Source organism: Paraburkholderia sp., from assembly GCF_035501035.1.
Classification (GTDB): domain Bacteria; phylum Pseudomonadota; class Gammaproteobacteria; order Burkholderiales; family Burkholderiaceae; genus Paraburkholderia.
In genome coordinates, this window is sequence record NZ_DATJWR010000450.1 from 1 (window position 1) to 44,846 (window position 44,846).

Consider the following 44,846-nt stretch of genomic DNA (forward strand, 5'->3'; position numbering starts at 1 on the left):
TTGCCCCGGCCGCATTCGAAGCGAGCGCGCAGCAAGCCGCCAACCTGTTCCAGGAACACGACATGTCCTGTATCGATGCCTTTTCGACGCTGCTCGGTCTCGACGACGTCGCCGCGCCGGAGCTGGACGAGGCGCAACGCCAGTACCTCGCGGGCTTCGTCGGCGGCCTGCGCTCGCTGAGGACGACCGAGCCCGCAGGCGTGCCCGTGCTGCCCGCGCATGCGCCGTTTCCCGCGCAGACGCGCGTATGGCTCGACGGCCTGCTGGCCGGTCTCTTCAGCCGCGCGGAGCCCATCGCGCGCAGTGCCGCGCTCGCCGCGCCGGAAGACAAGCCGCACGGCGTGCGTATCGCCCATACGCGCCCGAAGGTCGTGCTGTTGTGGGCTTCGCAAACAGGCAACGTCGAATCGCTCGTCGAACGCTACGCGATGCAACTGATGGAGTCGGGCTTCGAGATCCGTACGGCCTGCATGGCGGACTACCCGCTTGCGAATCTCGCGAAGGCACAGTACGTACTCCTGATGACGAGCACGTTCGGCGACGGCGACGCGCCCGACAACGGCGCGGCGTTCTGGAGCGCGCTCGCCGTGGAGAGTGCGCCGCGTCTGGCGGCGCTGCGCTTCTCGGTGCTTTCGCTGGGCGACCGCAACTACGACCAGTTCTGCGCCCATGGCCGCAAGCTCGACGCGCGTCTCGAAGCGCTGGGCGCGACGCGTCTCATGGAGCGGGTGGATTGCGACAGCGAATATCAAAGCGCGGCCGATGCATGGCTCGATCGCATCGTCGTGCGCATCAAGGCAGAAGATGCGGCGCTGCACGCGGTGCCCGCCGACGGCTCGATTCCCGAAGTGCTGCCCGGCTGCGCCGCAACGAAGGCGCGCCCGGCCGTCTCGAAACTGCTGAAAAACGTGCGTCTGAACATGCAAGGCGCGACGAAGGACACGCGCTACTTCTCGCTGGCGACGGGCGAGGCGGGGCTCGACTACGAAGCGGGCGACGCGCTGGGCGTGTGGCCCACCAACTGCCCCGCGCTGGTGGACGAACTGCTCGGGCTCACGCGCCTTGCCGCCGACACGCCGGTTTCCGTGAGCGGCCAGGGCGAGATGCGCCTCGGCGAGGCGCTCAGCAAGCACTACGAGATCGCGCGCCCCAACGCCGATGCGCTGGCCTTCATCGCCTCGCGCACGCGCTCCCGGGGCCTCGCCGAGATGCTCGACGAGACGCGCAAGGGCGATCTGCGCAACTGGCTCTGGGGCCAGCAGCTTGCCGACGTGCTCCACGAATATCCCGTCGACATGAACGCGCCCGAACTGCTCGGCATGCTCAAGCGCCTGCAGCCGCGGCTCTATTCGATTTCGTCGAGCCCGAAGGCGCATGCAGGCGAAGTGCATCTGACCGTTTCGGCGGTGCGCTACAGCAACGGCCGCCGCGAGCGCAAGGGCGTGGCCTCGACCTTCCTTGCCGACCGCGCGCAAGAGGGCAGCGTGCCCGTGTTCGTGCAGAAGAGCACGCATTTCCGGCCGCCGCGCAACGGCGACGCGCCGATGATCATGGTCGGCCCCGGCACGGGTGTCGCGCCTTTCCGCGCCTTCCTGCACGAGCGCCAGGCGCGCGGCGACACGGGCCGCAACTGGCTCTTCTTCGGCGAGCAGCACGCGGCCACCGACTTCTACTACCGCGACGAACTGGAGCAAATGCGCAAGGACGGCCACCTCGACCGCCTCGATCTCGCGTTTTCGCGCGACCAGAGCGAGAAAGTCTACGTGCAGGATCGCATGCGCGAGCAGGGCGCGCAGCTATGGGCGTGGCTGCAGGAAGGGGCGCACCTCTACGTGTGCGGTGACGCGAGCCGCATGGCGAAGGACGTGGACGCGGCGCTCAAGGAGGTGGTGTGCGGGCACGGCGGCATGAGCGGCGAGGCCGCGCATGACTACGTCAGTGCACTCGCTCGGGACAAGCGCTACGTGCGCGATGTCTATTGATAGCGCTCGGCGCGCCTTCGGGCAGGAGCCTCGTCGGGCGGCGGTCCCCGCGCCGTGTCATGAGCGCGCGCATGCGTCGTGCGCGCGCATGGCTCGAATGCTCGAAGCCTTCAACCTCGTCGCCGAGCCCGGCATAGAGGCCGCCGCGCCCCGCCTTCGCGGCGACGGGCTCCGGCAGGAGGATAGCGACGAGGAACGTCAGGCATGCGCCTGCGCCCACGGCCACCACGCTCAGCGCGATCGACTCGAACATCCGTTTGCTCCCCGGTAGAATGGTCTCCCGGCGGGCGAGGCGCGCACCTGCCGCGCTTCGCTTGCCCCCATCGCAATGCATTTTGCGCAGGGCGTGCGCCGGCGTCCAAGACGATATTCGGATCGTCACGATAAGCGCGCCTTATGGAGACATCCGGAGGCAGCCACCTTGATGCTTCGCTCGATACGCTACGTGCTCACCGTGGCGGAGTTGAAGAATTTCACGCGCGCAGCGGAAGTGCTGCACGTCTCGCAACCGGCGCTCTCGCAGCAGATCCGTCAGCTCGAGAACGATCTCGGCGGCGCGCTGTTCGACCGCAGTGGCCGCGCCATCAGCCTCACCGAGTTCGGACGTGTGTATATCGAACACGCGCGCGAGGCGCTCGCGCATCTCGACGCCGGCAAGCGCGCGCTGCACGAGGTGCGCGACCTCACGCGCGGCCTGCTGCGGCTCGCCTATACGCCCACCTTCGCCGAGTATCTGATCGGCCCGGCGCTGCGAGGCTTTCGCGAAGCGCACCCGGCCATCGCGCTCGAAGTGAGCGAGCGGCCGTTGGAGGATATCGAAGGCGGCCTCGAGCGCGACGAGCTCGATCTCGGCATTGGCTTCACCGATGTGCGCTCCGACGAAATCGAAGTGCGTCCGCTCTTTGCCGAGCACATGGCGCTGCTCGTGGCCTCGCGCCATCCGCTCGCGCGCCGGCGCACGGCGGTCACCGCGCAGCAACTGGAGGCGATGCCGCTTGCGCTACTGAGCCCGGACTTCGTGGTGCGCCGTTTCGCCGACGCCTATTTCCGCGCACACCAGCTGAGCCCGCGCGTGATGGTGCAGGCCAACTCGGTGAGTACGGTGCTCAGGCTCGTGAAGGATGGCACGCTCGCCACGCTGCTGCCGTCTGCGGTGCTGCGCGAGCATCGCGGGCTCGTCGCACTGCCCGTGACGCCGGCGCTCCCGCAGCGCACCGTCGCGCTGCTCACGCGGCGGCGCGCATCGACCACGCTGGCCGCGAACGCGTTTTCGGCCGTGTTGCTCGACCTGATCGCGAGAGAGGGACTCGGCGAAACCTGAGGCAACGCGCGATTCGCCCGCTCGCGCACGCTCAGGAAACGCTCAGGAAACGCTCAGGAAACGCTCAGGATTGCGGCGACGAAAACAGGTTGGTGAAGAAGTCCACCGCGTGCTGGCGGGTTGGCGTCGAATTGAGCGTGGCCTCCGGGTCGAGCCCCGAGCGCAGCGCCGTGCCGCTCACGAGGCTCTTTTGCAGGTCGTTCAGCGGGCGCGTGAGACTGGTCGGGACGAAGCCGGTGGCCGGCGGCGCGGCGATTGCCGGCAGGTCGGTGCGGGCGGTGTCGAGCGTGAGCAACGGGGCGAGCGTGGGCGCGGCCGCCACGCGCTGGCTCGGCAGCATGGCGGCGGGCGCGATGTCGAGCCAGTCGCGCAGTGTGGCGAGGATCGACGTGTGGTCATAGGGCGTGGCGCCGGGTGAGCGGAACACGGTGCCTGCCGCGATGTACGGCGAGACCACCACGGCCGGCACGCGCACGCCGAAGCTGTCGAAGCCGAAGTTCTGCTCGCCGGGATTGCTGGCGGTATCGGGAGGCACGGCGTTGGCGGGCGGCAGCACGTGATCGTAGGTGCCGCCGTGCTCGTCGTAGGTGATGACGAGCAGCGTTTCGGTCCACGCGGGCGACGTGCTCACGGCGCTCCAGATGTCATAGAGGAAGCTTTCGCCTGCGTTGATATCGTGTGGCGGGTGCTGATCGTTGGGATCGAGCATGAAGCGCGGCTCGATGAAGGAATACTGCGGCAGCGTATTGTTTTGACACGCCGAGACGAAGGCGCTGAAGCGCTGGAAGTTCGGCTCGTACTGCTCGCCCCATAGCTTCGGAAACATGGTCTGGGTGAGCGACGGTGCGACGCACGCGTCGCTGTACACGGCCCAGCTCGCGCCCACGTTGCTCAGCACGTTGAAGATGGTCGGCACATCCCACTGGAATGGGTTGGGTGGTGTGCCGTTGTCGACGTGGCCGTTCGAGGTGCCCGCGTGGGCAAATGCGCGGTTCGGCCAGGTCTGGCTGGGCACGGGGGCGAACCAGGCGTCGCAGACGGCGTACGCGCGCGCTAGCGCCGAGAGCACCTGCAGTTGATCGGGGCTGTGGCACTGCATGACCTGGGTTGCGTCCGTCGTCTTCGTCGATTCGTAGTTCTGGACGAAGCCCGACATGGGCGACACGCCATCCTTGCCGAACAACTGAACGTGCACGTTCACGAAGGTTTCCTCCGGATCGGGGTCGGGGAGCGTGGAGGAGGAAGCCGGTGCGCTCGCGGGAATCGAGGCGCCCGCGCTGGACAGGTTGCACATGCCAGGCTTGAGCCCGTCAAACGGCTGCTCGGCGCTCGCGGCTGGCAGGAAATGCGCAGGCGCGGTGCCATCGGCATAAAGGCCGCCCAGCATCGTATCGAACGAGCGGTTTTCGAACATCACGACGACCACGTGCTTGATGTTCTGCATGGACATGGCTCTCTCCGTCACGCGTTGATCGTCTTGCGTTGGCGTTCGGTGCTGCGTGCGAGTCTGACGCAGCAGTATTGGTGCAGGCGTGCGCTTTCCGCAAGCGCTTTTGGCAAGATCAGGGAACCCTGGGGGGCGCGCGGACGCGCCAGCCGGGCTGTGGGATAATTGCGCGGTTTGCCCAGAGCGCAGCTCAAGAGGTTGTTCGCAAGGGCGCGCGTGGGGCCTTTATTCCCGTGGCCCGCTTCCTTTCTGCGATTTTTCTTCTGCAACCACAATGCCCGCATACCGTTCCAAAACCTCCACCGCCGGCCGCAACATGGCAGGTGCGCGCTCCCTGTGGCGCGCCACCGGCATGAAAGACGAAGACTTTGCCAAGCCCATCATCGCGGTCGTCAACTCGTTCACCCAGTTCGTGCCCGGCCACGTGCACCTGAAGGATCTCGGCCAGCTCGTTGCGCGCGAAATCGAAGCCGCGGGCGGCGTGGCCAAGGAATTCAACACCATCGCCGTCGACGACGGCATCGCCATGGGCCACGACGGCATGTTGTATTCGCTGCCGAGCCGCGACATCATCGCGGATTCGGTGGAATACATGGTCAACGCGCACTGCGCCGACGCCATGGTGTGCATCTCGAACTGCGACAAGATCACCCCGGGCATGCTGATGGCCGCCATGCGCCTGAACATTCCGGTGATCTTCGTTTCCGGCGGCCCGATGGAAGCGGGCAAGACGCGCCTCGCGAACCCCGTCACCAAAGCTATCGAGGTCAAGAAGCTCGACCTGATCGACGCCATGGTGATCGCGGCGGACAGCAAGTACTCCGACGCCGAAGTGGCCGAAGTCGAGCGCTCCGCCTGCCCGACCTGCGGTTCGTGCTCGGGCATGTTCACGGCCAACTCGATGAACTGCCTCACCGAGGCGCTGGGCCTTTCGCTGCCGGGCAACGGCACGGTGGTGGCCACGCACGCGGACCGCGAGCAGCTCTTCAAGCGCGCCGGCCGCCGCATTGTCGAGCTGGCCCGCCAGTACTACGAGCAGGAAGACGAGCGCGTGCTGCCGCGCTCGGTGGGCTTCAAGGCGTTCGAGAACGCCATGACGCTCGACATCGCCATGGGCGGCTCGACCAATACCATCCTGCACCTGCTGGCCGTGGCGCAGGAGGCGGGCATCGAGTTCACGATGGACGACATCGACCGTCTTTCGCGCGTCGTGCCGCAGCTGTGCAAGGTCGCGCCCAACACGAACAAGTACCACATCGAAGACGTTCACCGCGCGGGCGGCATCATGGCGATCCTCGGGGAGCTGGAGCGCGCGGGCAAGCTGCACACCGACGTGCCCACCGTGCACGCGCCCACGCTCAAGGACGCGCTCGAACAGTGGGACATCACCCGCACGCAGAGCGATGCCGTCAAGCAGTTCTACCTGGCCGGGCCGGCCGGCGTCCCCAGCCAGGTGGCGTTCAGCCAGAACACGCGCTGGCCGAGCCTCGATCTCGACCGCGCCGAAGGCTGCATCCGCTCCTATGAGCACGCGTTCTCGAAGGAAGGCGGCCTCGCGGTGCTGACCGGCAACATCGCGCTCAACGGCTGCGTGGTGAAGACCGCGGGCGTGGACGACAGCATCCTCGTGTTCGAAGGCACGGCACACGTGACCGAGTCGCAGGACGAAGCGGTGGAAAACATCCTCGCCGACAAGGTCAAGGCCGGCGACGTGGTGATCGTGCGCTACGAAGGCCCGCGCGGCGGCCCTGGCATGCAGGAAATGCTGTACCCGACGAGCTACATCAAGTCCAAGGGCCTCGGCAAGGCGTGCGCGCTGCTGACCGACGGCCGCTTCTCGGGCGGCACTTCGGGCCTGTCGATCGGACACTGCTCGCCCGAGGCGGCAGCCGGCGGCGCCATTGGCCTCGTGCGCGACGGCGACAAAATCCGCATCGACATTCCCAACCGCACGATCAACGTGCTGGTCTCCGACGAAGAACTGGCGCGCCGCCGCGAAGAGCAGAACGCCCGGGGCTGGAAGCCGGCGAAGCCGCGTCCCCGCAAGGTGTCGGCGGCGCTCAAGGCGTACGCGAAGCTGGTGATGTCGGCTGACAAGGGCGCCGTGCGCGACCTCTCGCTGCTGGACGACTGAGCCTGAAAAACGGGGGCGGGCAGCACGCCCGCTTCCGGTTCGCCAGCCGTTCCGTTGTGCCTTGCGGCGCGACTTCGCTACGGCGCTGTGGTGCTGCGGTACCAAAGGGCAAAAAAAATCGAGCCTCCCAAGGGAGGCTCAATTCATTTGGTGGAGCGCATTCCCCCACGCGGCGCGGGGGGGAGGTTCCATCAACTTACTTCGCTGCGGCTTCGAGCACGGCGTTGAACGTCTTGCTCGGACGCATGACTTCGGCGAGCTTCGCGAAGTCCGGCTTGTAGTAGCCGCCGATGTCGACCGGCTTGCCTTGCACTGCGGCCAGTTCCGCGACGATCGTCTGCTCGTTCTCGGCCAGCGCCTTGGCGAGCGGCGCGAAGTGAGCCGCGAGTTCCGCGTCGTCCTTCTGCGCGGCCAGCTCTTGGGCCCAGTACATCGCGAGATAGAACTGGCTGCCGCGGTTGTCCAGCTCGCCGGTCTTCGGCGACGGGCCCTTGTTGTTGTCGAGCAGCTTGCCGGTGGCGGCGTCGAGCGTCTTCGCGAGCAGCTTGGCGCGCGCGTTGTTCGTCTTGATGCCGAGGTCTTCGAGCGACACGGCCAGCGCGAGGAACTCGCCGAGCGAATCCCAGCGCAGGTGGTCTTCCTGAACCAGCTGCTGCACGTGCTTCGGCGCCGAACCGCCCGCGCCCGTTTCGTACATGCCGCCGCCCGCCATCAGCGGAACGATCGAGAGCATCTTCGCGCTCGTGCCCAGCTCCATGATCGGGAACAGGTCGGTCAGGTAGTCGCGCAGGATGTTGCCGGTGACCGAGATCGTGTCCAGACCGCGGATCACGCGCTCGAGCGTGTAACGCATTGCGCGAACCTGCGACATGATCTGGATGTCGAGGCCGGTCAGGTCGTAGTCCTTCAGGTATGTTTCGACCTTCTTGATCAGCTCGTTTTCGTGCGGACGGTACGGGTCGAGCCAGAACACGGCCGGCGTACCCGAGTTCTTCGCGCGCGTGACGGCGAGCTTGACCCAGTCGCGGATCGGCGCGTCCTTCACGAGGCACATGCGCCAGATGTCGCCTTGCTCGACTTCCTGCGTGAGCGCTTCGATGACTTCGCCCGTGGCGTTGTCGACGATGCGCGCCGTGCCGTCCTGCGGGATCTCGAAAGTCTTGTCGTGCGAGCCGTACTCTTCAGCCTTCTGCGCCATCAGGCCGACGTTCGGCACCGTGCCCATCGTGCGCGGGTCGAATGCGCCGTTGGTCTTGCAGAAGTTGATGATTTCCTGGTAGATGCGCGCGAACGTGCTTTCCGGAATCAGGCACTTCGTATCGGCCGGACGGCCGTCGGCGCCCCACATCTTGCCGCCTGCGCGGATCATGGCCGGCATCGACGCGTCGACGATCACGTCGTTCGGTGCGTGCAGGTTCGAGATGCCCTTGGCCGAGTCGACCATCGCGAGCGACGGACGGTGCTCGTGGCACGCGTGCAGGTCGCGGATCACCTCTTCGCGCTTCGATTCCGGCAGCGATTCGATCTTCGTGTAGAGATCGACCATGCCGTTGTTCACGTTCACGCCGAGCTCTTCGAAGAGCTTTGCGTGCTTTTCGAACGCGTCCTTGTAGAACACCTTCACGGCGTGGCCGAACACGATGGGGTGCGAAACCTTCATCATGGTCGCCTTCACGTGCAGCGAGAGCATGACGCCGGTCTTGCGCGCGTCTTCCATCTGCTCTTCGTAGAAGGCCAGCAGGTGCTTCTTGCTCATGAACATGCTGTCGACGATCTCGCCGGCCTGCAGCGCGACCTTCGGCTTGAGGACGATGGTTTCGCCGCCCTTCGTCACGAGCTCCATGCGCACTTCACGCGCCTTTTCGTTCGTGATCGACTTTTCGCCGTGATAGAAGTCGCCGTGCTTCATGTGCGCGACGTGGGTGCGCGAAGCCATGCTCCACTCGCCCATGCTGTGCGGGTGCTTCTTCGCGTAGTTCTTGACCGCGAGCGGCGCGCGGCGGTCCGAGTTGCCTTCGCGCAGCACCGGGTTCACTGCCGAGCCGAGGCACTTCGAATAGCGCTTCTGGATTGCCTTTTCTTCGTCGGTCTTCGGATCTTCCGGGAAGTCAGGGATCTTGTAACCCTTGCCCTGGAGTTCCTTGATCGCGGCGACGAGCTGCGGCACCGATGCGCTGATGTTCGGCAGCTTGATGATGTTCGTTTCCGGCAACTGCGTGAGACGGCCGAGTTCGGCCAGGTTGTCCGGCACGCGTTGTTCCTCGGTCAGGAATTCGGGGAATTCACCGAGGATGCGGCCCGCCACGGAAATATCGCTGGTCTCGACGTTCACGCCGGCCGGCGCAGCGAAGGTGCGGATGATCGGCAGAAACGCACTGGTGGCAAGCAGCGGCGCTTCATCGGTCAGGGTGTAGATGATGGTGGGTTGGGTGCTCATCGGCTTCTTGGCGGGATCAATAAACGGGGTGGTAACACCACCGGCTGCGCGCAGTCGGCGAAACACATGGATTTTGCCTGAATTTGAGGCGGCCCGGGGCCGAACTGTCGATGAATTTCATATTGTGGAAACGCGTTGCGCGGCGCCGATTGGGCACGAAGGCGGCTCGTTTGCGTTGATCGGACGGCCGCGCGCTGAAAGCGTTTCCGCTCCGAGGCCCCGCTGTGTAAGGCTTAGCGGGTCGTTACGGGCGATCTGGCCGCATCTCGGGTGCTTTCTTGTTCGTGCCCTCGATTATTTGTCAAGCTGGTAAAGACCCTTGTAAAAAGAGGGGTGAATCGGGCAGTCTTATAGAAGAGTTTTTGCGAGTCGAGGTCTTTTCAGGGCTGATTCTCCTGGTTGAATAGTGGGATATAGGCACCTGATTGGTGCGCGGCTTTTGATCGGCATAAGGTTGCGATAACAATTGCCTTGCTAATCAATTCGTGCTTTCATGACGCCATGTTCGATCATTGCCTTTATTTCAATTCGTCGGCGCTCGCGCGGCTGGTCGAGCGCGAGTGGAGCGCCGCCTATGCGCCGTTCGGCCTCACGCCTGCGCAGGGCTTCGTGCTGCGCGTCGTGCTCGCGAAGCCGGGGTGCCTTGCGAGCGATGTTGCGCAAACGCTTGGCATTGCGCGGCCCACGGCTACACGGCTCGTAGACAGCCTGTGCGAGAAGGACCTGCTCGAGCGCCGCCAGGGCGAGGCCGACGGCCGCGAGTGGGGACTCTTTCCCACGCCGAGCGGCAAGGCGCTCGACGGGCCGATCAATGGCGCGAGCGCCGATGTCGCGCGCCGCCTGCGCGCGCAAGTGGGCTCCGACCTGTTCGAATCGACGGTTACAGGCATGCGCAAGATCCGCAAGGGACTCGCGTGATGCCTTCACGTCTGTTTTTGCGCCCGAATGATTGTCTTGCTAATCAATAAGGAGAAATGCGATGAACGAAGCGGCTTCGACATGCTCGTGTGCAAAGGCAGCAAGCGGCGAGGGCTGGCGTTGGGCGACCGGCCTGGCGATTACCGCGCTGGCGGTGAGCGCGGTGGTAGCGGCCGTGCTTGTGATGCCGCGCGCCGTGGAAGCGAACCGGCGCGCGTGCATGGCGGCCTGGGCCAGTGACCTGCACGCGGACATCGCGGCGTTCGGGCAAGACCCTGCGTGGCAGGCTCGGTACGTGGAGGCGCTGGCGGCGTGCTCGCGCTGAAGCGGCACGCCGCGAGCTACGCGGTTACTTGCGGTTCAGGAACGCGAGCAGATCGGCGTTGACCTGGTCGGCCATCGTCGTGCACATGCCGTGCGGGCCGCCCGGGTAGATCTTGAGCGTCGCGTCCTTGACGATCTTCGCGGAGAGCTTGCCGGAATCGTCGATCGGCACGATCTGGTCGTCGTCGCCGTGCAGGATGAGCGTGGGCACGTCGATTTTCTTGAGGTCTTCGGTGTAGTCGACTTCGGAGAACTCGTGCACGCACTCATGCAGCGCGAGGATGCCGCCCCACATGCCCTGCAGCCAGAACGAGTCGATCGTCCCCTGCGAAACCTTTGCGCCGCTGCGGTTGAAGCCGTAGAACGGCACGGCGAGATCCTTGAAGAACTGCGAGCGATTGTCGACCACGCCCTTGCGGATGCCGTCGAAGACATCCTTGGGCAGGCCGCCCGGATTCTTTTCGCTCTTGATCATGATGGGCGGCACCGCGCCGATCAGCACCGCGCCGGCCACCCGCTTCGTGCCGTGGCGGCCGATATAGTGCGCGACTTCGCCGCCGCCCGTGGAGTGGCCGACGAGCGTGGCGTCCTTCACGTCGAGCTTGTCGAGCAGCTCCGCGAGGTCGTCGGCCCAGGTATCCATGTCGTTGCCCTTCGCGGGCTGGTCGGAGCGGCCGTGGCCGCGGCGGTCGTGCGCGATCGTGCGAAAGCCGTTCTGCACGAGGAAGAGCATTTGCGCGTCCCACGCGTCGGCGCTAAGCGGCCAGCCGTGGGAGAAAACGACGGGCCGGCCGCTGCCCCAATCCTTGTAGTAGATCGACGTGCCATCGCGTGCGGTGAATGTGCTCATCAGAAACTCTCCTGTTTCGAACTACAGACGGATCACGGTGCGAACAGACGCCGACGCGCCGGCATGACTGCATACGCAGACGTTCGCGACGGCATCCGGGGAGGGGGCGATGCGGATACGGAAGCGTACCGGCACCCACGCACCCGCGCGTTACGCAAGGAGGCGGGGACGACACGCGGGCCAGTATAGAGAGAACGTTTTTGAGGTGACGTGAAGATGCGCGGGGGCTGGGTTTGAAGCCTTGCCCGTGGATATTTGCAGGCGGCTCGTTCCGGGGCCAACCATCGGCATGCGCGCGATCACCCTCGAAGTCGGCGCGAACGGTGCGCCGCACACGCCGCCCAGCGTCTACGCGAGCAAGCACACCGGCAAATACGAGCACCGCGTCGTGACGGGCCGCATCGGCCATAACCCGCCGCAGCAAGCCCCGCCGGCATACACACAGCCCGAGGCCAACGCGGCGCGCTTCCAGCGCGGCATCCGCGTCATTCCGCCAATTCCCCCTTGCGCGCGGCCTCGAACATCGTCATGCGCTGCAGGATCCAGTTGAGCAGTTCGTGCGCCGCCGCGACGAGCGGCCGCCCCGACTTCACGAGCACGCGGGCATTCGTGCCCCGAAAGAGCGCGTGATCGATCGGCACGGTCACGAGTTCGCCGGCCTCGATCTCGCGCGAGGCCGCGAACTCGCCAATCAGCGTCGCGAAGTTTTCGACCGCGACAAAACGCTTGAGCGCCGTGAGCGAATTGGTGGTGAGCGTCGCGCGGATCTCGACGTTCTCGGCGAACGCGAGCATCTTCGCGAGATGCCCGATGCCGAACGTGCCGGGCATCAACGCAAGCGGCCACGCGAGCAGGTCGTCGAGCGTGGCGGGTGTGCCGCGCACCGCGAGCGGATGGTCGCGGCGCACGAGCAGCACCACGGGTTGCGCGGAACTCGCGCGATATTCGATGCGCTCATGCGGCGGCGGATTGAACGCGAGGCCGATATGCGCGCGGCTTTCGGCGACTTCGTTGAGCACGTCGTCCACCGGCAGGATCGTGAGGCCGATATCGAGCTTCGGATACTGCGCACAGAACGGCGCAATGACTTCGGCGATGAGCGCATCCACGTAGCCCTCGCTCACGGCCAGATCCACGCGGCCTTGCTGGAGCCCGCGCAACGCGTGCAACTGGTCCTCCAGCTTTTCCTGCTGCGCGCGATAGCCGCGCCAGAACTCCAGAAGATGCGCCGCGGCTTCGGTGGGCCTCACGCCGCGCGCCTGGCGCTCGAACAGTTGCGCACCCAGTTCGTCTTCCAGCAGCTTGATTTGCCGCGTGATGACCGAGGGCGAGGTATTCAGGCTGTCCGCGGCGCCGCGGATCGTGCCGTGGGCAAGCACTTCGTGGAAATAGCGCAGCCGCTGCTGATTGATTTCGCGCATCGCGCCCCCTTTATAAAAATGGATCGTTGCCTGAACGCGAACGATATGTGAACTTTGTTGCTCTTGCTAGAGAGAATTGCCCTGGTCACGATGGCGGTGCGCATGACGCCCAAACCAACCAACCGGAGACAGACATGGCGGCCATTCTTCCCCCCGCGCCCACCGCACGAAGAGGCGACGCTACGGCGCTCTACAGCAGGATAAACGCGCGTTTGCTGCCATTTCTGCTCATCTGCTATTTGTTCGCTTACCTCGACCGTGTCAACGTCGGCTTCGCGAAGCTGCAGATGCAGACCGATCTCGGCTTCTCGGATGCCGCCTACGGCGTGGGCGCCGGCATTTTCTTCATCGGCTATGTGCTGTTCGAGTTGCCGAGCAATCTGCTGCTGCCGCGCATCGGCGCGCGCAAGACGTTCGGGCGCATTCTGGTGCTGTGGGGCATCACGTCGGCCTGCATGCTGTTCGTGCGCAGCGTGCCCGCGTTCTACGCCATGCGCTTCCTGCTGGGCGTGTTCGAAGCCGGCTTCGCGCCGGGCATGATCTTCTACCTGTCGCGCTGGTACGGCCCCTCGCGCATGGCGCGCGCCATTGCGATGGTGTTTCTGGCCGGCCCGATAGGTGGCATTGTCGGTGGCCCGGTTTCCGCGGCGATCATGAGTTCGCTCGCAGGCAAGGCGGGGCTCGCGGGCTGGCAATGGATGTTTCTCGTGGAAGGGCTGCCGTGCATCGTGCTCGGTATTGCGACGTTCCTCTACCTGCCCGACCGTCCGGCGGACGCATCGTGGCTCAGCGAAGCGCAAAGGCAGCAGATCGAAGCGGAAGTGGGCGTGGCCGATGCGCACGCCACGTCGTTCGGCAAGGTGCTGCGCGACCGCAAGGTCTACGTGCTGGCGTTCGCCTACTTCTGCATCATTGCGTCGATCTACGCCATCAGCTTCTGGCTGCCCGCCATCCTCAAGGCGCAGGGCGTGAGCAATCTCATCACGCTCGGCTGGTACACGTCGATTCCGTATGTCGCGGCGGCGTTCGGCATGGTCTATATGGGCCGGCGTTCGGACCGGCTCGGCGAGCGGCGCTTTCACTGCGCGGTGCCGGCGGCCGGCGCGGCGCTGCTGCTCGCGGCGTGCGCCGGCGCGGGCAATCACCTGGCCCTTTCGCTCGCGCTGCTCACGCTCGTGACGATGGCGCTGTGGATGGCCTATACGGTCTTCTGGGCGATTCCGCCCGAGTACATCAAGGGCCCGGCCGCAGCGGGCGGCATTGCGCTCATCAACACCATCGGGCTTTCCGGCGGCTTCTGGGGGCCGGCGGCCATCGGCTGGATCAAGACGGCATCCGGCAGCGTACAGCCCGCGCTGCTGGTGCTGGGAGGCGTGTCGATGCTCGCCGCGCTGCTGATTCTTTCGATCAGGCTCGGGAGCGCAGAATCCTCGAGAAACGCTGCGCTCGCGCGGCCCGACACGAAATCCGTTTGATCAGGTTTCCTATGTAAATGGGGCAAGAGGAAATGAAGATTCTGATCGCTGGCTTCCAGCACGAAACCAACACGTTCGCGCCCACCAAGGCGAGCTGGCAGAGTTTCGTCCAGGGCGAGGGCTTCCCGCCGCTCAAACGCGGCGAAGACGTGCTCTCGCTGCGCGACGTGAACGTCCCCGCCGGCGGCTTCATTCAGGCGGCGCAAGCGGCGGGCCATACGCTCGTGCCGGTGATCTGGGCGGGGGCGAGCGCTTCCGCGCACGTGACCGAAGACGCCTATGAGCGCATTGCCGGGGAAATCGTCGATGCGGTCCGGCGCGGCGGCTACGACGCGATCTATCTCGATCTGCACGGCGCGATGGTGGCCGAGCATCTCGACGATGGCGAAGGCGAACTGCTCGCGCGCGTGCGGGCGGTCGTGGGCCGCGACATGCCCGTGGTGGTTTCGCTCGATCTGCACGCGAACGTGACCGGTCAAATGTTCGCGCACGCGGACGCCATGGTTGCATACCGCACCTATCCGCACGTCGACATGGCCGAGACGGGCGAGCGCGCCGCGCATCTCCTCATGCGTCTCGTTCAGGCGCGCGCTGGCGCGCTCAAGTGCGTCGTGCGCCGCATTCCGTTCCTGATTCCCGTGAATGGCATGTGCACGCTCGCCGAGCCGGCGCGTGGCGCCTATGAGTGCCTTGCTGCACTGGAGCGCGATTCGATCGTCTCGCTGTCGTTCGCGCCAGGCTTTCCGGCTTCCGATTTCCCCGAATGCGGTCCGGCCGTGTGGGGCTACGGATTCGACGAAGCCGCCGTGACGGCCGCCGTGGATGCGCTGGCCTCGGGCATCATCGCGCAGGAGCGCGACTGGGAAGTCCAATTTCTCGACCCCGACGCCGCCGTGCGCGAAGCCATTCGGCTTGCCGAACACGCCACGCAGCCTGTCGTGATCGCCGATACGCAGGACAACCCGGGCGCGGGCGGCGATTCGAACACGATGGGGCTCGTGCGCGCGCTGTTGCGTCAAGGTGCGCGAGACGCAGCGGTGGGCCTCATCTGGGACCCGCAAGCGGCTGCGAAGGCGCATGAGGCGGGCGTGGGCGCGACGATCGACATCGAGCTTGCGGGCGGCTCGGACGTGCCCGGCGACGCGCCGCTGGCGGGGCGCTTCGTGGTGGAGCATCTGGCCGACGGGCGGGTGCGCTTCGACGGCCCGATGATGAACGGCATGTGGACGGAGATCGGGCCCGTGGCGTGCCTGCGCATCGAAGGCGTGAGGATTGCTGTCAGCTCGGTCAAGATGCAGATTTTCGATCGCAATCTCTACCGCGTGGCCGGCATCGAGCCCGAGCGCATGAAGATTCTCGTCAACAAGAGTTCGGTTCACTATCGCGCCGATTTCGATGCGATCGCGGCCGCCCATCTCGTGGCGAAGGCGCCGGGCCCGATGGCCGCCGACCCCGCCGACCTGCCGTGGCGGCGGATCGACCCGAGCCTGCGTTTGCGCCCCAATGGCGCGTCGCTGCGCGAGTTGAGCGGCAGCGCGGCGCAAGCCGGCGGCTAAGGCGCACGCACCGCGCTTTCGGCGGTTTGTATCGTTGTGTATCCACCGCGCAAAGAGACAAACAGGCTTGCAAAAGCCGGGGGGCGCGGAAACAAGCGGGATACGTCCGGGGTTTCAAATACGTCCATGCCAGTCGGCGGTGTCGCAAAGCAGACTTCGAGGCGACTGGATGCACGTGCCACGCAACCGTGGCCCGGACCAACTCTTTTGCCTGAAGGTGGATACCATGAATCTCATCAAGTCGCTGATCGTCGCCGCTGTTGTTGCCGTGCCCGTTGCTTCGTTCGCTCAGTCCAGCGCGCCGCTCACGCGTGCCCAGGTCCGCGCGGAACTGGTGCAACTCGAAAAGGCGGGCTACAACCCGTCTGCCGACTACACGAACTACCCGCAGAACATCCAGGCTGCCGAGGCGCGCGTGGGTGCGCAGAACGGCGCAGCGGCTTCGGCGTATGGCGGCTCGGTGGCCGGTTCGTCGGCGGCGGGTGGTGCTACGGCTTCGGCCCAGCACGACATCCCCGGCCTTGGTCCGATCTACGCGCATCAGTAATATGGGGTGAGCTCGGCCCACACGGGCCGCATTCACGCGACGACGGCCCGCTTCATCGAGCGGGCCGTTTCGCTTACAGCCTCAGGCGCATTAACGCCAATGCAGCATCAAATGTCGAAGTACAGATAGAACTCCCATGGATGCGGCCGTAGCCTGACCGCTTCGATCTCATGCTTGCGCTTGTACTCGAGCCACGTGTCGATCACGTCTTCGGTGAAGACATCGCCTCTGCGCAGAAACTCGTTATCCGCCTCGAGCGCATTGAGCGATTCATCGAGCGAACCCGGCACCTGGCGGACGTTCTTCGCTTTCTCGGGCGGCAGGTCGTAGATGTTGACGTCGAGCGGATCGCCGGGGTCCATCTTGTTTTCGATGCCGTCGAGTCCGGCCATCAGCATCGCGGCGAATGCGAGGTAGGCATTGGCCGACGGATCGGGACACCGGAACTCGACGCGGCGCGCGTTCGGCGAATCGGAGTACATCGGAATGCGCGCGGCCGCCGAGCGGTTGCGTTGCGACATCGCCAGATTCACCGGCGCTTCGTAGCCGGGCACGAGACGCTTATACGAGTTCGTGGTGGGCGCGCAGAACGCCATCAGTGCCGGCGCGTGCTTGAGCAGGCCGCCAATGTACCAGCGGCAAAGGCTCGATGTGAGCGCCCAGCCGTTTGCGTCGTAGAACAGATTCTCGTTGTCCTTCCACAGGCTCTGGTGGCAGTGCATGCCGCTCGCGTTGTCGGCGAAGAGCGGCTTCGGCATGAACGTCGCCACCTTGCCGCGCTGGCGAGCCACGTTTTTGCAGATGTACTTGTAGATCATCACGTTGTCGGCCATGCGCGTGAGCGAGGAAAAGCGCATGTCGATTTCGTTTTGTCCCGCGGTCGCCACCTCATGGTGATGCACTTCCACTTGCACGCCGGCCTGCTGAAGCAACAGCACGATCGTCGAGCGGATATCCTGCAGCGTATCGTGCGGCGGAACCGGGAAATAGCCTTCCTTGTAACGCGGCTTGTAGCCGAGGTTGCCGCCGCCATACGCGCCTTCGTCGCGGCCCGTGTTCCAGTCGCCTTCGGCGGATTCGACATAGTAGTAGCCGCTGTGGGCGTCCTGCCCGAAACGGATCGAATCGAATATGAAGAACTCGAGTTCGGGCCCGAAGTAGCACGTCGTTGCGATTCCGGTCTGCTGCAGGTACGCTTCGGCCTTCTTCGCGACGTAGCGCGGATCGCGCGAGTATGGCTGATGCAGCACCGGATCGACCACGTCGCAGATCATCGAGAGCGTGGGCGTTTCGCCCACCGGATCGATGAACGCGGTCGTTGGATCGGGCTTCAGAAGCATGTCGGATTCCTGAATTTCCTGGAAGCCGCGAATCGATGAGCCGTCGAAGCCGATCCCGTTGGTGAACAGGCCTTCGTGGACCTCGGGCAGCGTGATGGAGAAGTGCTGCCAGAGGCCAGGCAGATCGGTGAACTTGAGGTCGACGATCTGGATCTTGTGCTCACGCAACTGCTCGATGACCTGCTGATGATTTTCGGGCCGTGAAACGTGAAAAGTGCCGGCGTCGATAGCTACCTCGAACGACGATGAACCTTGAGGACTGGGCATGGGTTTCTCCCGGCGCGGCTAGCGCTCCGTGATGCAGGTTGCGTCAGAGACGTACGCGTGGGGCACGGCGCAACGCGGACGGTCCCCCGCGCGATTTCATTCTAGGCAAAGCGCATGCACATACCACGGGTTCATTTTGGTGCATCCGGCTGCGTTTCGGAAACCAAAACGCGCCCATCCTTCCGTGTTGCGCGTGGGGCCGTCGCATATTGGGCTGGGGAAACTTTCTGGCGGCGTATTTTTATGGGGGCGCTTACCGCAGGGCCCGGCGCACCGGCGTACCAATCATCGACAGCGCATTGCCGGCGCGCGATACGCGATAATCGCGCTTTATCGATTCCCGCTTCGATCCAGCCATGCCAACGCCTGAACCGGATGCTTCCAGACACGCCTGGTGGGGAGTGCTCGCGTTAGCGCTTTCGGCATTCGTTTTCAACACCACCGAGTTCGTACCCGTTGCGCTGCTGAGCGCCATTGGGGACAGTCTTCACATGAAGCCGACCGATGTCGGCCTCATGCTGACGATCTATGCATGGACAGTGGCCGTCGCGTCGCTTCCGTTGACGCTGCTCACTCGCAACGTCGAACGGCGCAAGCTGCTCACTGCGATATTCGTGCTGTTCATCGTCAGCCACATCGTGACCGGCTTCGCCTGGAACTTTACGGTGCTGATGGCAGGGCGAATGGGCATTGCCTTTGCGCACGCCATATTCTGGTCGATTTCCGTTTCGCTCGTGGTGAGGCTCGCGCCGCCTGGCAACAAGAGTCGTGCGCTTGGCATGCTCGGCATGGGGTCGTCGATAGCGATGGTGGCGGGTATTCCGCTTGGCCGCGTGATCGGCGAGTCGTTGGGCTGGCGGCAGACTTTCCTCATGATCGCGGGTGTCGCAACCGTCGCCTTGCCGGTGTTGCGCATGACGTTACCCAAGTTGCAAAGCCAGCAGACGGGTTCGTTCAGCAGCTTGCCCGTGCTCTTCAGAAAGCCGATGCTGGCTTCGCTCTATGTGATCACGATACTGGTCGTTTCGGCGCACTTTACGTCCTATACGTATATCGAGCCTTTCATTCACCACGTCGGGCACGAAAGCAATGCGCGCATCACGTATATCCTGATCCTGTTCGGCAGCGCCGGCATTCCCGCCGCCATCTGCTTCAACCGTATTTATCCGCACCAGCCAGGGCAATTCCTGCAGGCTTGCGTCTTTGCCGTTTGCGCGTGCCTGCTCGTCCTGTTTCCCTGCGCGCTCAGCATCGTCACGCTCTCAGTCCACACGATGATATGGGGCGGCGCGATCGTCTGCTTCGGTCTCGCGATGCAGGCATGGGTATTGAAGCTCGCGCCCGAGGCCACGGACCTCGCCGTCTCGATCTATTCCGGGTTGTACAACGTGGGGATCGGCGCCGGCGCGCTGCTCGGCAACCAGATTGCCAACGGCTTCGGCGTGTCGTGGGTGGGCACGTTCGGCGGCGTGGTCGGCGGACTCGGGGCGGCGCTATGCTGGCTGGCATTGCGCATGTACGGCAGGGCGCATCCTTCAGTTCACTGATCCGCCAGGGGGCGGCGCTGCACCGGGCCCGAGTGTATCGCTCACGGGTGGAGGAAAGGTAAGCACTACCGAGAATCCGCCATTGGGTGGAAAAGCAAAGCCCACCCGCCCGCCGTGCGCCTTCATCACCTCCTGCACGATCGCGAGCCCGAGGCCCGACCCGGGGGGGCGCTCCGCGCCTTCGTGCCCCAGCCGCTCGAATGGAAGCAGCGCAGCTTCCCAATGCTCGCGCGCAATGCCGGGGCCATTGTCGGTCACGCTCAGCGTGAGCGCATCGTGCGTCGAGGCGAGCGTGACGGCGATATCGTCCGCCTTGCCGTGCAGCAGCGCATTGTGCAGCACGTTCGACAGCGCTTCCTGCAGACTCACGGGGTCCCCCGCGATCCACACTTGCGGCGCAGTGCTTTCGAACGCCACCTTCACGTCGCGTTCGTCGGCAAGCGGAATCGTGCGGCCAAGTACTTCTCTCGCGAGCCCCGCGAGATCCACGGGCTGCAGCGGAACGACCTCCGTGCGATGAATCACCATGGCGTGATTGAGCAGTTGGCCCGTGAGCCGGCCGACGTCCGAGCAGGTCGCGCGCAACGCTGCGAGCCGCGCGGCATGGCGCGCGGGATCGGATTCGGTGCTGAGCAGCTCGATCTGCGCGTCGAGCCGCGCGATCGGCGTGCGCATCTGGTGCGCGGCGTCGGCGATGAAGCGCTGCATGGCCGTCATCCGGTCCGCGAGCCGGCCGATCAGCCCGTTGATGGCGCCGATCAGCGCGTTGATTTCACTCGGCGTGTCGTGGACCACGGGCCGCAGGTCAGATGGATCACGCGCCGCGATGATCTGCCCGATCTGCGCGAGCGGACGCAGGCCGCGCCGGATCGCGAGGCCGCTCGCGCCGAGCGCGAGCACGCTCATCAGCAGGATCAGCGTCCAGACCTTGAAGCTCATGTCGTTCGTCAACTGCTGCCGCGCGTGCGTCGTCTGCGCCACCGTCACGACGGCCCAGCCTGGTGGGCGCACGTCGGGCATGTAGCGGGCGATCGTCGCCGTGCGCACGCGCTCGCCCTGGTAGCGGCCGTTCGCGAAATCGGGGCCTTGACGCGCGTTGACGGTATTCGCCGGGCCCGGAAGGTCGCCGTAGCCCGCCACCACCACGCCGCGCGAGTCGACCACGCGGTAGTAGACGAGGTCGTAGCGCGAGAGCGTGGACAGCGCGGCCACCGGCGGATTGAGTGCGAGCACGCCGCCCTGCGCGTAGAGGTTTTCGGCGACCTGAATGGCCGCGCCGGCAAGGAGCTGATCGTAGGCGCGCTCCGAAGCGACGCCCGCGTAGTAGCGCGCGATGCCCGCGAGCGCAGCCGCACCCGTTGCAACGACCAGCGCGATGAAGAGCAGCGTGCGGCCGAGCAGCGTTTTCGGGAACCAGTCAAAGCGCGGCAATTTGATATCCCAGAGAGCGCACCGTGCGAATCTCGACCGTGCTGCCTTGCAGTTTCTTGCGCACGCGCGTGACGTATTGCTCGACGGCATTGGCGCTCGGTTCGTTGCCGAAGCTGAAGAGCTGGTTCAGCAGCTCCTCCTTCGGGAAGATGCGCTGCGGACGACTGGCTAGGATTTCGAGCAGCGCGAACTCCTGTCGCGAGAGCGAAAGCGGTTTGCCGTCGAGCTCGGCAAGCCGGCTGCTGCGGTCGATCGCGAGACCGCCCAGCCTCACGACGTCGTTCGCGTGCCCGCTGTTGCGGCGCAATAGCGCCTGCACGCGCGCTTCGAGCTCGCGGTAATCGAAGGGTTTGACGAGATAGTCGTCGGCGCCGAGTCCGAGTCCGCTCACGCGGTCGTCGATCGCGGAGCGTGCGGTGAGGAGTAGCACCGGCGTAGTGGAGCCCGCGGCGCGCAGGTGGCGCAGGATCGCGAAGCCATCCATGCCGGGGAGCATGACGTCTAGCACGACGAGATCGAAGCGCTCCATGCCAAGCAGGCTGTTGGCCGTTGCGCCGTTGGCTTCGAGATCCACGGCGTGACCGAGGCGCGTGAGGCGGCTCGCGATCGCCGCGCCGATTTCCGCGTCGTCCTCTACCACCAGAATGTGCATGATGCCGTTCCTGCCGATACTTTCATGGGTTCGATTTGCGGGTTTTCCCGGGGAGCCTGTGTGCTGGATTGTCAGCATTTTCTCAGACTCGCCCGGTAACCTCACGAACCATGGAAGATGCAGCAACGCAATGACGAAACGAACCCGAGGAGACGACAAGATGCGGCAGGGCGCTGGCGGCGCGAAGGAGCGCGTGAAGCCAGCGCTGCGGCGGCGCGCGCTCGTTGCGGCCGCTCTCGGCGCAGCCGGCGCGGCGCTCGCGCCTGCCTGGGTCAGGTCGAGTCCGCGCACGGTGCGCATTTCGAAGGGCTACGGTCTGTTGTATCTGCCGTTGCTCGTGATGGAGAAGGCACGTCTTTTCGAGCGGCATGCGGCCCGCGAGGGGCTTGGCGGCGTGAGCGTGGAATGGGTATTGCTCGACGGCGGCAATTCCGTCGACGACGCCATGATGGCCGGCACGCTCGACTTCGCCGCCGTGGGCGCGCCCGGTTTCATCGAGCTGTGGGCGCGGGCGCGCGGTATTCCGAACGTCGAGGTGATCGGCATCAGCGGTCTCTCGACCACTTCGCTCTCGCTCAACACGAATCGGCCGCAGATAGCGGCGCTTGGCGACTTCACGCCTTCCGACCGGATCGCGGTGCCGGGCATCCGCACCTCGCTTTCGGCGGTGGTGTTGCAGATGGTCGCCAGCAGGGTGCTCGGGCCGCAGCACTTCGCGAAGCTCGATTCGATCACGGTGGGCATGCCGCATCCGCAGGCCATGCAGGCATTGATACGGCGCGAGGGCGGCATCAGCGCGCATTTCGCGTCGCCGCCATTCTCGACGCTCGAGTTGCAGCAGCCGGGCATTCATCGCGTCGTCAATTCGATCGACGTGCTCGGCCCGCTCACGCTCGACGTGGTATTCGCGCCAAAGCGTCTCGTGGATGCGGAGCCGGCGCTGGTCAAGGCCTTCCTCGGCGCGCTCGACGAGGCGAACCGCATGATCGCGCAGGACAGGCAGGCAGCGGCGGCGATTTACGTGGCTTCGTCGGGCTTCGGCGTATCGCGCGAGCACGTGGTTCAGACGCTCGCCGCGCCGGAATCGCGCTTCTCGGTGTGGCCCGAGCAGTTGATGGAGTACGTCGACTTTCTGTACATGGTCGGCACGATCAAGGCAAAGCCGCGTACCTGGAACGACATGTTCGTGCCGATGCTCGGAAACTTTCGTCCGTCGTAGCCACATGGACCTGTCTGATTTTCACTCACGCGACACGGGCACAATCCCGCCGGCCGCAAACAAACAAAGAAACATCAGGAGAACGTAGTGAACACTACCGCAACCCTTGATCAACAGCCCGCCGAAGAGCGGCTCGTCATGTCGAAGATCGCGCGCCGCCTGATGCCGATCCTCGTCGTGATGTTTCTGATCTCCTTCATCGACCGGCAGAACGTCGGCTTCGCGAAGCTGCAGATGGTGCATAGCCTGCATATGACCGAGGCGGCGTTCGGTCTGGCTTCTTCGCTCTTCTTCATTGGGTACCTGCTGTTCGAAGTGCCGAGCACGCTTGCGCTGCATCGCTTCGGCGCGCGCGTGTGGCTCGCGCGCATCATGCTCACCTGGGGCGTGATCACGGTGCTGATGGGCTTCACGACTTCCATGCAGGTGTTCTGCGGTTTGCGCCTCGCACTGGGCGTGGCCGAGGCGGGCTTCTATCCGGGCGTCATCTATTACCTCACGCTGTGGTTTCCGCAAAGCTATCGGGCCCGCGTGCTCGGCATCTTCACGCTCGGCAGCGCGCTCGCGAACATGCTGGGGTCGCTGGTAGGCGGCTGGCTGCTGAGCCTCAACGGCGCTTGGGGCCTCGAAGGCTGGCAGTGGGTATTCATCGCCACGGGTCTGCCCGCCGTGCTCGTCGGCATTGTGGTGTTCAGGCTGCTGCCGGCCTCGTACCAGGAGGCACGCTTTCTGAACGAGCGCGAAAAGCAGATCGTGGCGACCGCGCTCGAGCGCGAGAAGCCCGAACACGCCGAGCACGCCCAGCCCTGGAAGGCGCTGCTCGACCCGCTCGTGATGCTGTTCGCTGCGACCTACATGCTGATGTCCACGTCGCTTTACGGCGTGACCTATTGGCTGCCCACGCTCGTGAAATCGTTCGGTGTGTCGAGCAGCACGAACGGCCTCTTGAGCATGTTGCCGTGGGCGCTGGCCGTGCTCCTGCTGCTGTGGCTGCCTGCGAAGCTGCGCCGCGCGAAGAGCATCCTGCGGGCCATGGCGATCGTTGCCGCGCTCGGCGCGCTGGGCTTCCTGCTGAGTCTCTTGCTGCCTTCCACGCCGCTGCGCTTCGTCGCGCTCGTGTTCGGCGGCGCGTGCATTCCGCTGCTGTATCCGTGCTTCTGGTCGATGCCGCCGCGCTACTTCACGGGCGCGCGCGCGGCGGCGAGCGTCGCGGCGATCAATTCGATCGGCAATCTCGGCGGCTTCTTCGCCCAGAACCTGATGCCGCTTGCCGGCAAGCTCACCGGCACCGCGTTCGGACCGATGATCGTGCCGATCGTGTGCCTCGCTCTGCTCGGCCTGGGAGCCATCGTCGCGTGGGGGCGCTCCGGGCGCTCCATTGCGAGCGTGCCGGCCTGAGTTGCTCCACGAGTACCGCCCCCACCTCGCCGCTTACGCGAAGTCTCCGACCCTCATTTCTCGTTCGATGTAGTTCGGGGGCAATCCCGACCTTTGCGGCGGAAAGGGCGCGGGATTGTTAATCAGACCGCAACACTGAATTCGTTCTATTAGCATGGACTTCTGATAGAACGCTCCTAAACTGCTGCCTGATGTCAGGGCGGTCGAGGTGACCGCCGTGCAGGACAAGCGAAACTCCCCCTGAAGCTGGTGGAAGTGGCGAATCCGGCGCCCGGCGCCCGATCTTTGCCCCTGCGGAGCACACGGCGTTTCGTCCTGATTCGATGCCCGAACATGAGGTGGTGCGATGCTGCAAGTATTCGAAGGGGCCGCGGTCATTGCCGCAGTGAGCCTGTATCTGATTCCGTCGATTGAAGCTGACGCGCGCGAGCACAAGGATGCGTTCGCGATCACGTTGGTCAACGTCCTGCTGGGATGGACGATTGTCGGCTGGTTTGCGGCGCGCGCCTGGGCGCATAGCCGGCGCGATGAACGGCTGCTCACGCGTGCGGCGAAGCATGTTCGTCGCACTGCAGGAAGGGTCACGAGCCAGAAGCTCGTTCAGCACGTGCAATTGCGCGCCGCGCTGGCGTGCCGCGGGAAGGCTGTGCATGGCCGGGTGACGGGGCTGTGCTGATGAGGGTGGCGAACGGGTTGGGCGAGCTCGCCAAGTGGTCGTCGCGCATCGCGCGGCCTTCGGCGAGGGCATTTGTTTCACTGGCCGCTGCTTGCAGCGTCCTTGCGGGCTGTGCGTCGGCAGGCCAGGTCACGGCGGCGGACAAGCAGGGAGCGTTCGTCGTTTCCGCTTCCGCGACTGGCGGGCGCCTCGCGTGGGCGCGCGCCCACAAGCGTGCACTGACCGAGGCGACCGATTATTGCGAGCGTCGTGGCATGCGGGTGAGCCTGAGCGCCGAGCAGATGGACGGAATCGAAGCGCTGCAGCAGCACGATACGGTGATCCGCTTCGAGTGCAATCCCAAGCTTTGACGGATCGGGGTGGTGAAACATTCGCCATCGCGCGCGATAGGTAGGCCTCCTTTTCACCCACTAACGCGATGTAGCGAAGCACGCTGGATGGTCGCGATCAGCGACCAGTCCCCAGTACGAGTAGTCGATCCACCAAGCCCCGCGACCGATCCCGACTTCTGAGGCGACGCGTGCCGATGATATTATTCGCATGCGTACAATTACTCAACCGGCGTCGCGATATCGGGACGTGACCTGAGGGACAGGGGAATGGATCATCGGCTCGTCTATTTGCTGAACGTGGGCCAACGACGTCTGCATCGTTGGTCGCAGGCGCGCACGGGGGCGGGCGGCGTGACGGCAGCGCAAGCAGGCTTGCTCTTTTTCCTGGCTAAGAACGACGGAGCACTGACCAACGAAGCCGCAGCCGCGCTCGATCTGAAGGCGCCCGGCATGAGCGGCCTCGTCGATCGCGCAGAACGCGCCGGACTCATCGAGCGTCATGCTGACGATTCCGATCGACGCGTTTCACGTCTTTGGTTGACGAAAGAAGGTCGCGCCGCGGTCAAGCGTTCGAAAGCCAGTCTCGCCGATTTGAACGCACGGCTCACTGATGGATTCACGGCAGACGAAATCGACATCGTGGCTCGATGGTTGACCAGTCTGCAGGACAAGTTTCCCGCTATCGACGAAGACGCCGCTTAAGAAGCGTGCAAGAAGCGAGCAGGGCGCAAGGCGCGCCCTGCTCGACGCATTGAATGCGTTGCACTTATACGTGAGCTGTTTTCGTGAAGTCCGGCTTGCGCTTCTCGGCAAAAGCCGAGAAAGCTTCCCTCGCCTCAGCGCTCGCCAGCCGATCGGCGAAAATCGCGCTTTCGTTATCGATCTGCGCGACGATCATTGCCGCATCGCGCATCAATCGTTTCATTGCGGTGAGCGATCCGGCCGGACGTGCGGCGATTTTCGCGGCGATTTTGGCCGCTTCTGCACGCAGTTCCGAAGCGGACGTCTTCTTGTTCGCGATGCCCCACGCGACGGCGTCGTCGGCGCAAACTGGATCTCCGAGCGCGAACATGTCGAACGCGCGCACATGCCCGATCCGCAATGGCAACAGAAGGCTCGACGCTGCTTCAGGCACCAGCGCGAGATTCACGAAGGGTGTGATCAATTGCGCGTCGTCGGAGAGCAGCACGTAGTCGCAATGGAGCAGCATCGTTGTGCCCACGCCAACGGCCTTACCTTGCACGGCAGCGACGATCGGGACCGTCGCGGTCGCGAGCCTCCGGAGGAAGCGCTCGACATGCTGTTCCTCAGGGCCGTTGCCGGTCGACTGAGCCGCGAATTCTCCAATGTCGTTGCCTGCCGTAAAGAGGTCTCCATCGGCCTGAATCAACAGCGCCCGGACCCCCTCATCCTCGTCCGCGCGCGCGACGGCATCCGCAAGTGCGCCGTACATTTCGTTCGTGAGCGCATTCTTCCTGTCGGTACGTGAAATCGTGATGGTCAGCACACCGTCGGAAAGCGCTGCCTTGATCGCCTGCGTCATTACCTGCCTCCTGAAAGTCCAGCGGCGTTCTTCTGGAACACCATGTCGGATGTACTTCGCATGCAAAGTATATTTAGATTCGCATGCGAAGTAAACATCGGCGAAGCGGTGGGAGTGGCGTGCCATGCGCTCGCTTTCTGGCGACACGCCGCGGCCGGTCTGCAATGACGAGTTCCCAGGTTCGGGCACGAGGCTTGCGCGTTGATTTGCGACGATCTACGGGATTAGAGAGGACATCATGGGACTTCAATCGACCAAGTGGTTTCCGCTGGATCGGTACGCGCCTGTCCGGGAGGGATGGTATGAGGTTCGGCTGGTGAGCGGGGATACGGCATTTGCGAACTTTGCCGCCGGCGAGTGGACCGAAAAGCCGCCACTCGTCTTCACTCACTGGCGCGGCCTGAGCTCGGATCCGGCCAGGTCTGCCGAAGCCGAAACGATCGATGCAGCTGCCACTGCGGCGATAGGCGTACGCGCGGTGTGGAATGCGTTCTTTCCGGGACTCGGCGACGAGCAGCATAAGCCGCTAGACGCGAGTCACGGCGCTGCCCACGCCGGCAACAAGTAACACGCGTGGGCTTCAGCCGACGCCGACAGACGGTCCAGCGGCGCATCTCGATGCCCGCGTAGCGTGCCTGGGAGGCGGGTTGCTGCCTTGCAGCGGTCATTGTGGAATCGCTTCGAAATGGCGCCCGTACCCGCGAGGAAGTCAGGCAGGCCCACCGAAGATGCACCGCTTCGGCGCCCCTAAAGGGGTTTGGAAGGTTTTGAACGGCTCAATCACGCAAGCGCAGGTCAGCCGTGCCCCGCGCCACCTGATCCGTCCGCGGTTTTCGACGCCGGGGCCGCCGGCACCGTGGCCTCCGAATCGACCTCGTGCAAATACGTCGCGATCACGTCATCCGCCGAGACCCGGCGGCTGATATCGCCAACCTGCTGCTCCAGTCCTTCCGCGCGCAGCATGTCGCGCACGCTCCCATGAGCGGCAACGAGCCGCAAGATTGCTCCCGCCTTGGTAAGGTCGGCATGCAAGGTCGCCAGCATCCGGGCTCCCGCCATGTCGACCGACGGGGCATTGGACAGATCGATGATCACCAGCTTGACGGGGCACGCTGCCGAGCGGATTGTGTCCCATACGGTCGCTCGCACATGGTCCGTGTTGAAGTAAAGCAGCGACGCCTCGACGCGGAACATCAGTACACCAGGTACTTTCCTTCCCGAACCCGTCTGAACTGCGATTGACGAGATCGCCCATTCGCATGGGCGCGTTCAGCCAGCGCTGATTTCGTTCGTTAGCGGCTGACCGGTCTCGAACTCCGTGATGCTGCGCAACGTCGTTTCGCAAATCGTCGATACGGCCTCACGCGTGAGAAACGCCTGATGCCCGGTCACGATCACGTTCGGGAAAGTCATCAGCCGCTGTAGCACGTCGTCGTCAACGATCGTGCTGGACAAGTCGCGGAAAAAGACGTCCGCCTCCTGCTCGTAGACGTCGATCGCGAGGCCGCCCAGCTGCCCACTCCTGAGCGCATCGATGACCGCTTCCGTATCGACCAGCCCGCCGCGGCTCGTGTTGATGAGCAGCGCGCCACGCTTCGCACGGGCCAGCATCTCCGCGCCGATGATATGGTAGGTCTGCGGCGTCAACGGACAATGCAGCGAGACGATATCTGCATTCGCGCCGATTTCCCCAATCTGCGCGTAACGCGCCCCCAGCGCCTCGAATTCCGGTGATGGGTACAAGTCGTAACCGATCACATTGCAGCCGAACCCGATCATGATGCGCGCGAACACACGGCCTATCTTGCCCGTGCCGATCACCGCGACGGTCTTGCCGCACAGATCGAAACCCATCAAGCCGTCGAGCGTGAAATTGAAATCGCGTGTGCGGTTGTAAGCGCGGTGCACTTTGCGGTTGATCGCCATCAGCAACGCGACCGCATGCTCGGCGACCGAATTGGGCGAGTAGTCAACCACGCGCACCACCTTGATGCCAAGATTCGCGGCGGCTTTCAGGTCGACATTGTTGAAGCCGGTACAGCGCAACGCGACAAGTTGCGTGCCGCCGCGCGCCAGCGCTTCGAGGACCGCGGCGTCCGCCTTGTCGTTGACGAAGATGCAGACTCCGCGATGACCTGCAGCAAGCCCAACGGTATCCTCATTGAGCGGGTCGTCGAGATACCTGAGCCGATGACCTCGACCCGTATTCGCCGCGTCGAGAAACTGGCGGTCGTAGGGCTTCGCGCTGAATACGACAATATCCATCAACTGTCTCCGGAACGAAGGTTCGCGCACGGGCTCGCCGGACCCGTGGCCGGCTATCTGCCGATCAATACGGCGGCGATCTCCACGAACAGAATTTTCACAATGGTCATCGAAGGGAAGATCATCGCATAGCCGACATCCGGGCGGTCAGTCGGTGCAACGCGGTTGGCAAACGCGAGAATCGCCGGGTTCCCGGTAGCGCCGCTGATCACCCCCACCGCCATGTCGAACGGCAAGCGGAAAATCCAGAGGCAGCACGCCGCTGTAATGACGAGCAACGCGAGTACGATCGCGAGCCCATAGAGCAGAAAGGACACGCCTGTCACGCCGACCGTCGCGAAGAATTTCGGCCCGGACGCGATGCCCACCTGCGCGAGAAAGATGGTCAGGCCGAAATTGCGCAACACCAGATTCGCGGTGAGCGGCATCGTCCATACGAACGGCCCGAGGCGCCGCATGCGGCCGAGGCAAAGCGCAACCAGCAGCAGCCCCGCCAGCCCGAGGGTCAAGGTGCCGACACCGGGAATCGGCAACGGAATCGCACCGACTATCAGCCCGAGTGCGGCGCCAGTGCCGATCGAGATGAAGCTCAGCTCGGCAGTCCCTTTGATCGAGTCGCCGAAAAACGCACGCATCGTCTTCTGGTGGGCGCGATTGACCAGCAAGCCCACGCGGTCGCCGAATTCGAGGATCAATTCCTGGCCTGGCATCATGTCGGCGTCGCCGCGGCGCACATGCGCGATCGAGCAGACGACCCCGTCGGGAAAACGGAGGTCGCGCAGCGCGCGCCCAACCACCAGCCGGCTCGACGCGAATACCCGCATATAGTCCAGATCCTCGCGATGGCTAGTCATGCGCCCGGGCTGCAATTGCCCGCACAGCGATGTTGCTTCGCGCAGCAACGCAGGATTCGTGGCGGTCGCGAGCAGCACGTCGTCCGGCCGTAGAACGAGATCGTCGTCGGGTTGCTGGTTGTGGTGGGCGCGGCGCACGGCGGCAATGGCGATCCCGTCCGGCAGACGCTCGATGAGTTCGGAAAGTTTCAGGCCGATGAGCGCCGGGTTACTGAGCGCGATCTCGGCGGTTTCGATCACCTTGGGAAGCGGCCGCTCGATATTCGGCTTCAACATCGCGCTCAGTGCATACAGGAAGAGGATCGGACCGGCGACGCCGAACGGATACGAGACGCTGTAGCCAACCGTGGCTCCATCACTTTTCATCGCGGCCATCGCCGCCTGCAAGCTCGCGGTACTGGTACCGGAACCGGCGAACATGCCCAGCGATTGATCGAGCCCCACCCCGAACAACGGAACCAGCGCGATCGATACGAAGCCCGCGCCGATCACACCCAATGCGGCTGCGGCATTCGCCTTGAGTCCATCGGCACTGGTCAATCCCTTGAAAAACTGCTCGCCGTATTGAATGCCGATTCCATAGAGAAACAACAGCAAGCCAAGCGTGCCGAGCAGTGCGGGCGGCGCCGATTTGGGCGCCCAGCCGCCGATCGCGAGACCGACGAACAGCACGGCGCCGGACCCGAACGACACGCCCTTGATGCTGATTTCGCCGACCACGTAGCCGAGCGCCACCGTCACGAAGAGCGTTAGCAACGGCTGGGTTTCAAGCAACATCCTGAGCGCATTCATGCCAGCATTCCTTATTGACCAGCCTGCATCGGCACTGCTCCAGGGCGCCCAGCGGCCCCACTGCGATCCAGGCGAAAGAACAAAAGGCGACACGCTTCTCTTTTCACCCGCAGATGCATGTCGCGCTCGACGGTCGTGACTACGCAACCGGTTGCTATATTTCCGGCAGGCTATGCGCGCGGCGCGCTGCGCGATTCCTGCCCAGCCATCTGGCAAGGTCGCCCGCTGGCATCGCCTTCGCGTAATACCAGCCCTGTGCATACTGGACGCCTTTCTTGCGCAGCCACTGCGCCTGAAACTCCGACTCGACGCCCTCCGCGACGATCTCCAGACCCAGTTCGTGCGCCATTGCGATGATGTGGGGCGCGACGACGCTCGAGGCCGTATCCTTTGCAATCGTGTCGACGAACGACTTGTCGATCTTCAGAACGTCGATCTCAAAGGTTTGCAGATAGGAGAGGCTCGAGTAGCCGGTTCCAAAGTCGTCGATATAGATCGGATGTCCCGCGGCCCGGAATGCCGCAACGACGCCACGTGTCGTATCGGCGTTCATGAAACTGCGCTCCGTTGCCTCGATTCGCATCTGCCTTGGCGCAATGCCGGTTCCCCTGAGCGACGCCGTGAGCAGATTCAGGAAGCGCAAGCTGCACAGATCCTCGCTGCTCACGTTGATCGAGACATAGAAGTCGGGGTTCGCGGCCAGAAACTGACCGAGCTGTGCGATGGTCTTTTCGAGCACGAGATCCGTCAATGGCTGGACGAGCTGGCTTTCTTCGGCGACCCGTACGAACACCTCGGGCGAGACGGGGCGTCCATGCAACGTCCAGCGCACCAGCGCTTCCACGCCCGCACATTCGTTGTCGGCGAGCCGCACGATGGGCTGAAAGACGACGTCGAGCTTGCGCCGCGAAATGGCCCATTCGAGTGTCGAGGCAAACGACAGCTGCCGCGTGACACGCCTGTATGCCAGCCAGCCAGACAGGGTGCCCGCGATGACGCCGATCGAGAGCCAGGCAGCGAGCAGCTTCGGCCTGTCACCCACGACACTGCTGCGTGGAGACTTCACGACCACGGCGATCGGCCTTGTCGAAGACCGGGCGACAGCGTAATTCCACTCGTCGCTTTTTACGTCGCCACCATGCTTCCAGGCGTTGAGCATGTCGTCCGGGTCCGCGCCCGCGGAGACGGCAAAGACGGTTCCCGTTGTGGTCTGGATCGCCGCAATGGGGCGTCTGGCCGGATCGATCAGGTCGACGTAGCTTCCGGGATCCAAAGAGACATAGTGGCCGTTGCGGCCGATCTGGATGTCCTTGCGCACATCGCTGAGCGGACTTTTCTGCTGGAACCAGACTAGATACCCGTCGTTGCTGCGGTAGTCGGGTGGTGGCAACGTGAGATCTTTGGCGCTTACGTCGCCGAGCAGCGGCGAGCAGAGGTACTTCCCATCTGCGTATGCCCCCGCGTCCTGGACGTACCGATAGTTGTAAATGACCCGCGCGGCTTGCTCGAGATTCGACGGCGAGCAGGGCGCACCCGGTTCCCGGTCGAGATCGGAGAGCGCGGCGAAGGCCTGGTACGTGACAAGGTCCGCACGCATGATGGCCTTGTCGGCGAACTCCCGAATGTCCGCCCGGTCCCGGTTTTCGACGTCGTTGTTCGCGACATAGAGGCTGGTGAGCACCGGTCCGATGGTCGCGAGACACCCAAGGGCAATCGAAGCCGAAATCAGCGTGATGCGCCTGATCATTTCGCACCCAAACCGTGGAACGTTAGAGAAAAAGCGACAGGCTGCATGCGCGGACGCGGCATGCCCCGCCTGTCCGTGGATCCGTACGCCAGACTGAAGCATAGCCTCCGGCGCCCCGTTTTCAACGAGCTGGTGGCGCCGAAGCAAGACGGACATCGGTTGCCAGTGCCAGCATATGCGGCCCTGGGCGACGCATCTTCGTATCGTCTGCGAAGCAGGGCCACGCCAGCGACAGCAACGGAAGCCCGGCTCCGGATAACCCGCCGCGCTCGCACGCCCAGATCTTCCCATCGACCGGTCCGACCCCATAGCATATAGCTGTCCTAAAAGCTGATCGCAAGGCCAAACGACACACCGTGTACGTTGCGTCCGAAGACATAGCGCACGATCGCTCGCGTGCGCGTGATGATGATCGGATACTTGCTGCTGTCTAGCTCGAGGCCCACGCCCAATGACGTGAGATCGTTGAAGCCCAGCACCCCCGCACTGTCACCGAAGTAATGCGAGTAGGCGAACTCCAGCACGTAGCGGATCGGCCGGTCCAGCGCATGCCAGCCGGTTGGTGCGCGCCAGCGCGTCCAGAGGCTCAACTGTTGCGCCGTGGCCGAACCCTGAACGGCTTGCGGGCTGCCGCCGAAGCTGCGCAGGTAGATATCGGTCGCACGCAGCTCCGCGTCGATTTCGTAGTTCTCGCGGTAGTGCTCCCAATCGAGCATCAGCGAGCCGCCATAGCCGTACGCGTCTAGATAGCCATTGTCGAGGAACTGGAGATTGCTGTCGGTGACGTGGTTGATGAGCGTTTGTCCAACCCTCAGGTCGCTGGAGACGCGTCCGATCGTGCCGTTCAGGATCGGGCGAAACGCGAGTTCGTCGGTGATCCTGAAGTCCCAGCCTATGCCCACGGTGCCGCTGAAGGTGTTCCACTTCGTCGGCAATGCGCGCTGCTGCGCGCCGTCGGTGGCGATGAACGTTGGATCGTAGCGGCTATAGGCAAGCGTGCCCTCCATGTACAAGGGAAAGGATCGGCTGAGCGTGAATCCGCCTCCCAGCTGTGTCTGACCAAAACCCGGACTGCCGGTGGCGCCGTTGTTGATCGAGAGCGAACTGGTGGTGACGTCCGGAACCGTGGTGTAGGTCATGATGGACAGCACGGCGTCCGCATGTTGCTTGACGTTGCCGCCGATCACGGTGCGATCCGAAAGTTGATCCGGTATGCCCTGCGCATGCGGCTGCACCGGCAGCAGCGCGACGCACACGGCCACAGCCATCTCCCGCAGCCTGTGGCGCAGCGGTAGCTGCGGGACTGTGGTGTTTGTCATACTTGATTGCGGGGCGCCGCTACGCCCGCTCGCCCGCGTGGCGGGCGGCTTCCTGCACACCCCGAACCGCGGCGGCAACGATCAGGCCGGTGAAGACGACGCCGATCAGTCCGAGCAATACGGCGTCCAACCTTCCAAGCACCGTGGTGGGCACGACATCGCCGTAACCGATCGTTAGCGCCGTGATCGCGCAGAAATACATGGTTTCGCCGATTGGCGAGGGTGTGCGGTTCAAGGTCTCCACAGCACCGCCGAAGTAGAACATGCAAACCGTAAGGATCACGAAGATAACGAGCAGTGCAGCGAAGATCAGACGCAGGTACCAGATGGTGATGAGCGATTCCCTCACGATCTCCCGTGCCTTCAGGCGCACAGGCCTACTTTTTCCCGGATTGTTCATGACGTGTGCCTCTCGAGAGTCTGCTCGTCGCGCCGCGTGCCGTCGAAGATCTGAAGCATCAAGCAGGCGTAGACCGTGACGGCCAGAAAGAGCGCCATGCGCACTGCGAATGCGCGGTAGACGTCCTTGCCGGCCACGCTGTCCTGCACCGACTGGCCCAACAGAATGATCATGGTGACGAGGCTGTTCAACCAGAAACCCGGCGAGTATCGCGTCGGGCTGATGCGGTGGAGCTTGCGCCCGACCACCAGGCCGAACAGCAGCATCCAGAGGTAGAACATCCACAGATTCACGAAGAGGCGAAGCGCGAACCAGAACGCGATCGCGAGCAGGCCGCCCACCACGGTGGAGCCCAGCAACTCGCGAGCCGCACCGCGGGCCGATGTGGTGCAGCTTTGCCGGCCGAGGCTCACGGACTTCATGATGATTGGCATGTAACTGGCCGGATCGCTCATCGCGAGCAGCCAGGCGGGCATCACCACGAGCGCGGCCTGCAATGCGACGAGCGCGGCCCTGTGATCGGGCATGCCGCGCGCAGCCGGCTGGGAGGGGGCGCGTGCCGGTTCGGGAAAGAGTGCATGGCTCACGATCGAGACGAGCACGGCGAGCAGCAGACCCTTTATCAGCGCACCCACCACGGTAGCGGCCAGTTGCTGGTCGGCGACGCCTGCAGCCGAAATCATCGTCAGGCCCGCCGCGAGGAAGGTGGCCACGAGATTGTTCCCGCCGCGCAGGCCGAAGCGAAATGCGAGGAAGAGGCCGAGGCCAACGAGAAGGACACCGGTGAGCGGGTAATAGCGAAGCAAGGGGACGAGCAGCAGGCCGCTGCCGGTGGTGGCCGCCACGACGAGGGCGAGAGCGAGGGCTGCCTTGAACGAAAGCGGGCGGTTCTGCGTCGCCAGCAGAAAGACGGCGAACACGGGCGCAACCACGGGAATCGGCAGATCGAGCGCAAAGCTGGCGGCGAGCGTGAGTGCGGTGCCTGCTGCAACGCGCAGCGCACGCTGTCCGGGAAGCGAGAGGCTCGTTTGCATGGGTGGCGTTCAATAAAGATAGGAGAGCCAACTCATCAGCCGCAGGAACACCCTGCCGAGCGGATTGAGCGGATTGCCGGGGGCTGGAAACGCCATCACTTCGGCTTGTCCGCCCACACGCACGTTGTGCAGGCGCGCGCGCTCGTCCTTGTCGAACTCGACGACCACGGGAAAGCGCTGCGCGGGCCGCAGCCAGTCGCGGCTATTCTGTACAGTCGGCAGGCTGCCTGGCGGCGCGCTCTGGCCTACGCTCACCCCATAGCCGATGCTGCGTACGCGTCCCTCGAACACTTCGCCCGGCAGGGCGTCCAGTGCGATGGCAACGGGCGTGCCCGGTTGAAGGTGCCCCAGATTGTTCTCGGTCATGTCCGCGCTGACCCATACGTCGCGGATGGCGATGAGCGTCATGACCGGATTGCCGGCGGCCGCGAACTGGCCGACTTCGGTGCGCAGGTCGGTGATGACGCCTGCCGAGCGCGCCCGGATCCGTGTATTGGCGAGATCGAGCGTGGCCTTTTCCAGCGTGGCGGCCGCGCTGCGTAACTGCGCGTTTTCCGCTTCGTTGCCGCCCTGCTGCTCGCGCGCGCGCTCTACTTCGGCGCGGGCGGCCTCAACCTGACTCTGCGCCTGCACGTACGTTGCGCGCGCCACCTCGAGCCGCCGCAGCGATACCGTGCCTTCGTCTTCCCGATACAGCCTTTCCAGGCGGTCGCTGTCCTGGCGTGCTTTGACCTCGTTTGCGATTGCGGCGCGCAACGACGCGAGCGCCGAATCGATACCGGCCGTGCTCGCGCCAATCTGCTTTCGTGTGGATTCGAGGTCGGCGCGCGCCCGGTCCGCGGCAATGCGGTACGACTCATCGTCGATCTCGAACAGCACGTCGCCCGCGTTGACCTCCTGGTTGTTGTGCACGAGCACGCGCGTCACGCGTCCCGACACTTCCGCGGCAACGGGCACGACGTAGGCCTGGACGCGGGCCTGTTGCGTATAAGGCGTGAAGCGGTCGGCGAGGAGATACCAGATGAGGCTCACGGCGATCAGGCCCACGACCCACTTGAGCGCCTTGCGCGAAGGGTCGGGGCCAGGCGCCGGCTGCTGCTGCGTCGGCGGAGGGGCGGCAGGCTCGGTCGCGTTGCTCATCGTGGCGCAACCTCAGGCTGGCTATGGACGGAGGAAGGCGGCAGCGGCTCGTCGAGCAGGTCGCCCCAGTCTGTGCGTTGCTGCATCTGCGCGCGCGTTGCGGGGTCGACGAGCGGCTCATCCGAATACCAGCCGCCGCCCACGGCCTTGTAAAGCGCGATCAGACTGCTCGCTGCGTTGCCGCGATTGACGATGTACGCGTCCTGCTGGGCCGAAAGCGCGCGCTGCGCATCGAGTACGCGCTGGAAGTCCGAGTACCCTTCGCGATAGATCGTGTTGGCGAGCGTGAGCGAGCGCCTCGCCGCGCCTTGCGCGTCGTCCAGGATGGTGTCGCGCTGCAGCGCCGCGATCAGCGCCGTGGCGGCGTCGTCAGCCTCGCGCGCCGCCTCGCGCACGGTTTCCTGGTAGGCGACGATCAACTGCTGCAGGCGGGCATCCTGCACGCGCACGTTGTTCGTGATCCGCCCAAGATCGAAGACATTCCAGGTGATGCTTGGGCCGCCCACCACGGCAAGGGTGTTGGGCGAACCGGTGAGCGAGCTGGCGCTCCATACGAGCGAGCCCACGAGCGAAATGGACGGGTATAGATCAGCTTTCGCGACGCCGATCAGCGCCGACTGGGCTGCCATCTGCTGCTCTGCCGCGCGCACGTCCGGGCGACGCAGCAGCAAACTGGCGGGCACATCCTGCAGCACGGCACGGTCGACGAGCGGGACCACGCCTGCCTTGCCGGGCTGCACGTCGAGTTCCGGCAGTGGGCCCGGCGGCCGGCCAAGCAAAATGGAAAGCGCATGTCGCGCAACCGCAATCTGACTCTCGAATACGGGAATGCTGCTCAGCGTGCCGAGATATTGCGTCTTTGCCTGCTGGAGATCGAGTTCATCCGTTTCACCGCTCTTGAAGAGCTTTTGTGTGATCTCGTAGCTGCGCTTTTGCAGCTGGGCGTTTTCGTGCGCGATGCGCAGGCGCGCCTCGGTCGTGCGCAGCGTGAAATAGGTGTCGGCGACCTGCGCGTGCACGAGGACCAGCGCGTCCTCGCGGTTGGCCTGCGCGGCGAAGAACGAGGCGTCTGCCGACTCGATCGCGCGGCTGAAACGCCCCCAGAAGTCCAGTTCCCAACCGATGCTGTAGCCGAGACCGTACTGGAAATAGGCGCCAGAGCGCGTGTTGAAGCCGTCCGAGCGTTTGCGCGCCGAGTACAGCACATCGGCATTGACCTGCTGCACTTGCGGGTAGCGCCCCGCGAGCGCAACGCCCAACTGGGCGCGCGCCTCGATCACGCGCAGTGCTGCAATCTTCAAGTCGCCGTTGCTTGCATCGGCTGCCGCAATCAACTGGTCGAGATTCTCGTCGCCGAAAATCCGCCACCATCGCCGCACATCGGGTTCGACAGCGATCTGCGTGACCTGCTCGATCGGCTGGCTGCTCCAGTGTTCGCTCCAGCTCTCGTGCCGCGGTTGGAAGTCCGGGCCCACGCGCATGCATGCGCTCATGCACGTGCAGAGACAGCAGGCGCCGAGCGGCAACCAGTGAGGGCGCTCGCAGAGAAACACGGGGCGGCCCCGGCGGCATCAAGCCTGCTGCTCTTCCGGCGGGCGGACGGTTTGCGGCTGGTCCCTCACCCACCGCCAGAACAACTGATAGCCGACAGCGAGCATCACCGGCCCGATGAAAAGGCCGATCACGCCACCGGACACCATGCCGCCGAGCGCGCCGATCAGGACCACGGGCATGGGCACCGCGACCCCGCGGCCGAGCAGCAATGGCTTGAGCACGTTGTCGGCAAGTCCCGCGACGAACTCGTAGATCGAGAATACGATGGTCGCGGTGCTCACACCCTCGGTCACGATCACGAAGATGATGACGGGCACGGTGATCAGCGTGGCGGGCAGCTGCATGATGCCGATGAGCAGCACGGCGAGCGCGAGCAGGCCGGCGCCGGGAACGCCCATCACGATGAAGCCGATGCCGATCAAGAGCATCTGGATGAAAGCGATGCCAACCACGCCCTGCGCCACGGCGCGAATGGTGGCGGTGCAAAGATCGGCGATTTGCGGGCCGTTCTCCGGGCCCGAAATGCGCGAGGCGATCGATACCGCGCTGCGGTGGCCATTCTCGCCGTACGCCATGAGGATTCCCGCAACGATCAGGGATACGAAGAAAACCAGCAGGGCTGCGCCGAGGCCGGTGACCGTGCCTAGCACCGCGAGCCCTGCGGCCTTCAGTTGCGGCGCGAACCGCTGCATGACCCCGACGAGATCGGTTGAAGCCTGCAGCCAGAAGTCGTGCACGCGCTGACCGACCAGCGGCCAGCTGGCGATCGAATCCGCCGGCGGAGGAATGTGGAAGCTCCCGCTCTTCGCGATACTGATTGCATGCGAGATCGAATCGGCTACGGCAACGCCCATCAGATACGTCGGCGCGAGAATGACGCCGAACGCCACGAGGATGATGAGCGTGGCGATCAAGCCGTCCTTGTGCGCGAACGTGTGCCGCAGCCTGACTTGCAGCGGATAGAGCGTGACCGCGAGTATCACGGCCCAGACCATGAGGTTGAGGAACGGGGCGAAGATGCGGAAACAGAATATGGCCAGGACGGCAATGAGCGCGGCGCGGATCAGGACATCGAGCAAATCCCGGGACTGAGCCTCTTGCGTTCGTGTTGTAGGCATGGGCAGCATCGATTGTCTCCTCGCAGGTTGCCGCGAGGAACCCCCCGCGCAAACCAGGCTTGCCAAGGAGCCGGCGTTGGATGATTCGTGGCTCCTCTCGCTATCTGGCGAGGACATCGCCAGAACCCAGGTACTACGAGCAACTGTTGCTGACGTCGTACTCATTCCCAACAGGATCCCGCCATCGGACACATGGGTTCGCGATGTTTGCAGTCACCATTGAGCCGTGCAGCAAAGCGACCGCCAATCTGAGTCTAGGACACGCAGGGTTCGGCCTGCAAGACGTCGCGTCGATGTAGGGCCATGGTCCGCAAGTCAATCGCGGCGCTCATGGCTTACCTTCGCGAGTGCCGACCGTAATTGACAGGGGGGCGGACCACCCCGGCATCGCCGCGCGTTTCGCTGAGTTCCATGACGTCAAAGCCGCATCGGCCATATATGGGCCGATGGTCCTATAGAAAAACTGCGCGAGCGGTTGCACGATTCAGTTCGTGCTAACGGAGCCGCCAGAGGAAGGGGCATCGATGTCTGATGCGCATGGCGATGGACATTGAACGTTTGTCAGGCAGCCTGCGTAAGGCCGCGCTGAACGGCGCCACACTGTTGGCGCCCATCGCCGCGGGCTTTTTCGTGGTGCATCTATCCTATGCAATCTTGTCGCCCCGGGCCGACGCTATCCTCGACGGTGCGTTGATGTTCCTGCTTGCCGCCCTGGTGCTGTTGACTTCGCGCCGGATGTATCTGCTCGTGCAGCTCGCGGCGTTGGGCCTGCTGTTGGGCATGACCATATGGTCCTACAGCGACATCTATATGCGCCTCGGTATCGTCGAAGGTTCGTCGACCGTCGTTCACGACCGGGAGAGCTGTTTGTATTTCAGCATCATCACGTTCACGACCGTCGGTTACGGCGACTATCACCCCACACACGACGGCAGGATGGTCGCTGCCACGGAGGCTCTGACCGGTTACGTGTTCTTCGGCGTGTTCATTTCGATGCTCTCGACATACGTCGCAGTGCACAACCGGCAGGCGATCAAAGGGGACACCCCGTAACGAACCTGTCACACGCGTCTGCCAGGGTTCTGAGAGATCGTCCCCATGTGAGCCTTCGCCGCGAATAAATGCATTTTTGGAAATATTATTAAGTATTCCTTTCATCATATCGTTCAACGGAAGCTGTCTGCCTGGGCCGTCAGGGCAGCAGACGTGTCTTCTCCCATTCGTTCGCGGATCAGAAGGTGATGCAATGACAGACGTAGCCAATCAATATGCGCGTTGCCAGGAGATCGGCAGCAAGGTTGTCCGGCTTTTCGCAAAGCGCTCCGAATTAGCTCACTCGCAACTCAATCAGCGTCTGGCTGATGCGGCAGGGCGGCTCGGCGCCAACGTTGCATCGCCGTCTGGCAATCCGGCGTGGACCACTGCGCTGGATCCCTGGGCCGGCTACCGCTACGCAGTCGATGTCGTGGAGCGTTCGGTCCTCTTCTGGGACACGTTGCGCCAGCGCGGAAATGGTTTCGTCGATCAGGCGCGCAACGGTCTTCAACCGGTGCTGCATTTCGGCCATGAGCTCGTCGTCGATGGCCGGGCGCTACTGCGGCCGGTCAACTATGCGCTCGTACGCCTGTTACCTCCCGAGGGCACGGTCATCGACGTTAGCAAGCGTCCTTATGTGATCATCGACCCGCGTGCGGGCCACGGTCCTGGCATAGGTGGCTTCAAGGACGATTCGCAGGCCGGTGTTGCACTGAAAGCGGGTCACCCTGTGTATTTCGTCGTCTTCTTTCGTGATCCGGAGCCTGGCCAGACGCTGCTCGATGTCTGCGCGGCTGAAGCGCAGTTCGTGAGAAAGGTGTGCGATCTGCATCCGGACAGTCCGAAGCCGGCAATCGTCGGGAATTGCCAGGGCGGCTGGGCCGCCATGATGCTGGCGAGTTCAGACCCGGACCATACGGGGCCGCTCGTCATCAACGGTGCGCCGATGTCTTACTGGAGCGGTGCGTGGAGCGAAGGTGAGGGCGACAATCCCATGCGCTACTCCGGCGGCATGCTGGGCGGCACCTGGCTTGCGTCGCTGACTGCGGATCTCGGGAACGGCAAGTTCGACGGCGCATATCTCGTGCAGAACTTCGAGAATCTCAACCCCGCCAACAGCCTGTGGGACAAGTACTATCACTTGTTCGACAACATCGATACTGAGCCGCCGCGCTTCCTCGATTTCGAGCGCTGGTGGGGCGGCTACTACTTGATGAACCGCGAGGAGATCGAATGGATCACGCGCAACCTGTTCGTCGGTAACAAGCTGTGGTCGGGCGAGGTCCGGGGTCTCGACGGGGCAGCGTTCGATCTACGGGAGATCAAGTCGCCGATCATCCTGTTCGCGTCGCTCGGCGACAACATTACGCCGCCCCAGCAGGCATTCAACTGGGTTGCCGATATCTATGGAAGCACGGAGGAGATCAAGGCGAGAGGTCAGGTAATCGTCGGGCTCGTGCACCAGACCATCGGCCATCTCGGCATTTTTGTTTCGGGCAAGGTGGCGAAGAAGGAGCACCGGCAGATCGCATCCGTGCTCGAAGCGATCGAAGCTTTTCCTCCCGGTCTTTATGGCATGGAAATCGCCGAGCGCACAGGCGAGGGCGGGAAGACGGAGTACGACGTCTCGTTCCGGGAGTACCGGCTCGAAGATATCGCCGCGCGTCTGAACCGGTTCGAGCGCATCGATGAGCAGCCGTTCGAGGCCGTCAAGCGCGTATCCGAGATGAATCAGCGTGCGTACGAGCTATTCTTGCAACCCTGGGTACGCGCCCTGTCGAACGACGCGACCGCAAACCTGCAACGGCAGTTTCATCCGCTGCGCGCGCAACGCTGGATGTTTTCGGACATGAATCCGTGGCTTGCATGGCTTGGGCCGACCGCGCAAGCAGTCAGGGCGAAACGGCATGGCGAAGCCCACGAGGAAAGCCGTTTTAGGGAGTTCGAGCACTATGGCTCGGAAATGATCAGTGCTTCGCTCGACTTCTATCGCGCGATGCGCGACGCCATGACGGAAGGCGCGTTCTTTTCGCTCTACGGAAACCTGTTCTCCATCGATGACAGTGAGCAGGCGCAAGCGAGGCCCGCCGGGGCGGCAGCGGATCGACGTGATTTGCCCTTCGTGAGGGATGCGTTGGCGTCGATGAACGAGGGCGGCTACACCGAAGCGCTTGCTCGTGTCGCTTGCCTGCTCGCTCGTCGAGGCGAGCCTCTTCCGTTGGCGCGGCTGAACCTGCGGCACGAACTCGCGAAGGACTACGCCGCGTATCTGCCCCAGCTTCCGGGTGACCAATGGAGGCGCGTGCGCGGTGAGCAGGAAATCATCGTACATTACGCGCCGGATCAGGCACTCGCCACGCTCCCGTATCTGTTAAGAGACCAGAAAGACCGGGAGAAGCTGCTTGCGCTGGCTGAAAAGCTTCTCGCGGACAGGCGTGTGCAGGAAACGGAGCCGACCGCGACCCAGCTCAGCATGCTCGACTCGATCCGTTCGTCCCTGCCGTTGGAGCGTGGAGCCGCGTCACGCTCAGCAGCGTCGATGGATCCGCTCGCGCAAGCGCGCCTGACACCCGGACTCAAGGAGGCGTCGTGAATCGCGAACACGAGAAATCGGAGAGACTGATCGCCTTTGCTGGTCTTTACCGCCGCTAGCCATGGCTGTGGTGCAGCTCTGCGATCGAAGGTCTCTCGAAGGCGCGTAGCAGGGCCTCGATCGTAGGCGTGCGCAGTCCCCCTGCCTGATTAATCAGCGCAGCCTTCGCCACTTGGAAGCTGCCTCGCCCGGGCGCCCGCGGTCCGCCGCGGGCGACAGTAGGACCATGGTCCGATTGTCTTTCCGGCGCATATACCACATGATTTCTATGGACAACCACCTGGGCCGCCACGGAACCGTGTCCGCCCAGGCTTCAGCGCCTGGACGGCGCCCACGCTATCGTTTCCGAGCCACCTGCCGAGCGCTTCAGTCCTGATAGGCGAACGCTTGCACGTGCACGAGGCATTGATATGGATACCTACATAATTGGCGGAGCCAGGGTGCTGTGTGCAGGCGCATTGCTGATCGCAGCTGCCGTGCAGGCCACGCCTGTCGCTTATCCGGCAAGAGGGCAGAGCGCACAGCAACAGCAGAAGGATCAATCGGCGTGCTATTCGTGGGCGAAGTCCAACACCGGTATCGACCCGGCCACGGTTGCATCGACGCCGCCGCCGCCTTCGGGGCCCGCAGTCGGGGGCGGAGAGCGCGTCCAGGGCGCGGCGCGCGGTGCGGCGGGCGGTGCGGTGATCGGCGCCATCACGGGCGATGCCGGCAAGGGCGCGGCCGTTGGCGCGGTGGGCGGGACGATGGTGGGCGGAGCGCGGGCGCGTCGGAACCAGCAGGCTGCGCAGGCGAACAGCCAGGCGCAGACGCAGGGCGCAATCGACACGTTCAATCGCGCATTCTCTGCTTGCATGGAAGGGCGTGGCTACACCGTCAGGTAGCGCCGGGCGTGCTCGAAATCAAGCGCGGGGCGGGACGGCAGCCCCGATTCGTTGCACGCGGCGATCGATACGCTGCGCGCGTTTGCAGGATCTGGGCTCGCAAGCTCAATGGAGGACGACAATGAAGCGACGGATTTTTGTGCTTACAGGGGCCGCCGCGGCCGCGCTGGCCGTCGCGGGTTGCAGCACGACTACGAGCAGCGGCCAGAGCAGCGAGACCGATGCATCGAAACGGCAGGAGATCAACGCTTCCGTGGACGGCGTGCTGTCGAGGCTATTCTCGACGGTGGATGGCTCGCGTGAACTGGTTTCCAAGGCACAAGGCGTACTTGTGTTTCCGTCCGTCGTGAAAGCGGCCTTCATTGTCGGCGGAGCATACGGCGAGGGCGCGTTGCGCGTAGGCGGAAAGACCGTTGGCTACTACAGCACGGCGGCTGGCTCGTTCGGCTTCCAGGCAGGGGCCCAGTCGACAGCCATCATCTTTCTCTTCATGACCCACGATTCGCTCGACGAGTTCCGCAATTCGGCGGGCTGGTCGGTTGGCGGCGACGTTGCCGTTTCGCTCGTCAAGGTCGGTGCGAATGGCTCGATCGATACGAGAACCGCGACAGCACCGGTCTCGGTGATCGTGATGACCAACACGGGTCTGATGGCGGATGCGTCGCTCGCCGGTACGAAGGTGACGAAGCTCAACCTGTAAAGCACAATCGCGGCATCGCTCGATGCCGCGCCATGCGACGCCCGGGGGGCAGATCGCGGTCGCCGCGAGCCTGTGGGGTGTCGCTGTCCGAACGGAGGGAGCGATGTCGTACGTCAAGTGGGTTGTTTCAGCAGCGATCGTCGCCGTGGCGCAGCTCGCCGCGGCCCAGGGGCAGATGTCCGCCAATGTGACGCGCGAGCCAGGAAAGGCCACCGCATCCGGCATGCACAAGGTGACAGCGACCGTCGACAAGATCGATCCCGATACACGCACCGTGACGCTCAAGCGCCATGACGGCAAGATGGTCGACGTCGAGCTCGGGCCCGCGGTCAGAAACTTCGATCAACTGAAGGTTGGCGACGTCGTCACCATGACTTACAAGGAGGCCCTCACGCTGAGCCTGAAAAAGGGCGGCGGTGGCGAGACCTCGATGCAGGAGACGCCTTCGATGGCGCGCGCGGCAAGCGGCGCGAAGCCCGGCGGCATGGTGGGGCGCGAGGTCAAGGTCACGGCAAACGTGGTCGCCGTCGATCAAAAAACAAAAACGGTCACCTTGCAGGGCCCCGAAGGCGGGACCATGGACCTGAAGGTCGA

Annotated in this window: 40 protein-coding genes; 20 read left to right on the forward strand and 20 right to left on the reverse strand. The window is 64.1% G+C overall.

Features of this window, described 5'->3' with window-relative positions; translation table 11 throughout:
• Positions 1-1,982, forward strand: a 1,982-nt coding sequence (locus tag VMJ11_RS31575; protein WP_325624888.1) for a diflavin oxidoreductase, incomplete at its 5' end; no start/stop codon positions are given.
• Here the strand turns inward: VMJ11_RS31575 and VMJ11_RS31580 are convergent.
• Positions 1,936-2,235, reverse strand: a complete 300-nt coding sequence (locus tag VMJ11_RS31580; protein WP_325624890.1) for a hypothetical protein — start codon at positions 2,233-2,235, stop codon at positions 1,936-1,938. The two genes, VMJ11_RS31575 and VMJ11_RS31580, sit on opposite strands and share 47 nt — an antisense overlap.
• Before the next feature lie 171 nt (positions 2,236-2,406).
• On the opposite strand from VMJ11_RS31580, the gene cynR reads away from it, so the two are divergent.
• On the forward strand, positions 2,407-3,303 hold the full coding sequence (gene cynR / locus VMJ11_RS31585; protein WP_325624892.1) for a transcriptional regulator CynR: 897 nt from the start codon (positions 2,407-2,409) through the stop codon (positions 3,301-3,303).
• 64 nt (positions 3,304-3,367) lie between these two features.
• On the opposite strand, the gene VMJ11_RS31590 is transcribed toward cynR, so the two are convergent.
• Positions 3,368-4,753, reverse strand: a complete 1,386-nt coding sequence (locus VMJ11_RS31590; protein ID WP_325624893.1) for an alkaline phosphatase family protein — start codon at positions 4,751-4,753, stop codon at positions 3,368-3,370.
• A gap of 271 nt (positions 4,754-5,024) precedes the next feature.
• Between VMJ11_RS31590 and ilvD the strand changes: the two genes are divergently transcribed.
• Positions 5,025-6,884, forward strand: a complete 1,860-nt coding sequence (ilvD, locus tag VMJ11_RS31595) for a dihydroxy-acid dehydratase (RefSeq protein ID WP_325624895.1) — start codon at positions 5,025-5,027, stop codon at positions 6,882-6,884.
• A 196-nt stretch (positions 6,885-7,080) separates the two neighbouring features.
• On the opposite strand, the gene VMJ11_RS31600 is transcribed toward ilvD, so the two are convergent.
• Complete coding sequence (locus VMJ11_RS31600; protein ID WP_325624896.1) at positions 7,081-9,321, reverse strand: NADP-dependent isocitrate dehydrogenase; 2,241 nt, start codon at positions 9,319-9,321, stop codon at positions 7,081-7,083.
• A 501-nt stretch (positions 9,322-9,822) separates the two neighbouring features.
• Here VMJ11_RS31600 and VMJ11_RS31605 point away from each other — a divergent pair.
• Both VMJ11_RS31605 and VMJ11_RS31610 read left to right on the forward strand, forming a co-directional pair.
• The gene (locus VMJ11_RS31605; RefSeq protein ID WP_325624942.1) at positions 9,823-10,239 is read left to right on the forward strand and encodes a MarR family winged helix-turn-helix transcriptional regulator; all 417 of its coding nucleotides are present in this window, start codon (positions 9,823-9,825) and stop codon (positions 10,237-10,239) included.
• A gap of 61 nt (positions 10,240-10,300) precedes the next feature.
• Positions 10,301-10,564, forward strand: coding sequence for a hypothetical protein (locus VMJ11_RS31610; protein WP_325624898.1), 264 nt, complete (start codon positions 10,301-10,303; stop codon positions 10,562-10,564).
• A gap of 24 nt (positions 10,565-10,588) precedes the next feature.
• Here the strand turns inward: VMJ11_RS31610 and VMJ11_RS31615 are convergent, their stop codons facing one another.
• Together VMJ11_RS31615 and VMJ11_RS31620 are read right to left on the reverse strand one after the other, a co-directional pair.
• Entirely contained in the window at positions 10,589-11,413 is an 825-nt protein-coding gene (locus VMJ11_RS31615; protein ID WP_325624899.1) for an alpha/beta hydrolase, read from the reverse strand.
• 485 nt (positions 11,414-11,898) lie between these two features.
• Entirely contained in the window at positions 11,899-12,834 is a 936-nt protein-coding gene (locus tag VMJ11_RS31620; protein WP_325624901.1) for a LysR family transcriptional regulator, read from the reverse strand.
• A gap of 134 nt (positions 12,835-12,968) precedes the next feature.
• Here VMJ11_RS31620 and VMJ11_RS31625 point away from each other — a divergent pair, with 134 nt between their 5' ends.
• The 3 genes from VMJ11_RS31625 to VMJ11_RS31635 all read left to right on the forward strand — a co-directional run bounded on the left by VMJ11_RS31625 (position 12,969) and on the right by VMJ11_RS31635 (position 16,412).
• Complete coding sequence (locus tag VMJ11_RS31625; RefSeq protein WP_325624903.1) at positions 12,969-14,309, forward strand: MFS transporter; 1,341 nt, start codon at positions 12,969-12,971, stop codon at positions 14,307-14,309.
• 32 nt (positions 14,310-14,341) lie between these two features.
• On the forward strand, positions 14,342-15,865 hold the full coding sequence (locus tag VMJ11_RS31630; protein ID WP_325624904.1) for a M81 family metallopeptidase: 1,524 nt from the start codon (positions 14,342-14,344) through the stop codon (positions 15,863-15,865).
• Between the two features lie 226 nt (positions 15,866-16,091).
• On the forward strand, positions 16,092-16,412 hold the full coding sequence (locus VMJ11_RS31635; protein ID WP_325624906.1) for a DUF4148 domain-containing protein: 321 nt from the start codon (positions 16,092-16,094) through the stop codon (positions 16,410-16,412).
• Positions 16,413-16,519: 107 nt separating this feature from the next.
• Here VMJ11_RS31635 and glnA read toward each other — a convergent pair whose 3' ends face one another.
• Both glnA and VMJ11_RS31645 read right to left on the reverse strand, forming a co-directional pair.
• Positions 16,520-18,019, reverse strand: a complete 1,500-nt coding sequence (glnA, locus tag VMJ11_RS31640; protein ID WP_325624908.1) for a type I glutamate--ammonia ligase — start codon at positions 18,017-18,019, stop codon at positions 16,520-16,522.
• Positions 18,020-18,272: 253 nt separating this feature from the next.
• Positions 18,273-18,494: a hypothetical protein gene (locus tag VMJ11_RS31645; RefSeq protein WP_325624947.1), complete on the reverse strand. Its 222-nt coding sequence runs from the start codon at positions 18,492-18,494 to the stop codon at positions 18,273-18,275.
• Here VMJ11_RS31645 and VMJ11_RS31650 point away from each other — a divergent pair.
• Positions 18,421-19,566: a sugar transporter gene (locus VMJ11_RS31650; RefSeq protein WP_325624943.1), complete on the forward strand. Its 1,146-nt coding sequence runs from the start codon at positions 18,421-18,423 to the stop codon at positions 19,564-19,566. The two genes, VMJ11_RS31645 and VMJ11_RS31650, sit on opposite strands and share 74 nt — an antisense overlap.
• On the opposite strand, the gene VMJ11_RS31655 is transcribed toward VMJ11_RS31650, so the two are convergent.
• Positions 19,555-20,997 carry a sensor histidine kinase gene (locus VMJ11_RS31655; protein WP_325624909.1) on the reverse strand — a complete coding sequence of 481 codons (1,443 nt, stop codon included), beginning with the start codon at positions 20,995-20,997 and terminating at the stop codon, positions 19,555-19,557. The genes VMJ11_RS31650 and VMJ11_RS31655 overlap by 12 nt on opposite strands.
• The gene (locus VMJ11_RS31660) at positions 20,984-21,649 is read right to left on the reverse strand and encodes a response regulator transcription factor (protein WP_325624911.1); all 666 of its coding nucleotides are present in this window, start codon (positions 21,647-21,649) and stop codon (positions 20,984-20,986) included. Before VMJ11_RS31660 ends, VMJ11_RS31655 begins: the two co-directional genes overlap by 14 nt.
• Before the next feature lie 160 nt (positions 21,650-21,809).
• On the opposite strand from VMJ11_RS31660, the gene VMJ11_RS31665 reads away from it, so the two are divergent.
• The 5 genes from VMJ11_RS31665 (at position 21,810) to VMJ11_RS31685 (ending at position 25,976) form a co-directional block, all read left to right on the forward strand.
• A complete protein-coding gene (locus VMJ11_RS31665; protein WP_325624912.1) occupies positions 21,810-22,868 on the forward strand; it encodes an ABC transporter substrate-binding protein in 1,059 nt (352 codons plus the stop codon).
• Between the two features lie 87 nt (positions 22,869-22,955).
• Positions 22,956-24,266, forward strand: coding sequence for an MFS transporter (locus tag VMJ11_RS31670; protein WP_325624914.1), 1,311 nt, complete (start codon positions 22,956-22,958; stop codon positions 24,264-24,266).
• A 346-nt stretch (positions 24,267-24,612) separates the two neighbouring features.
• Positions 24,613-24,942, forward strand: a complete 330-nt coding sequence (locus tag VMJ11_RS31675; RefSeq protein WP_325624915.1) for a superinfection immunity protein — start codon at positions 24,613-24,615, stop codon at positions 24,940-24,942.
• Positions 24,943-24,959: 17 nt separating this feature from the next.
• Complete coding sequence (locus VMJ11_RS31680) at positions 24,960-25,292, forward strand: hypothetical protein (protein ID WP_325624917.1); 333 nt, start codon at positions 24,960-24,962, stop codon at positions 25,290-25,292.
• A gap of 249 nt (positions 25,293-25,541) precedes the next feature.
• Entirely contained in the window at positions 25,542-25,976 is a 435-nt protein-coding gene (locus VMJ11_RS31685; RefSeq protein WP_325624919.1) for a MarR family winged helix-turn-helix transcriptional regulator, read from the forward strand.
• A gap of 64 nt (positions 25,977-26,040) precedes the next feature.
• Here VMJ11_RS31685 and VMJ11_RS31690 read toward each other — a convergent pair whose 3' ends face one another.
• Positions 26,041-26,817 (reverse strand): enoyl-CoA hydratase-related protein, encoded by a 777-nt coding sequence (locus tag VMJ11_RS31690; protein ID WP_325624920.1) that lies wholly within the window; start codon positions 26,815-26,817, stop codon positions 26,041-26,043.
• 238 nt (positions 26,818-27,055) lie between these two features.
• Here VMJ11_RS31690 and VMJ11_RS31695 point away from each other — a divergent pair, with 238 nt between their 5' ends.
• Entirely contained in the window at positions 27,056-27,385 is a 330-nt protein-coding gene (locus VMJ11_RS31695; protein ID WP_325624921.1) for a hypothetical protein, read from the forward strand.
• A 227-nt stretch (positions 27,386-27,612) separates the two neighbouring features.
• On the opposite strand, the gene VMJ11_RS31700 is transcribed toward VMJ11_RS31695, so the two are convergent.
• The 10 genes from VMJ11_RS31700 to VMJ11_RS31745 form a co-directional block, all read right to left on the reverse strand.
• Positions 27,613-28,065 carry a sodium-independent anion transporter gene (locus VMJ11_RS31700; protein ID WP_325624944.1) on the reverse strand — a complete coding sequence of 151 codons (453 nt, stop codon included), beginning with the start codon at positions 28,063-28,065 and terminating at the stop codon, positions 27,613-27,615.
• Positions 28,066-28,086: 21 nt separating this feature from the next.
• Complete coding sequence (locus tag VMJ11_RS31705; RefSeq protein ID WP_325624923.1) at positions 28,087-29,082, reverse strand: 2-hydroxyacid dehydrogenase; 996 nt, start codon at positions 29,080-29,082, stop codon at positions 28,087-28,089.
• A gap of 53 nt (positions 29,083-29,135) precedes the next feature.
• Positions 29,136-30,728: an aspartate:alanine exchanger family transporter gene (locus VMJ11_RS31710; RefSeq protein ID WP_325624924.1), complete on the reverse strand. Its 1,593-nt coding sequence runs from the start codon at positions 30,726-30,728 to the stop codon at positions 29,136-29,138.
• A gap of 154 nt (positions 30,729-30,882) precedes the next feature.
• Entirely contained in the window at positions 30,883-32,475 is a 1,593-nt protein-coding gene (locus VMJ11_RS31715) for an EAL domain-containing protein (protein ID WP_325624925.1), read from the reverse strand.
• A 323-nt stretch (positions 32,476-32,798) separates the two neighbouring features.
• Positions 32,799-33,743, reverse strand: a complete 945-nt coding sequence (locus tag VMJ11_RS31720) for a hypothetical protein (protein ID WP_325624945.1) — start codon at positions 33,741-33,743, stop codon at positions 32,799-32,801.
• Between the two features lie 70 nt (positions 33,744-33,813).
• A complete protein-coding gene (locus VMJ11_RS31725; protein ID WP_414694535.1) occupies positions 33,814-34,194 on the reverse strand; it encodes a potassium channel family protein in 381 nt (126 codons plus the stop codon).
• Positions 34,191-35,228, reverse strand: coding sequence for a DUF2955 domain-containing protein (locus VMJ11_RS31730; protein ID WP_325624928.1), 1,038 nt, complete (start codon positions 35,226-35,228; stop codon positions 34,191-34,193). The genes VMJ11_RS31725 and VMJ11_RS31730 overlap by 4 nt, the downstream gene beginning before the upstream one ends.
• A 9-nt stretch (positions 35,229-35,237) precedes the next feature.
• Entirely contained in the window at positions 35,238-36,368 is a 1,131-nt protein-coding gene (locus VMJ11_RS31735; protein WP_325624929.1) for an HlyD family secretion protein, read from the reverse strand.
• The gene (locus tag VMJ11_RS31740) at positions 36,365-37,861 is read right to left on the reverse strand and encodes a TolC family protein (protein ID WP_325624930.1); all 1,497 of its coding nucleotides are present in this window, start codon (positions 37,859-37,861) and stop codon (positions 36,365-36,367) included. Before VMJ11_RS31740 ends, VMJ11_RS31735 begins: the two co-directional genes overlap by 4 nt.
• Positions 37,862-37,939: 78 nt before the next feature.
• Positions 37,940-39,049 carry an AI-2E family transporter gene (locus tag VMJ11_RS31745; protein WP_414694538.1) on the reverse strand — a complete coding sequence of 370 codons (1,110 nt, stop codon included), beginning with the start codon at positions 39,047-39,049 and terminating at the stop codon, positions 37,940-37,942.
• A 528-nt stretch (positions 39,050-39,577) separates the two neighbouring features.
• Between VMJ11_RS31745 and VMJ11_RS31750 the strand changes: the two genes are divergently transcribed.
• From VMJ11_RS31750 to VMJ11_RS31770, 5 genes are all read left to right on the forward strand, one after another.
• Positions 39,578-40,093 (forward strand): potassium channel family protein, encoded by a 516-nt coding sequence (locus tag VMJ11_RS31750; RefSeq protein ID WP_325624934.1) that lies wholly within the window; start codon positions 39,578-39,580, stop codon positions 40,091-40,093.
• Between the two features lie 193 nt (positions 40,094-40,286).
• Positions 40,287-42,668 carry a DUF3141 domain-containing protein gene (locus VMJ11_RS31755; protein ID WP_325624935.1) on the forward strand — a complete coding sequence of 794 codons (2,382 nt, stop codon included), beginning with the start codon at positions 40,287-40,289 and terminating at the stop codon, positions 42,666-42,668.
• A 410-nt stretch (positions 42,669-43,078) separates the two neighbouring features.
• Complete coding sequence (locus VMJ11_RS31760; protein ID WP_325624937.1) at positions 43,079-43,552, forward strand: YMGG-like glycine zipper-containing protein; 474 nt, start codon at positions 43,079-43,081, stop codon at positions 43,550-43,552.
• Positions 43,553-43,673: 121 nt separating this feature from the next.
• Positions 43,674-44,252, forward strand: coding sequence for a BPSL1445 family SYLF domain-containing lipoprotein (locus VMJ11_RS31765; RefSeq protein ID WP_325624939.1), 579 nt, complete (start codon positions 43,674-43,676; stop codon positions 44,250-44,252).
• A gap of 103 nt (positions 44,253-44,355) precedes the next feature.
• The coding region (locus tag VMJ11_RS31770) for a hypothetical protein (protein WP_325624940.1) at positions 44,356-44,846 on the forward strand (491 nt) is incomplete at its 3' end.

Excerpts from the sequence above, each read along its gene's own strand:
- VMJ11_RS31580 (WP_325624890.1), bottom strand. The coding sequence starts at position 2,235 with ATGTTCGAGTCGATCGCGCTGAGCGTGGTGGCCGTGGGCGCAGGCGCA.
- cynR (WP_325624892.1), top strand. The coding sequence starts at position 2,407 with ATGCTTCGCTCGATACGCTACGTGCTCACCGTGGCGGAGTTGAAGAAT.
- VMJ11_RS31590 (WP_325624893.1), bottom strand. The coding sequence starts at position 4,753 with ATGTCCATGCAGAACATCAAGCACGTGGTCGTCGTGATGTTCGAAAAC.
- ilvD (WP_325624895.1), top strand. The coding sequence starts at position 5,025 with ATGCCCGCATACCGTTCCAAAACCTCCACCGCCGGCCGCAACATGGCA.
- VMJ11_RS31600 (WP_325624896.1), bottom strand. The coding sequence starts at position 9,321 with ATGAGCACCCAACCCACCATCATCTACACCCTGACCGATGAAGCGCCG.
- VMJ11_RS31605 (WP_325624942.1), top strand. The coding sequence starts at position 9,823 with ATGTTCGATCATTGCCTTTATTTCAATTCGTCGGCGCTCGCGCGGCTG.
- VMJ11_RS31610 (WP_325624898.1), top strand. The coding sequence starts at position 10,301 with ATGAACGAAGCGGCTTCGACATGCTCGTGTGCAAAGGCAGCAAGCGGC.
- VMJ11_RS31615 (WP_325624899.1), bottom strand. The coding sequence starts at position 11,413 with ATGAGCACATTCACCGCACGCGATGGCACGTCGATCTACTACAAGGAT.
- VMJ11_RS31620 (WP_325624901.1), bottom strand. The coding sequence starts at position 12,834 with ATGCGCGAAATCAATCAGCAGCGGCTGCGCTATTTCCACGAAGTGCTT.
- VMJ11_RS31625 (WP_325624903.1), top strand. The coding sequence starts at position 12,969 with ATGGCGGCCATTCTTCCCCCCGCGCCCACCGCACGAAGAGGCGACGCT.
- VMJ11_RS31630 (WP_325624904.1), top strand. The coding sequence starts at position 14,342 with ATGAAGATTCTGATCGCTGGCTTCCAGCACGAAACCAACACGTTCGCG.
- VMJ11_RS31635 (WP_325624906.1), top strand. The coding sequence starts at position 16,092 with ATGAATCTCATCAAGTCGCTGATCGTCGCCGCTGTTGTTGCCGTGCCC.
- glnA (WP_325624908.1), bottom strand. The coding sequence starts at position 18,019 with ATGCCCAGTCCTCAAGGTTCATCGTCGTTCGAGGTAGCTATCGACGCC.
- VMJ11_RS31645 (WP_325624947.1), bottom strand. The coding sequence starts at position 18,494 with ATGGCGCTCAGCAGCGCAACGGGTACGAACTCGGTGGTGTTGAAAACG.
- VMJ11_RS31660 (WP_325624911.1), bottom strand. The coding sequence starts at position 21,649 with ATGCACATTCTGGTGGTAGAGGACGACGCGGAAATCGGCGCGGCGATC.
- VMJ11_RS31665 (WP_325624912.1), top strand. The coding sequence starts at position 21,810 with ATGCGGCAGGGCGCTGGCGGCGCGAAGGAGCGCGTGAAGCCAGCGCTG.
- VMJ11_RS31675 (WP_325624915.1), top strand. The coding sequence starts at position 24,613 with ATGCTGCAAGTATTCGAAGGGGCCGCGGTCATTGCCGCAGTGAGCCTG.
- VMJ11_RS31685 (WP_325624919.1), top strand. The coding sequence starts at position 25,542 with ATGGATCATCGGCTCGTCTATTTGCTGAACGTGGGCCAACGACGTCTG.
- VMJ11_RS31690 (WP_325624920.1), bottom strand. The coding sequence starts at position 26,817 with ATGACGCAGGCGATCAAGGCAGCGCTTTCCGACGGTGTGCTGACCATC.
- VMJ11_RS31695 (WP_325624921.1), top strand. The coding sequence starts at position 27,056 with ATGGGACTTCAATCGACCAAGTGGTTTCCGCTGGATCGGTACGCGCCT.
- VMJ11_RS31705 (WP_325624923.1), bottom strand. The coding sequence starts at position 29,082 with ATGGATATTGTCGTATTCAGCGCGAAGCCCTACGACCGCCAGTTTCTC.
- VMJ11_RS31710 (WP_325624924.1), bottom strand. The coding sequence starts at position 30,728 with ATGAATGCGCTCAGGATGTTGCTTGAAACCCAGCCGTTGCTAACGCTC.
- VMJ11_RS31715 (WP_325624925.1), bottom strand. The coding sequence starts at position 32,475 with ATGATCAGGCGCATCACGCTGATTTCGGCTTCGATTGCCCTTGGGTGT.
- VMJ11_RS31720 (WP_325624945.1), bottom strand. The coding sequence starts at position 33,743 with ATGGCTGTGGCCGTGTGCGTCGCGCTGCTGCCGGTGCAGCCGCATGCG.
- VMJ11_RS31725 (WP_414694535.1), bottom strand. The coding sequence starts at position 34,194 with ATGAACAATCCGGGAAAAAGTAGGCCTGTGCGCCTGAAGGCACGGGAG.
- VMJ11_RS31730 (WP_325624928.1), bottom strand. The coding sequence starts at position 35,228 with ATGCAAACGAGCCTCTCGCTTCCCGGACAGCGTGCGCTGCGCGTTGCA.
- VMJ11_RS31735 (WP_325624929.1), bottom strand. The coding sequence starts at position 36,368 with ATGAGCAACGCGACCGAGCCTGCCGCCCCTCCGCCGACGCAGCAGCAG.
- VMJ11_RS31740 (WP_325624930.1), bottom strand. The coding sequence starts at position 37,861 with ATGAGCGCATGCATGCGCGTGGGCCCGGACTTCCAACCGCGGCACGAG.
- VMJ11_RS31745 (WP_414694538.1), bottom strand. The coding sequence starts at position 39,049 with ATGCTGCCCATGCCTACAACACGAACGCAAGAGGCTCAGTCCCGGGAT.
- VMJ11_RS31750 (WP_325624934.1), top strand. The coding sequence starts at position 39,578 with ATGGCGATGGACATTGAACGTTTGTCAGGCAGCCTGCGTAAGGCCGCG.
- VMJ11_RS31755 (WP_325624935.1), top strand. The coding sequence starts at position 40,287 with ATGACAGACGTAGCCAATCAATATGCGCGTTGCCAGGAGATCGGCAGC.
- VMJ11_RS31760 (WP_325624937.1), top strand. The coding sequence starts at position 43,079 with ATGGATACCTACATAATTGGCGGAGCCAGGGTGCTGTGTGCAGGCGCA.
- VMJ11_RS31765 (WP_325624939.1), top strand. The coding sequence starts at position 43,674 with ATGAAGCGACGGATTTTTGTGCTTACAGGGGCCGCCGCGGCCGCGCTG.